The organism is Rhodococcus sp. AH-ZY2 (assembly GCF_030916465.1).
GTDB classification, from domain to species: domain Bacteria; phylum Actinomycetota; class Actinomycetes; order Mycobacteriales; family Mycobacteriaceae; genus Rhodococcus; species Rhodococcus ruber.
Window position 1 is genome coordinate 511,484 of sequence record NZ_CP126458.1, and the last position, 56,290, is coordinate 567,773.

The 56,290-nt window shown below is 69.9% G+C and carries 54 protein-coding genes, 5 tRNA genes and 1 pseudogene (2 of these 60 cut by a window edge); 31 read left to right on the forward strand and 29 right to left on the reverse strand.

All coding sequences use genetic code 11. From position 1 onward, the window contains the following. On the reverse strand, positions 1 to 769 hold the 5' portion of the coding sequence (locus QNA09_RS03285; protein ID WP_102031006.1) for a folate-binding protein YgfZ. 362 nt of this gene lie to the left of the window's left edge; only the first 769 of its 1,131 coding nucleotides appear in the window; its start codon is at positions 767 to 769; its stop codon lies beyond the left edge, outside the window. 54 nt (positions 770 to 823) lie between these two features. Here QNA09_RS03285 and QNA09_RS03290 point away from each other — a divergent pair, with 54 nt between their 5' ends. From QNA09_RS03290 to QNA09_RS03315, 6 genes and pseudogenes are all read left to right on the forward strand, one after another. Continuing rightward, entirely contained in the window at positions 824 to 1,669 is an 846-nt protein-coding gene (locus QNA09_RS03290; RefSeq protein WP_017680646.1) for an aminodeoxychorismate lyase, read from the forward strand. A gap of 212 nt (positions 1,670 to 1,881) precedes the next feature. Next, positions 1,882 to 3,378 carry a cytochrome ubiquinol oxidase subunit I gene (locus tag QNA09_RS03295; protein WP_017680647.1) on the forward strand — a complete coding sequence of 499 codons (1,497 nt, stop codon included), beginning with the start codon at positions 1,882 to 1,884 and terminating at the stop codon, positions 3,376 to 3,378. A 10-nt stretch (positions 3,379 to 3,388) separates the two neighbouring features. Next, positions 3,389 to 4,426: a cytochrome d ubiquinol oxidase subunit II gene (gene cydB / locus QNA09_RS03300; protein WP_040274077.1), complete on the forward strand. Its 1,038-nt coding sequence runs from the start codon at positions 3,389 to 3,391 to the stop codon at positions 4,424 to 4,426. Beyond that, a pseudogene (gene cydD, locus QNA09_RS03305) lies at positions 4,423 to 6,129 on the forward strand (thiol reductant ABC exporter subunit CydD); the annotation flags it as partial. The gene cydB and the pseudogene cydD, both read left to right, overlap by 4 nt. 224 nt (positions 6,130 to 6,353) lie before the next feature. After that, a complete protein-coding gene (cydC, locus tag QNA09_RS03310; protein ID WP_040274079.1) occupies positions 6,354 to 8,015 on the forward strand; it encodes a thiol reductant ABC exporter subunit CydC in 1,662 nt (553 codons plus the stop codon). A gap of 314 nt (positions 8,016 to 8,329) precedes the next feature. Beyond that, the gene (locus QNA09_RS03315) at positions 8,330 to 10,042 is read left to right on the forward strand and encodes a BCCT family transporter (RefSeq protein ID WP_029539989.1); all 1,713 of its coding nucleotides are present in this window, start codon (positions 8,330 to 8,332) and stop codon (positions 10,040 to 10,042) included. On the opposite strand, the gene QNA09_RS03320 is transcribed toward QNA09_RS03315, so the two are convergent. Further along, the gene (locus QNA09_RS03320; protein ID WP_017680914.1) at positions 10,030 to 10,701 is read right to left on the reverse strand and encodes an FABP family protein; all 672 of its coding nucleotides are present in this window, start codon (positions 10,699 to 10,701) and stop codon (positions 10,030 to 10,032) included. The genes QNA09_RS03315 and QNA09_RS03320 overlap by 13 nt on opposite strands. A gap of 228 nt (positions 10,702 to 10,929) precedes the next feature. On the opposite strand from QNA09_RS03320, the gene QNA09_RS03325 reads away from it, so the two are divergent. Beyond that, positions 10,930 to 12,165, forward strand: a complete 1,236-nt coding sequence (locus QNA09_RS03325; RefSeq protein ID WP_017680913.1) for a cutinase family protein — start codon at positions 10,930 to 10,932, stop codon at positions 12,163 to 12,165. 53 nt (positions 12,166 to 12,218) lie between these two features. Here the strand turns inward: QNA09_RS03325 and QNA09_RS03330 are convergent, their stop codons facing one another. The 5 genes from QNA09_RS03330 to QNA09_RS03350 all read right to left on the reverse strand — a co-directional run bounded on the left by QNA09_RS03330 (position 12,219) and on the right by QNA09_RS03350 (position 15,375). Then, positions 12,219 to 12,524: a DUF1416 domain-containing protein gene (locus tag QNA09_RS03330; protein ID WP_010593868.1), complete on the reverse strand. Its 306-nt coding sequence runs from the start codon at positions 12,522 to 12,524 to the stop codon at positions 12,219 to 12,221. Positions 12,525 to 12,526: 2 nt separating this feature from the next. Next, a complete protein-coding gene (locus QNA09_RS03335; protein WP_119699464.1) occupies positions 12,527 to 13,363 on the reverse strand; it encodes a sulfurtransferase in 837 nt (278 codons plus the stop codon). Between the two features lie 61 nt (positions 13,364 to 13,424). Then, positions 13,425 to 13,907 carry a DUF4395 domain-containing protein gene (locus tag QNA09_RS03340; protein ID WP_010593870.1) on the reverse strand — a complete coding sequence of 161 codons (483 nt, stop codon included), beginning with the start codon at positions 13,905 to 13,907 and terminating at the stop codon, positions 13,425 to 13,427. A 245-nt stretch (positions 13,908 to 14,152) separates the two neighbouring features. After that, the gene (locus QNA09_RS03345) at positions 14,153 to 14,599 is read right to left on the reverse strand and encodes a thioredoxin family protein (RefSeq protein ID WP_010593871.1); all 447 of its coding nucleotides are present in this window, start codon (positions 14,597 to 14,599) and stop codon (positions 14,153 to 14,155) included. After that, on the reverse strand, positions 14,596 to 15,375 hold the full coding sequence (locus QNA09_RS03350; protein WP_010593872.1) for an LmeA family phospholipid-binding protein: 780 nt from the start codon (positions 15,373 to 15,375) through the stop codon (positions 14,596 to 14,598). Before QNA09_RS03350 ends, QNA09_RS03345 begins: the two co-directional genes overlap by 4 nt. A 127-nt stretch (positions 15,376 to 15,502) precedes the next feature. Between QNA09_RS03350 and QNA09_RS03355 the strand changes: the two genes are divergently transcribed. The 6 genes from QNA09_RS03355 to pstB all read left to right on the forward strand — a co-directional run bounded on the left by QNA09_RS03355 (position 15,503) and on the right by pstB (position 21,350). Beyond that, positions 15,503 to 16,231, forward strand: a complete 729-nt coding sequence (locus QNA09_RS03355) for a response regulator transcription factor (RefSeq protein ID WP_010593873.1) — start codon at positions 15,503 to 15,505, stop codon at positions 16,229 to 16,231. Positions 16,232 to 16,240: 9 nt separating this feature from the next. Then, entirely contained in the window at positions 16,241 to 17,137 is an 897-nt protein-coding gene (mshD, locus tag QNA09_RS03360) for a mycothiol synthase (RefSeq protein WP_010593874.1), read from the forward strand. A gap of 238 nt (positions 17,138 to 17,375) precedes the next feature. Continuing rightward, on the forward strand, positions 17,376 to 18,494 hold the full coding sequence (pstS, locus tag QNA09_RS03365) for a phosphate ABC transporter substrate-binding protein PstS (RefSeq protein WP_010593875.1): 1,119 nt from the start codon (positions 17,376 to 17,378) through the stop codon (positions 18,492 to 18,494). Positions 18,495 to 18,552: 58 nt separating this feature from the next. Then, positions 18,553 to 19,608, forward strand: a complete 1,056-nt coding sequence (gene pstC / locus QNA09_RS03370) for a phosphate ABC transporter permease subunit PstC (protein ID WP_010593876.1) — start codon at positions 18,553 to 18,555, stop codon at positions 19,606 to 19,608. A 4-nt stretch (positions 19,609 to 19,612) separates the two neighbouring features. Continuing rightward, entirely contained in the window at positions 19,613 to 20,521 is a 909-nt protein-coding gene (pstA, locus tag QNA09_RS03375; protein WP_010593877.1) for a phosphate ABC transporter permease PstA, read from the forward strand. 52 nt (positions 20,522 to 20,573) lie between these two features. Next, on the forward strand, positions 20,574 to 21,350 hold the full coding sequence (gene pstB, locus QNA09_RS03380; RefSeq protein ID WP_003936505.1) for a phosphate ABC transporter ATP-binding protein PstB: 777 nt from the start codon (positions 20,574 to 20,576) through the stop codon (positions 21,348 to 21,350). A 76-nt stretch (positions 21,351 to 21,426) separates the two neighbouring features. Here the strand turns inward: pstB and phoU are convergent, their stop codons facing one another. The 6 genes from phoU to QNA09_RS03410 form a co-directional block, all read right to left on the reverse strand. Then, the gene (phoU, locus tag QNA09_RS03385) at positions 21,427 to 22,134 is read right to left on the reverse strand and encodes a phosphate signaling complex protein PhoU (RefSeq protein ID WP_010593878.1); all 708 of its coding nucleotides are present in this window, start codon (positions 22,132 to 22,134) and stop codon (positions 21,427 to 21,429) included. An 83-nt stretch (positions 22,135 to 22,217) separates the two neighbouring features. Then, positions 22,218 to 24,068: an LCP family protein gene (locus tag QNA09_RS03390; protein ID WP_010593879.1), complete on the reverse strand. Its 1,851-nt coding sequence runs from the start codon at positions 24,066 to 24,068 to the stop codon at positions 22,218 to 22,220. A 304-nt stretch (positions 24,069 to 24,372) separates the two neighbouring features. After that, the gene (gene dusB, locus QNA09_RS03395) at positions 24,373 to 25,515 is read right to left on the reverse strand and encodes a tRNA dihydrouridine synthase DusB (protein ID WP_010593880.1); all 1,143 of its coding nucleotides are present in this window, start codon (positions 25,513 to 25,515) and stop codon (positions 24,373 to 24,375) included. A gap of 120 nt (positions 25,516 to 25,635) precedes the next feature. After that, complete coding sequence (locus QNA09_RS03400; protein WP_010593881.1) at positions 25,636 to 26,592, reverse strand: acyl-ACP desaturase; 957 nt, start codon at positions 26,590 to 26,592, stop codon at positions 25,636 to 25,638. A gap of 218 nt (positions 26,593 to 26,810) precedes the next feature. Further along, a complete protein-coding gene (locus QNA09_RS03405; RefSeq protein ID WP_017680906.1) occupies positions 26,811 to 27,395 on the reverse strand; it encodes a DUF937 domain-containing protein in 585 nt (194 codons plus the stop codon). A gap of 58 nt (positions 27,396 to 27,453) precedes the next feature. After that, entirely contained in the window at positions 27,454 to 27,897 is a 444-nt protein-coding gene (locus QNA09_RS03410) for a hypothetical protein (protein WP_010593883.1), read from the reverse strand. A gap of 162 nt (positions 27,898 to 28,059) precedes the next feature. Between QNA09_RS03410 and QNA09_RS03415 the strand changes: the two genes are divergently transcribed. Next, on the forward strand, positions 28,060 to 28,638 hold the full coding sequence (locus tag QNA09_RS03415; protein WP_010593884.1) for a hypothetical protein: 579 nt from the start codon (positions 28,060 to 28,062) through the stop codon (positions 28,636 to 28,638). Positions 28,639 to 28,722: 84 nt separating this feature from the next. On the opposite strand, the gene QNA09_RS03420 is transcribed toward QNA09_RS03415, so the two are convergent. Next, positions 28,723 to 28,795, reverse strand: a tRNA-Lys gene (locus QNA09_RS03420). Positions 28,796 to 29,024: 229 nt separating this feature from the next. On the opposite strand from QNA09_RS03420, the gene QNA09_RS03425 reads away from it, so the two are divergent. From QNA09_RS03425 to QNA09_RS03445, 5 genes are all read left to right on the forward strand, one after another. Next, complete coding sequence (locus QNA09_RS03425; protein WP_010593885.1) at positions 29,025 to 29,678, forward strand: TetR/AcrR family transcriptional regulator; 654 nt, start codon at positions 29,025 to 29,027, stop codon at positions 29,676 to 29,678. Positions 29,679 to 29,776: 98 nt separating this feature from the next. Next, positions 29,777 to 29,849, forward strand: a tRNA-Glu gene (locus QNA09_RS03430). Positions 29,850 to 29,906: 57 nt separating this feature from the next. After that, positions 29,907 to 29,980: transfer RNA gene (locus QNA09_RS03435), tRNA-Asp, on the forward strand. A 37-nt stretch (positions 29,981 to 30,017) separates the two neighbouring features. Next, a tRNA-Phe gene (locus QNA09_RS03440) sits at positions 30,018 to 30,094 on the forward strand. Between the two features lie 71 nt (positions 30,095 to 30,165). Next, positions 30,166 to 30,239: transfer RNA gene (locus QNA09_RS03445), tRNA-Asp, on the forward strand. A 56-nt stretch (positions 30,240 to 30,295) separates the two neighbouring features. Here QNA09_RS03445 and QNA09_RS03450 read toward each other — a convergent pair. Continuing rightward, on the reverse strand, positions 30,296 to 31,981 hold the full coding sequence (locus QNA09_RS03450; RefSeq protein ID WP_119699465.1) for a class I adenylate-forming enzyme family protein: 1,686 nt from the start codon (positions 31,979 to 31,981) through the stop codon (positions 30,296 to 30,298). Then, the gene (locus tag QNA09_RS03455) at positions 31,978 to 32,946 is read right to left on the reverse strand and encodes a cyclase family protein (protein WP_010593887.1); all 969 of its coding nucleotides are present in this window, start codon (positions 32,944 to 32,946) and stop codon (positions 31,978 to 31,980) included. The genes QNA09_RS03450 and QNA09_RS03455 overlap by 4 nt, the downstream gene beginning before the upstream one ends. A gap of 349 nt (positions 32,947 to 33,295) precedes the next feature. Between QNA09_RS03455 and QNA09_RS03460 the strand changes: the two genes are divergently transcribed. From QNA09_RS03460 to QNA09_RS03470, 3 genes are read left to right on the forward strand one after another with little or no spacing between them, the layout of a single operon-like run. Then, positions 33,296 to 34,534: a glycosyltransferase family 4 protein gene (locus QNA09_RS03460; RefSeq protein ID WP_026137807.1), complete on the forward strand. Its 1,239-nt coding sequence runs from the start codon at positions 33,296 to 33,298 to the stop codon at positions 34,532 to 34,534. Beyond that, positions 34,534 to 35,265, forward strand: coding sequence for a class I SAM-dependent methyltransferase (locus QNA09_RS03465; RefSeq protein WP_099528148.1), 732 nt, complete (start codon positions 34,534 to 34,536; stop codon positions 35,263 to 35,265). Before QNA09_RS03460 ends, QNA09_RS03465 begins: the two co-directional genes overlap by 1 nt. After that, positions 35,252 to 36,352: a hypothetical protein gene (locus QNA09_RS03470; RefSeq protein ID WP_017680901.1), complete on the forward strand. Its 1,101-nt coding sequence runs from the start codon at positions 35,252 to 35,254 to the stop codon at positions 36,350 to 36,352. The genes QNA09_RS03465 and QNA09_RS03470 overlap by 14 nt, the downstream gene beginning before the upstream one ends. Before the next feature lie 4 nt (positions 36,353 to 36,356). On the opposite strand, the gene QNA09_RS03475 is transcribed toward QNA09_RS03470, so the two are convergent. From QNA09_RS03475 to QNA09_RS03505, 7 genes are all read right to left on the reverse strand, one after another. After that, positions 36,357 to 37,016 (reverse strand): class I SAM-dependent methyltransferase, encoded by a 660-nt coding sequence (locus QNA09_RS03475; protein ID WP_026137805.1) that lies wholly within the window; start codon positions 37,014 to 37,016, stop codon positions 36,357 to 36,359. A gap of 111 nt (positions 37,017 to 37,127) precedes the next feature. Then, complete coding sequence (locus QNA09_RS03480) at positions 37,128 to 37,898, reverse strand: SDR family NAD(P)-dependent oxidoreductase (protein ID WP_010593892.1); 771 nt, start codon at positions 37,896 to 37,898, stop codon at positions 37,128 to 37,130. A 65-nt stretch (positions 37,899 to 37,963) separates the two neighbouring features. Further along, complete coding sequence (locus QNA09_RS03485) at positions 37,964 to 38,323, reverse strand: carboxymuconolactone decarboxylase family protein (protein ID WP_010593893.1); 360 nt, start codon at positions 38,321 to 38,323, stop codon at positions 37,964 to 37,966. After that, positions 38,320 to 39,186 (reverse strand): NAD(P)-dependent oxidoreductase, encoded by an 867-nt coding sequence (locus QNA09_RS03490; RefSeq protein ID WP_040274088.1) that lies wholly within the window; start codon positions 39,184 to 39,186, stop codon positions 38,320 to 38,322. Before QNA09_RS03490 ends, QNA09_RS03485 begins: the two co-directional genes overlap by 4 nt. Further along, on the reverse strand, positions 39,183 to 39,944 hold the full coding sequence (locus QNA09_RS03495; protein ID WP_040274090.1) for an SDR family oxidoreductase: 762 nt from the start codon (positions 39,942 to 39,944) through the stop codon (positions 39,183 to 39,185). The genes QNA09_RS03490 and QNA09_RS03495 overlap by 4 nt, the downstream gene beginning before the upstream one ends. Before the next feature lie 5 nt (positions 39,945 to 39,949). After that, on the reverse strand, positions 39,950 to 41,431 hold the full coding sequence (locus QNA09_RS03500) for an aldehyde dehydrogenase (RefSeq protein ID WP_040274093.1): 1,482 nt from the start codon (positions 41,429 to 41,431) through the stop codon (positions 39,950 to 39,952). Positions 41,432 to 41,667: 236 nt separating this feature from the next. Beyond that, complete coding sequence (locus QNA09_RS03505; protein WP_040274095.1) at positions 41,668 to 42,261, reverse strand: TetR/AcrR family transcriptional regulator; 594 nt, start codon at positions 42,259 to 42,261, stop codon at positions 41,668 to 41,670. A gap of 86 nt (positions 42,262 to 42,347) precedes the next feature. On the opposite strand from QNA09_RS03505, the gene QNA09_RS03510 reads away from it, so the two are divergent. The 8 genes from QNA09_RS03510 to QNA09_RS03545 all read left to right on the forward strand — a co-directional run bounded on the left by QNA09_RS03510 (position 42,348) and on the right by QNA09_RS03545 (position 49,583). Then, positions 42,348 to 43,571: a cytochrome P450 gene (locus QNA09_RS03510; protein ID WP_040274096.1), complete on the forward strand. Its 1,224-nt coding sequence runs from the start codon at positions 42,348 to 42,350 to the stop codon at positions 43,569 to 43,571. A 66-nt stretch (positions 43,572 to 43,637) separates the two neighbouring features. Beyond that, positions 43,638 to 44,198 (forward strand): TetR/AcrR family transcriptional regulator, encoded by a 561-nt coding sequence (locus QNA09_RS03515; RefSeq protein WP_017680893.1) that lies wholly within the window; start codon positions 43,638 to 43,640, stop codon positions 44,196 to 44,198. A 3-nt stretch (positions 44,199 to 44,201) separates the two neighbouring features. After that, on the forward strand, positions 44,202 to 45,413 hold the full coding sequence (locus tag QNA09_RS03520) for a cytochrome P450 (RefSeq protein WP_040274097.1): 1,212 nt from the start codon (positions 44,202 to 44,204) through the stop codon (positions 45,411 to 45,413). Continuing rightward, the gene (locus QNA09_RS03525) at positions 45,406 to 46,206 is read left to right on the forward strand and encodes an SDR family oxidoreductase (protein WP_010593902.1); all 801 of its coding nucleotides are present in this window, start codon (positions 45,406 to 45,408) and stop codon (positions 46,204 to 46,206) included. Before QNA09_RS03520 ends, QNA09_RS03525 begins: the two co-directional genes overlap by 8 nt. Next, entirely contained in the window at positions 46,203 to 47,555 is a 1,353-nt protein-coding gene (locus tag QNA09_RS03530; protein WP_017680891.1) for a cytochrome P450, read from the forward strand. Before QNA09_RS03525 ends, QNA09_RS03530 begins: the two co-directional genes overlap by 4 nt. A gap of 11 nt (positions 47,556 to 47,566) precedes the next feature. After that, positions 47,567 to 47,761 (forward strand): ferredoxin, encoded by a 195-nt coding sequence (locus QNA09_RS03535; protein WP_010593905.1) that lies wholly within the window; start codon positions 47,567 to 47,569, stop codon positions 47,759 to 47,761. Positions 47,762 to 47,778: 17 nt separating this feature from the next. Then, complete coding sequence (locus QNA09_RS03540) at positions 47,779 to 48,330, forward strand: hypothetical protein (protein WP_017680889.1); 552 nt, start codon at positions 47,779 to 47,781, stop codon at positions 48,328 to 48,330. Continuing rightward, positions 48,324 to 49,583 (forward strand): hypothetical protein, encoded by a 1,260-nt coding sequence (locus tag QNA09_RS03545; RefSeq protein WP_010593907.1) that lies wholly within the window; start codon positions 48,324 to 48,326, stop codon positions 49,581 to 49,583. The genes QNA09_RS03540 and QNA09_RS03545 overlap by 7 nt, the downstream gene beginning before the upstream one ends. A 105-nt stretch (positions 49,584 to 49,688) precedes the next feature. Here the strand turns inward: QNA09_RS03545 and QNA09_RS03550 are convergent, their stop codons facing one another. Together QNA09_RS03550 and QNA09_RS03555 are read right to left on the reverse strand one after the other, a co-directional pair. After that, entirely contained in the window at positions 49,689 to 51,155 is a 1,467-nt protein-coding gene (locus QNA09_RS03550; RefSeq protein WP_010593908.1) for an FAD-dependent oxidoreductase, read from the reverse strand. A gap of 28 nt (positions 51,156 to 51,183) precedes the next feature. Further along, positions 51,184 to 52,035, reverse strand: coding sequence for an LLM class F420-dependent oxidoreductase (locus QNA09_RS03555; RefSeq protein ID WP_010593909.1), 852 nt, complete (start codon positions 52,033 to 52,035; stop codon positions 51,184 to 51,186). Between the two features lie 161 nt (positions 52,036 to 52,196). Here QNA09_RS03555 and QNA09_RS03560 point away from each other — a divergent pair, with 161 nt between their 5' ends. Next, positions 52,197 to 52,844 carry a TetR family transcriptional regulator gene (locus QNA09_RS03560; RefSeq protein WP_010593910.1) on the forward strand — a complete coding sequence of 216 codons (648 nt, stop codon included), beginning with the start codon at positions 52,197 to 52,199 and terminating at the stop codon, positions 52,842 to 52,844. A 49-nt stretch (positions 52,845 to 52,893) separates the two neighbouring features. Here QNA09_RS03560 and QNA09_RS03565 read toward each other — a convergent pair whose 3' ends face one another. From QNA09_RS03565 to QNA09_RS03580, 4 genes are all read right to left on the reverse strand, one after another. Then, entirely contained in the window at positions 52,894 to 53,718 is an 825-nt protein-coding gene (locus tag QNA09_RS03565) for a hypothetical protein (protein WP_119699466.1), read from the reverse strand. 212 nt (positions 53,719 to 53,930) lie between these two features. Then, positions 53,931 to 54,068: a methionine/alanine import family NSS transporter small subunit gene (locus QNA09_RS03570; protein WP_017680887.1), complete on the reverse strand. Its 138-nt coding sequence runs from the start codon at positions 54,066 to 54,068 to the stop codon at positions 53,931 to 53,933. Continuing rightward, positions 54,065 to 55,606 (reverse strand): sodium-dependent transporter, encoded by a 1,542-nt coding sequence (locus QNA09_RS03575; protein WP_064065859.1) that lies wholly within the window; start codon positions 55,604 to 55,606, stop codon positions 54,065 to 54,067. Before QNA09_RS03575 ends, QNA09_RS03570 begins: the two co-directional genes overlap by 4 nt. A gap of 99 nt (positions 55,607 to 55,705) precedes the next feature. Then, a protein-coding gene (locus tag QNA09_RS03580) for a YbhN family protein (RefSeq protein WP_208643865.1) crosses the window boundary here: on the reverse strand, positions 55,706 to 56,290 show its 3' portion. It continues 579 nt past the right edge of the window; 585 of the gene's 1,164 nt are visible here — the last part of the coding sequence; its start codon lies beyond the right edge, outside the window; it ends in the stop codon at positions 55,706 to 55,708.

The following is a 56,290-nucleotide window of genomic DNA, read 5'->3' on the forward strand; positions in this document are numbered from 1 at the left end:
CGGCCGGGCCGCCGATCCAGCGGGCCTCGTGCGGGATGGTGCGCTCGTCGGTGTCGAGACCGATCCGCGGGCGGAGCGCGACGACGCGCAGCGCCTCGAACGCCCACGTTCCGGCCGGGCGGGCCCCGGCGTCGACCAGGGCGGCGAACACGTCGGTGAGCCGCTCGCGGGGGACGAGCAGGTCCCAGGCGTCGTCGGTGGGCCAGGGCATGCGCCGGACGAGCCCGCCGCCGGGCAGGGCGACCGCGGCGTAGACGTCGGCGGGCAGGGCGTCGATGCCCAGCGCGGCCAGGACGGGGGCATCGCCGGCGCGCGGCCCGAGCAGGCTCAGCACGGCCATCTCGTTGCCGTCCCGCGGCTCGGCCTTGGACCAGAACACCATTCTGCTGAGGAACGTCAACAGGTCCGGCCCGCGCTGCGGTTCGGTGTCGATCCAGGTGACGCCGTCGAGGTCGGTCTGCACGAAGTGGTGCTCGACGCGGCCCTGCGCATCGAGGCTGAGGTTCTCCGCCGAGGTGCCGTCGGGCAGCTGCGCGACGTGCTGGCTGGAGATGGTGTGCAACCAGCTCAGGCGCTCCTCGCCGGAGATCGCGACGACGAACCGGGTCGAACGGTCGACGACGGCCACGCCGGTGAGGGCGGCCCGCTGTTCGCCGAACGGATCGCCGTAGTGCCAGGGCAGTCCCGTGTCCGGGGTGCCGGCCGGCGCGGGAACGGCACCGGGACGAGCGAGAAGTGGGCTGTCGGTCACAAAGGGAGTGTCGGCCACGACATCAGTCTAGGAGCGCGGGTCTGCGCCCGGCGGAATGGATAGGGTGTGCGCATGGCTGAGCGGGTGCTGGTGACGCTGGACGGCGAGGTTCGGGACGCGGACGTGCCGCTGCTGCACGCGGACGACATCGGGGTGCTGCGCGGCGACGGGGTGTTCGAGACCCTCCTCGTGCGCGGTGGGCGGGCACGGACCGTCGAGCAGCACCTGAGCCGGCTCGTGTCCTCCGCCGCGGCGGCGGGGCTGCCGACGCCCGACCGCGACGACTGGCGGCTGGCGATCGACGTCGCGGTCGAGCAGTGGGACGCGGAGCGGGAAGGGGCGTTGCGCCTGGTGTACACCCGCGGCCGGGAGGGTGGCAGTGAGCCGACCGCGTTCCTGTTGCTGACCCCGGTGGCCGAACGGGTGTACAAGGCCCGCGCGGACGGTGTGTCCGTGGTGACGCTCGAGCGCGGGTATTCGGTGGATCTCGCGTCGAAGGCGCCGTGGCAGCTGCTCGGGGCCAAGACCCTGTCCTACGCGACGAACATGGCGGCGCTGCGGCATGCGGAGTCCCTCGGGGCCGACGATGTGATCTACATCAGCAGCGAGGGTTTCGTGTTGGAAGGGCCACGTTCGTCGGTCCTCGTCGCGCGCGGGCGCACGCTGATCACCCCGCCGCCCGAGCAGGGAATCCTGCCCGGCACCACCCAGCAGGCGCTGTTCGACGTCGCGGGCGACCACAACTTCGTGGTGCGGTACGAGCCGGTCCGTCCTGCGGATCTCGTTGTGGCAGATGGCGTCTGGCTGGTCTCGAGCGTCGCGCTGGCGGCGCGGGTGCACACCCTCGACGGGCACGATCTGTCCCGGCGGTCCCTGGTCGGCGAGGTCGAGGCCCTGGTGGACGCCGCGGTCGAGTGAGCGCCGGATCCCCCGTCGTGGGCCGGTCCGGAGCACGCGAGCGCGGGGATGTGTCGGTCGACACCGTCGACGCTCCTGTCCACTTCTACTACTGTAAGTAGTAACAAGGTCACCGACGCGTCCGGCGGATGGTTCCTTGTGCACAGAGTCCGAGGCCCCGAGCCCGTGCCCCGGACTCGGAGCCTGTCCCTGGGCGTTACCTCGGAGTAGCCATGGATGTGTTGGACCTGTCCCGGTGGCAGTTCGGCATCACCACCGTCTATCACTTCATCCTCGTCCCGCTGACCATCGGTCTCGCCCCGCTCATCGCGGTCATGCAGACCATGTGGGTGGTCACGAAGAAGGACCACTGGTACCGCCTGACGAAGTTCTTCGGCAAGCTCTTCCTCATCAACTTCGCCCTCGGCGTGGCCACCGGCATCGTGCAGGAATTCCAGTTCGGCATGAACTGGAGCGAATACTCCCGCTTCGTCGGGGACGTCTTCGGCGCCCCGCTGGCGCTCGAGGGCCTGGTGGCGTTCTTCCTCGAATCGACCTTCCTCGGCCTGTGGATCTTCGGATGGGGCCGGCTACCGAAACTGGTCCACCTGGCGACGATCTGGCTGGTCGCGATCGGCGTGAACGCCTCCGCGTACTTCATCATCTCCGCCAACTCGTTCATGCAGCACCCCGTCGGCGCGACGTACAACCCCGAGACCGGGCGTGCGGAACTGACGAGCATCTGGGAACTGCTGACCAACAACACCGCGCTCGCGGCGTTCCCGCACACCGTCGCCGGGGCGTTCCTCACCGCCGGCACGTTCGTCGCCGGCATCGCCGGCTGGTGGATGGTGCGCAACATGCGCCGCGCCGCGCAGGCCGAGCCGGTCGAGGCCGACCGGCTCGAAGGCGAGGCCCGCGGCATGTTCCGGCCCGCCGCCCGGCTCGGCATGCTCGTGATGATCGTCTCCGGTGTCGCGCTCTTCGTCAGCGGCGACATCCAGGCGAAGCTCATGTTCGAACAGCAGCCGATGAAGATGGCGTCCGCGGAGTCGCTGTGCCACACCGAGACCGACCCCAAGTTCTCGGTCCTGACGATCGGTACGCACAACAACTGCGACGGCGTCATCCACGTCCTCGAGGTGCCGTACGTGCTGCCGTACCTCGCGCAGGGCGAGTTCACCGGCGTCACCCTGCAGGGCGTCGAAGACCTGCAGGACCAGTACGAGCAGCAATTCGGTCCCGGCAACTACCGCCCCAACCTGTTCGTCACCTACTGGTCGTTCCGCGCCATGATCGGCCTGGCCGCCGGGTCGGCAGCGCTGGCCGTCGCCGGTCTGTGGGTGACCCGCCGCGGCCGCGTCCCCGACCAGAAGTGGTTCGGCTGGTTGAGCATCCTCGCCATCCCCACGCCGTTCCTGGCCAACAGCGCCGGCTGGATCTTCACCGAGATGGGCCGCCAGCCGTGGGTCGTGCACCCCAACCCGACGGGCGTGGACATGATCCGGCTGACCGTCGACCAGGGCGTGTCGAACAACTCGGCCGGCGCCGTGATCGCCTCCCTGGTGGCCTTCACCGTCGTCTACGGTGCGCTCGGCGTCGTGTGGTTCTGGCTGATCCGCCGCTACACCCTCGAGGGCCCGCTGCCGCACGACGCTCACCCGCCGGGCGAGCACGACGACGAACCCGACGACACCGGCCGGCCCAAGCAGCTGTCCTTCGCGTACTAGGAGATCGGTCATGGGACTTCAAGAGATCTGGTTCGTCCTGATCGCGGTGCTGTTCACCGGATACTTCGTGCTCGAGGGCTTCGACTTCGGTGTCGGCATGCTGATGCCGGTGCTCGGCCGCGGCCGCACCGAGACGGCCGACACCCGCCGCCGGGTGTTGCTCAACACCATCGGGCCGGTGTGGGACGGCAACGAGGTGTGGCTGCTGACCGCGGGCGGCGCGATGTTCGCCGCGTTCCCCGAGTGGTACGCCACCCTGTTCTCGGGGTTCTACCTGCCCCTGCTGCTGATCCTGCTCGGTCTCATCGTCCGGGTCGTGGCGATCGAGTACCGCGGCAAGATCGACGACCCCACCTGGCGGCGGCGCTGCGACTGGGGCATCGTCTTCGGCTCCTGGGTACCGGCCGTGCTGTGGGGCGTGGCGTTCGCGAACATCGTCCGCGGCGTCGCCATCGACGAGAACAAGCAGTACATCGGCGGCTTCTTCGACCTGCTGAACCCGTACGCGCTGCTCGGTGGTGCCACCACCGCGCTGGTGTTCGCGCTGCACGGCGCGGTTTTCATCGCCCTGAAGTCCGCCGACGAGGTGCGCGAGGACGCCGTGGCCCTCGCCGCACGTCTCGCCGTTCCGGCGGTCGTCGTTGCCGGATCCTTCGTGCTGTGGACGCAACTCGCCTACGGCAAGACCTGGACGTGGCTGCTCGTCGGCGCCGCGGCGGCTGCGCTGCTCGCCGTCGTCGCGCTCACCCGCGCGGAGCGTGAGGGCTGGGCGTTCGTGTTCACCACGGTCGCCATCGTCGGCACCGTCGTCCTGCTGTTCGGATCGCTGTTCCCGAACGTCATGCCGTCCACGCTGGGCGACACCCTGTCGCTGACGATCGAGAACGCGTCGTCGAGTCCGTACACACTGAAGGTCATGACGTGGGCGGCGGTGATCGTCACGCCGGTGGTCCTGATCTACCAGGGCTGGACGTACTGGGTGTTCCGTCAGCGCATCTCCACCAAGCACATCCCGAAGTCCATCGGTCTGTCGCTCGGGGCGAAATGACCGCGCCCGCCGACGCCGCGGTGCGTCCGTTCGGCTCCGCTCCCGGAGCGGCGGATGCGCCACGGCGTCGCGGGCCGATCGACCCGCGGCTGTGGCGCTACTCCGCCACCGCCCGCGGCTACCTGGTGCTCACCCTCGTCACGGCCACGATCAACGTCGCGATGATCGTCGTGTCCGCGCTCGCGATCGGTGCGGTCCTCGCGGGGGTGCTCACCACCGGCACCGCGGAACTCGGGGAATGGCGGACCGAGTTGCTGGTCCTGGCCGGGGCCGTCACCGTGCGCACCCTGGTCACGTGGGTGCAGTCCCGGTTCGCGCACCGTTCGGCGAGCCGGGTCGTCGCCGAACTCGAGCACGAGGTGCTCGCGGCGGCGACCCGGCTGCCGCCGCGGGAACTCGAACCACGCCGCGACGAGATCGCCACGGTGCTCACCCGCGGGCTCGGCGGGCTGTCGGAGTACCTCACCGGATACGTGCCGGCCCTGCTGCTCGCCGTCACGCTCACCCCGATCACCGTGGTGGTCATCGCATTCCAGGACCTCACCTCGGCGATCATCGTCGTCGTGACGCTGCCACTCATCCCGGCGTTCATGATCCTCATCGGGCTGCTGACCAAGGGCAAGGCCGACCGCACGCTGCAGACCATGACGACGCTCTCGGCCCAGCTGCTCGACCTGATCGCCGGTCTGCCCACGTTGCGCGCACTCGGCCGGGAACAGGGCCCGGCAGAGAAGGTGCGCGAGCTCGGCGACGACCACCGTCGCACCACCATGTCCGCGCTGCGCGTGGCGTTCCTGTCCGGGACCGTGCTCGAATGGCTCGCCACCCTCTCCGTCGCGCTGATCGCGGTGAGCATCGGTCTGCGCCTCGTCTACGGCGACATGGCCCTCGAGGCCGGCGTCGTCGCGCTGATCCTCGCCCCCGAGGCGTACCTGCCGCTGCGCACGGTGGGCGCGAAGTTCCACGCCGCCGAGGACGGCAAGGCGGCTGCCGAGCGCGCATTCACGATCCTCGACCGCGCGGCCGCCACCCCTTCGGCCACCGCCGGTGCCGGATTCGATGCGACCTCGGCCGAGCTGACGTTGACGAATCTCAGTGTCGCGAGCCGCGACGGATACGCCCCGCACCGGCTCGATGCGGTGTGCCGGCCGGGCGCCGTGACCGTGCTGGCCGGGGCGAACGGTGCCGGCAAGTCGACGGCCCTGCTCGCCGTCCTCGGACTCGCGGAGCCGGCGGAGGGGAGCGTCGAGGTCGGTGGTCGTCCCGTGACGGCCGACGACGCATGGTGGGAGCAGGTGGCCTGGCTGCCCCAGCGGCCCGTGCTGCTCCCCGGTACGCTGGCGGACAACCTGCGCCTCACGGGCGTGGATCTCACCACCGACGGACTCGAAGAGATTTGTGCGGCAACGCGATTCGATGAAGTGCTCGACGAGTTGCCCGGCGGCTGGGACACCGTCGTCGGCGCCGAGGGCAGCGGACTGTCGCTCGGGCAGCGGCAACGGCTCGCCCTCGTCCGCACCCTCGCCGCGGACCGTCCCGTCCTGCTGCTGGACGAGCCCACCGCCCACCTCGACGACGCGACCGAGACCACGGTCCTCGAGACGGTGCGGGAACTGGCGCGTCGCGGACGCACCGTGGTGATCGTGGCGCACCGCCCCAGCATCCTCGCGATCGCCGACTCCGTCGTTCGGGTCGTCTCCGACTCCGGCGTTCGGGTCGTCTCCGACTCCGTCGTTCGGGTCGTCTCCGACTCCGGCGTTCGGGTCGTCTCCGACTCCGTCGTTCGGGTCGTCTCCGACTCCGGCGTTCGGGTCGTCTCCGACTCCGGCGTTCGGGTCGTCTCCGACTCCGGCGTTCGGGTCGTCTCCGACTCCGGCGTGCGGGTCGTCTCCCACGGCGACGCGGCGCCCGGTACGGGGGAGCGGTGATGAACGATCTGCGCCGGGCCCTGGCGCTGCTCGAACTGCGCCCCGGACGGGTCGCCGCCGCCGTCGCCGCCGGCGTCGCCACCCTGGGCAGCGCCCTCGCGCTCGCCGGCCTGTCGGCCTGGCTGATCATCCGGGCGTGGCAGATGCCCCCGGTGCTGGACCTGACGGTCGCCGTCGTCGCCGTCCGGGCCCTGGGCATCTCCCGCGGGCTGTTCCGCTACCTCGAGCGAATCGCGAGCCACGACACCGCCCTCCGGGGGACCACCGCCGCCCGCACCCGGGTCTACCGGCGCCTCGCCGACGGCGACCCGGTGGCCTCCGCCGGTCTGCGCCGCGGGGACCTGCTCGCCCGCACCGGCGCCGACGTCGACGCCCTCGGCGACGTGGTGGTGCGGGCACTGGTGCCCATCGCCGTCGCCGCGGTCCTCGCCCTCGCCGCCGTCGGCTGGCTCGCGCTGATCTCCCCGCCCGCCGCGGCGATCCTCGCCGTCGCGTTGCTCGTCACCGGCGTCGTAGCCCCCTGGGTGTCCGCCCGCGCCGCGGCCCGCGCCGAAGCCGACAGCGCCGCCGCCCGCCTCCGGTTCTCCCGCGACGCGGTCACCGCGCTCGACCACGCCGCAGAACTGCGGGTCGCGGGCCTGCTCCCGCAGGCCGTCGGCCGGGCCCGCCGCGCCGGTGCCGACGCGGTGCGCGCCACCGACCGGGCGGCCGTCCCCGCGGCCTACGCGGAGGCCGCCGTCCCCCTCTCGGTCGGAGCAAGTGTTCTCGGGGCGTTGCTCGTCGGCATCGCGCTCTACGCCGACGGGGGTGCGAGTCCGATGTCCCTCGGGATCCTCGTGCTGCTGCCCCTGTCCGCGTTCGAAGCCACCGCGGCGCTGCCCGGTGCTGCCGTCACCCTCACCCGCGCCCGGATCGCGGCACGCCGCATCGTCGACCTGCTCGACCGTGCCGACCGGCCGGTGCCGCACGGCACCCGGCCCGTCGTCGAACCGTGCCACCTGCGTGCCGTCGCTCTGCGCAGCGGCTGGCCCGGCGGCCCCGCCGCCGGGCCCCTCACGCTCGACCTGCCACCCGGCACGCGCATCGCCGTCGTCGGGAGCAGCGGCAGCGGCAAGACCAGCACGCTGATGACCCTCGCGGGGCTGCTCGAACCCGTCGCCGGGACGGTCACCCTCGGCGGTGTGCCGCTCGCCGAACTCGACCCGGCCGCCCTGCGGCGGACGGTGGGATTCTTCGCCGAGGACGCCCACCTGTTCGAGACGTCCGTGCTCGAGAACCTGCGGGTGGCCCGCGGCGACCTCACCGAGGCCGAGGCGCTGGCCGTGCTCGGCGACGTCGGGCTGGGGGAGTGGGTGGCCGGGCTGCCCGAAGGACTGCACAGCACGCTCGTCGGCGGGGCGCGCGCCGTCTCCGGGGGCCAGCGGCGCCGGTTGCTGCTCGCTCGGGCCCTGGTGTCCCCCGCGCGGGTGCTGCTGCTCGACGAGCCCACCGAGCACCTCGACGCCGCGGACGGTGCGCAGCTGCAACGACTGCTGCTGGACCGGGACGCCGGATTCGTCGCACCTGAGCGCACCGTCGTCGTCGTCACCCACCAGCTGCCCGGCGACACCGCAGCCGACCTCGTCGTTCGCCTGGGGAAAAACTCGTTGCCCGCGGTCTGAGCGGCGCGTACTTTCGGGCGTACACGAGAAAGGAGGTGGTCTGAATTGAAGTATCGGACACGTGAGGTGGCTGCGCGCTAGCCGCTGTCATCGACGACGGGATTGTCGACCGCCCAGCGGCCGGCGAATACCACGCAGTCACCCGGCCCCCGAGCCATCCGGTCCGTCCGACCGGAATCCGCCGACCAGGCGTCCGCGGAGAACGGCTCGGGGGCCGTTTGCGTGTCCGGCAGGTGTGCGAACGCGCAGTTCGGGGTACCCCCGTTCGCGGTAGGCGGCGCGTGCGCCTCGCGTCCCGAACGAAAGGTGTCCTCATGCTCGAGCGAGCGCACGGCCTGTTACGCCTTCGTACGTCGCCCGGGGTGTTCTTCGCCTCCGCGCTGATCGCCCTCGTGTTCGTCGTCGTGACGATCGCGTTCACCACGGCTGTCGACAACCTGTTCAGTTCCGTGTCGGGCTGGATCATGACGAACCTGGGCTGGTTCTACATCCTGGGGGTGTCCACCTTCCTGGTCTTCCTGGTCGGCCTCGCGTTCACGCACTACGGCCGGGTGCGGCTCGGCGGCGACGACGACCGGCCCGAACACTCCACTCCGGCGTGGTTCGGAATGCTGTTCGCCGCCGGCATCGGCACGATCCTGATGTTCTGGGGCGTGGCCGAACCGATCTCCCATTTCGCGAACCCGCCGATGCAGGACGTCGAACCGGGGTCCGCGGCCGCCGCCACCGAGGCCATCGGCTTCACGCTCTACCACTTCGGGCTGCACACCTGGACGATCTTCGCGCTGCCCGGCCTGTGCTTCGGCTACTTCATCTACAAGCGCAAGCTGCCGCCGCGCGTCAGTTCCATCTTCGCCCCGATCCTGGGTGGCCGAATCTACGGACCCATCGGCAAGACCATCGACGTGATCGCGATCGTGGGCACCGTGTTCGGCGTGGCCACGTCGGTGGGACTGGGGACTCTGCAGGTCAACGCCGGCCTCGCCGAGCTGTTCGGCCTCCCCGAGAACGGGCTCGTCCAGATCGTCCTGATCGCGGTGGTCACCGTGGCGGCGGGGACGTCGGTGGCGCTCGGTCTCGATCGCGGCATCAAGCGGCTGTCGAACCTCAACATCGGCATGGCCGTCGCGCTGCTGGCCTTCGTCCTCGTCACCGGCCCCAGCCTGTTCCTGCTCAAGGGCATGATCGAGTCCGTCGGCATCTACGGCAGCATGCTGCCGCGGCTCGCGTTCTGGAACGATACGTTCGGCGACACCGGCTGGCAGAACACGTGGACCGTCTTCTACTGGGCGTGGACCATCACGTGGGCGCCGTTCGTCGGGATCTTCATCGCCCGCATCTCCCGCGGCCGCACCATCCGCGAGTTCGTCGCCGGCGTCCTCGGGCTGCCGGTGCTGTTCTCGGTGATCTGGTTCAGCGTGTTCGGAATGGCCTCGTTCGACATCGAGCTGAACGGCTCGGGTGGTCTCGCCGACCGGGTCGTCGGCGACGGCGACATTCCCGGCGCCCTGTTCGAGTTCCTCGGCAACTTCCCGTGGGCCGGCGTCATGTCGTTCTTCGCCGTGGTGATCGTGGTGGTCTTCTTCATCACCTCGGTCGACTCCGCCGCGATGGTCCTGGACATGATGGCCGCCGGCAACGAGGGACGGGTGCCGCTGCACCAGCGCCTGTTCTGGGCGGTCCTGATGGGTCTCGTCGCCGCGACCATGCTCGTGGCCACCGGGAAGGACGGTCTCGACGCGCTGCAGCAGGTCATCACGGTGATCGGATTGCCGTTCTTCGTGATCGGCTTCGTGATGATGTACAGCCTCGTCAAGGGGATCCGCGACGACCTGGGGGAGCGGGCCGAGCCGGTGACCCGGCAGTGGAGCCGGGTGCGCACCGCCGAGGAACTCGAGGCCGCCGAGCAGCGGCCCGCTCCGGAGCCCGTCGTCGTCACCCGCGCCGTGCCGGATCCGGACGCCGAGCCCGGTGACGGAACGGATTCCCCGGCGCGAGGATCAACCCGTGAGGATCAACCGATGTAGCGAGCGAGCCGCGCGGACATGTGCGGCCGCAGGTCCCCGTCCGCGGTGACCCGTTCCTCGACGTAGGCGAGGTCGCCGCCCTCGACGATGCCGTACAGGCGCTTGGCGCCGCCGACCACCTCGCCGGACTGGCTGCGGATCACCACGTCGGTCGCCAGTTCCCAGGACGACTGGGTCAGAGCGGTGCCGTAGTACAGCTCGACGACGCCGGAGCTGTGATTCAGGAGCAACTCGAGGGTTTCCGGATCCTCGCTGCCGGGCGCGCCGGTGCCGGCGACCCGCCAGAAGCCGCTCTCCCGGCGATCCGGACCGCTGTAGGCGCCCTCCTCGTCGAGGCGCCACGAACGGGCCTCCCACACGAGGTAGTTGCCGCCGTCGTGGGTGACCACGATCTGCTGGCCGAAGCGGTAGTCGCCGGTGCGGGGGTCGTTGCCCTCGCCCTCGCCCCGCCACACACCCACCATGGGCAGCAGCGCCAGCAGCTCCGGATGCATGTCCGGACCGAGGCGCAGATTCGCGGTGTCGTCGGGGACGGGCAGACCGCTCAGGATCGGGACGTTCTTGTCGGCAGTCGCCTTGGCCCGTTCGAGGGCGTCGGCGACGGCCTTGTCGCCGCTGCCGCGGACGACTTCCCGTTCCTCACCGGACTCGGCACTCACGGCTGATCGGTCACCAGACGGTAGAGGACGTACACCGCGAACCATGTGATGAGCACGGCCGCCAGGACAAGGAGCGCTTCGAAGAAGATGACCACGGCCATATCCTAGACGGCGTCCGGAAAGCGCGAAAACCGACGTCCCCACCGGGCGCGCGACGCGGCGCGCGGGATAGTACCGTGCACGGGGCCGGGCGGGCCTTTCGCCCGGAAAGCCCGATTCGGAGGTCGTGTGCGCTCCATCCGTCTGCTGCTGCCGGTTGCCGCGGTCCTCGCGGCCCTGTCGCTGATCCCGCCCGACGCGGTCGCCGTCCCCGGGGCGGGGTCGAACAGCGGTTCGTCCGGGCCCGGCGTCCATCCCGACAACTACGCACTCGAGTGCCCCGATCTGCTGATCGTGGCGGTTTCCGGCGCCACCGACTCCGAGGCCGACCGCGACCCCGTGGTCGAGGAGTCGCGTCAGCTGTGGTCGAACTGGGTGGGCAACGTGACGGTCCCGGCCGGTGAGGCCACCGCGGACCGGCCGGGCACGATCGGCTGGATGTACGTTCCGTACCCGGCCACCTACGGTCTCGGCCTGTTCGAGGACGTGCCCACCTATCAGGACTCGGTGGCGGCGGGTGTCGCGTCCACCAACCGCATCCTCGACGAACGCAAGCGCGCCTGCGGGGAGCGCACCCGGTTCGCCCTCGTCGGGTACAGCGTCGGCGCCGAGGTGATCGAACGGGTGAGCCGCGAACTCGGGCACCGGCCCGACGACGCCCATGTCGCCCCGGACGACATCGCCGGAGTCGTCCTCGTCGGTGACCCGTACCGCCCCGCGGGGGTCGACTCGCTCGGCGGGGCCGGTCCGCGCGGCGGCGGATTCATGTCCTCCGAGCCCGCCGACTACGGAGCGCTGGCCGACCGGGTGGTGTACTCGTGCCGGCGCTACGACGTGGCGTGCGACGCCCCCGAGGACATCGCGGTCCTCGAGCTGGCCCTCGGCATGCTCGGGCAGATGCGGTTCACCCTGATCGACCCGATGCAGACCGTCGACGACCTGGGACGCACGGTGGCGGTGACGGCGGCCCGCGCCGCCGCGCACATCGTCACCCGGGACGACTGGTGGGAGTCCGACGAATCCCTCCTCGACGTGCTGCGCAAGGTCGTCGACAAGACCTACCCCGTGGATCCGAGCGCCGACGTGAGCCCCGAACGGATGCGGGAGATCCGCGACTGGGCCGTCGGCCCGGGCCGGCCCATCGTGCTGGAGAAGTTGCGCGCCGAGGGAGTCGGCTTCGTCGACGACAACAGCGGCATCGTCGATCTGTTCGTCGAGCCGTACATCCTGCTGGGCTTCGTCCAGCACATCGGCTACTGGAACACCAACCCGCACGATCCCTGGTACTGGGACAGCGAGCGGATCGTCGACTGGATCGTCGCGCTCGCCGAAGCCGAGCGGGTGAGCGGACAGCCGCAGAACTGACGAACGACGGCGGGGCCCGTTCCCCGAAAGGAACGGGCCCCGCCGGATCGGTCCTACTTCGCGACCGTGACCTCGACGTGGTGGACGCCGGGGGCCGTCGGGCTCACGGCGACGTCACCGTTGCCGCGGCCGGACAGCGCGCGGACCTTCCAGTCGCCGGGCGCGGCGAAGAAACGGAAGTCACCGGTGCCGGAGGCGACGACCTCGGCGGTGAACTCACCGGTGCCGTCGAGCAGGCGCACGAAGGCGCCGCCGACCGGCTGGCCGTCGGTGTCGACGACACGGCCGGTCAGAACCGTCTCCTTCTCGACGTCGACGCCGGCGGGCAGGGTCTGGGACTGAACGGGTGCACCACACATGGTCAGCGAACCTCCAACTCGATAGGGGCTCCGACGAGCGAGCCGTATTCGACCCAGCTGCCGTCGTAGTTCTTGACGTTGTTCTTGCCGAGGATCTCCTGCAGCACGAACCAGGTGTGGCTCGAGCGCTCACCGATCCGGCAGTAGGCGATGGTCTCGCGGCTGTCGTCGAAACCCTTGGCCCGGTAGAGGGCCTCGAGGTCGTCGTCCGACTTGAAGGTGCCGTCCTCGTTGGCGGTGGTGCTCCACGGGATGTTGATCGCACCCGGGACGTGGCCGCGCTGCTGGGCCTGCTCCTGCGGCAGGTGGGCCGGGGCGAGGATCCTGCCGGAGAACTCGTCGGGGGAGCGGACGTCGATGATGTTCTTGGTGCCGATCGCGTCGATCACCTCGTCGCGGAGGGCGCGGATCGAGTAGTCCGGCTCCTGCGCTTTGTACTCGGTGGCCGGGCGGGTGACCTCGTCCTTGGACAGCGGGCGCCCGTCGAGCTCCCACTTCTTGCGGCCGCCGTCGAGGAGCTTGACGTCCCGGTGCCCGTAGAACTTGAAGTACCAGTACGCGTAGGCGGCGAACCAGTTGTTGTTGCCGCCGTAGAGCACGACGGTGTCGTCGTCGGCGACGCCCTTCGCGGACAGCAGGGCGGAGAACTGCTCCCGGTTCAGGAAGTCGCGACGGACGCCGTCCTGCAGGTCCTTGCGCCAGTCGAGCTTGATCGCACCTTCGATGTGCCCGCCGTCGTAGGCGGCGGTGTCCTCGTCGACCTCGATGAACACGGTATTCGGTGCGTGGAGGTTCTGCTCTGCCCAGTCTGCTGAGACCAGGACGTCGGAGCGAGCCATGGAGTTTCCTTTCGGTGCTGACACTCTCGGGTCGAGTGGAACGGTGCGGAGGGAACGGTGGTCAGGCGGCGACGGCCCGGAACCGGGCCACGAGCGGATAGATCCGGCACCCGAGGCACACCCCGAACGCGGCGTTGAGCAGGGCGGCGAACAGTGCGAATCCGGTGGCGACCAGCCCGGTCAGGTCGGCGCCGAGGAGGAAGGCGAAGGTCCCCACGGCGGCGAACACGAACCCCACGAGCTGCGCGAACCGCAGCGGGGCGACCGGTTCCGTCTCGGTGGGCGCGCTCGACCGGGGCGCCACGAACCGCGCGAAGAGCAGGCCGTAGGGGCTGCGGCGCGGCCCGAGGGCTGCGCCGGCCGCGAACACCACGGTCTGGGCGGCGAGCAGTACGCCGGCCACCGCGGTCGAGACCGACGCGACGACCAGGACGACGACGAGGACGGCGGTGGTGATCCACGCCGCGAACCGGGGGCCGCGGACATCAACCTGCCGGCTCCCGTGGGTGGTGGCGGTGGTGGTGGTGGTGGCAGAGGTGGACATGGGTGGTGCTCCTGCTGGGAGGGGACGCGTGAGGGCGGACCGTCGCGGTGACAACCGCGGGGATCACACCGGGGACGGCAGCGGATGCCGCGGAGACGGTCGGACGTCTCGGCCGGGGGATCAGCAGCAGGTACAGCAGAAGCCGCCGAGGCGGCACAGATCGACTGTGCGGCGTCGGGTGAGCATGAGCTCTCGGCAGGTCGACACGGCAGGCAGCTTAGCCGACGTCTCGCCGGATCGGGGGCCTAGGGGGTGCGCAGCGGCACCAGCGCGGCCCGCAGGTCGGCCGCGGTCGGCACCCCCGAGACCCGGTACCTCTCGGTGCCGGCGGCGTCGAACAGGAACGTCGTCGGCAACGACAGCACGCCGAGTTCCTTTGCCAGCTGCGGGTTCTCGTCGATGTCCAGTTCGAGATCGCGGGGTACGGGCAATCCGTCGCCGGTGGCCGCGAGGTCGGCGACCACCTGAGCGACGACCCGGCGCACCGCGGCGCACGGTCCACACCAGTCCGCGGAGAAGTGCAGCACCACCGGCGCATCGCCGGTGCCCACCCCCACCGCCGCCAACAGCGGATCCGGCCCCGGCACCGGGGCCGGATCGACGACGCGGACCTTGCCCTCGCGGGCCCGCAGGACGGTCCCGACGATCAGGGCGGCAGCCACCACCACCAGCAGGACGACGACAGCGGTCACAGGCGCTGCACCTCCTCGAGATCGATCGTGGTCCGGTGTGCCTCACCCTCGATCACAATCGTCGAGCCGCGGGCCTCGACCGCGGTCGGGCGCACCCCGAACGGCAGATTCTGGGGTTCGATCGTGGTGGTGAACAGACCCAGCACCGTCGGCTTCAGAGGATCCGGGACGGTGAAGTCCGCCTGTCCCTCCGGACCGAAGTACAGGTCCGACGCCACGATGCGCACCGTGTCGCCCTCGAGCAGCAGGTTCGCCTGCACGCTGACCTCCGCGGAGACCGGGCCCACCGGAACCGTGCCGGTGAGGACGACCCCGCCCGCGGTGGTGCGTCCGGAGCCGCCGGACCCGCCCGTGCCGTCGGACTTGTCGGCCGGGGGAGCGGACACCTGCAGGTCGGGAATGCCGTAGAGCTGACCGAGCTCGGTCGCGTCGATCATCACGCGCCCGTACAGCAGGTCCACCGGCACCGTGCGGATCGAACCGTCGAGCAGCTCGCCCGCGTCCGCGTGGGCACCGATCAGGTTGGCCTCGATCGTGATGTCACCGAGCGTCCCGCTGGGCACACCCTGCGCCCGGATCTCGACGTTCTCGTAGTGGCCGGCCCGGGCCTGGGTCAGGAACGGGAACCCGTGGATGGTCACCGCCGGGTCCGCCGTCAGCGCACCACCCTCCCGCAGCGCCCGCGAGACCCGGTACTCGGACCACGCCGCGGCGCCGAAATCGATCAGGAGTGCGACTCCGACGAGCGTCACGAGAGCGAGGATGAGTTTGCGCACCGCACCATTGTGACGGACGGCTCGCACCGCTTCCCGAGCGCGGTTGCCCGGTGAACGCCCTCGTGGCGCTAATCTGTAGCGCGTCGTTCACACGAGTTTCGCGCAGCCCGCGAAGAATGGAGGCACGGTGGAGCTGTTGCTGCTGACCTCCGATCCCGACCCGGAGGCGGTCCTGCCTTCGCTGTCGCTGCTCGCGCACTCGGTGCGCCCGGCGCCGACCGAGGTGTCGTCGCTCCTCGAGGCGGGGTCCGCGGACATCGCGGTCGTCGATGCCCGCACCGACCTGGCTGCCGCCCGCGGCCTGTGCCGGTTGCTGGGCAGCACCGGTTCGGCGATCCCGGTCGTCGCCGTGCTCACCGAGGGGGGCCTGGTGGCGGTGAACCCGGAGTGGGGGCTGGACGACATCCTGCTCACCACCACCGGACCGGCCGAGCTGGACGCGCGACTGCGACTGCTGGTCGGCCGGTCCGGCGCTGCAGCCGGCCCCGAGAACAGCGGCAAGATCACGCTCGGGGAGCTCTCGATCGACGAGGGCACCTACACCGCTCGGCTGCGCGGCCGTCCCCTCGACCTGACGTACAAGGAGTTCGAGCTCCTCAAGTACCTCGCACAGCACGCCGGCCGGGTGTTCACCCGCGCGCAACTGCTGCAGGAAGTGTGGGGTTACGACTTCTTCGGTGGTACCCGCACCGTCGACGTGCACGTGCGGCGCCTGCGCGCCAAGCTCGGCCCCGAGTACGAGTCCCTGATCGGCACGGTCCGCAACGTCGGTTACAAGGCGGTGCGTCCCACCACCAAGACCGGGAAGGGCGGCTCCACCAGCGTCGAGTTCGAGGACGCCGAGTTCGCCGACTAGGCTCGCCTCGTGGAATTCGTCAGTCGACTGTCCGCCGAGCAAGCCGCCGAGGTGCGGGCACTCGTCGCCCGCGCGCACGCTGCCGACGGAACGGCCCCGGTGTCCGAGCAGGTGCTGCACTCCCTCACCGGCGACGGTGACGAGCAGCATCTGGTGGCCGTGGCGGACGCCACGATCGTCGGCTACGCCAACCTCGTCCCCGGCCACGGGGAGCACCCGGCCATGGCGGAGGTGGTCGTCGATCCGCCGCACCGCCGGCACGGTGTGGGGTCGCGGCTCGTCGCCGCGGCGCTCGAGGCCGGAGGTGCCGGCACCCGGGTGTGGGCGCACGGCAACCTCGAGCCCGCCCGGGCGCTCGCGGCGCGGCTCGGCCTGACGCCGGTCCGCGAGCTCCTGCAGTTGCGGCGCCCGCTCGGCGAGCCCGAACTGCCGGCCCTGCAGGTCCCCGACGGTCTGCTCCTGCGGACGTACCGGGGACCCGAGGACGATGCCGAACTGCTGCGGGTCAACGCGGCCGCTTTCGCCTGGCACCCCGAGCAGGGCCGGTGGACGGAGCGCGATCTCGCGCAGCGCCGCAGCGAGTCCTGGTTCGACCCGGAGGGGGTGTTCCTCGCCTTCGACGAACAGGATCCGGACCGGCTCCTCGGCTTCCACTGGACGAAGGTGCACGCCGCCACGGCGGACCGACCGGCGATCGGCGAGGTGTACGTGGTCGGCATCGACCCCGGAGCGCAGGGACGCGGTCTCGGCCGGCTGCTCACCCTCGCCGGGCTGCGGTACCTGCAGGAGTGCGGCCTCGGCGCGGTGCTGCTGTACGTCGAGGGTGACAACACCGCCGCCCTGCACACCTACGGCCGGCTCGGGTTCGAGCGATTCCACGTCGATCTCGCCTACGTCGGCGCGTGAACGGCGCACGTACCGCACGCGTCCGTCCCGTCTTCGTCGTGTGACGTCGACCATACGGACTGCAGGTGTACTTTTCGCGTTCACGCCGCGTTCACCTTCGGGCGTCCAACCGTCAACCCGTCCTCATTAACTTTCCATTACGGGCCGCAGCATGCCGGTCCGGCGCCGGGATCGCCCCGCGCCTGATGCCGCCGCCCGTATCGCGGGCGTGCCGGTCGCGAATTCCGGAGGAGAACGAGTGAACCTCAAGCGCAATGGCGCCCTGCTCGGTGTGGTGGCTGCAGGTGCCCTCACCCTGGCCGCATGCGGCAGTGACAACAATGCCGCCTCGACGGACGTGGACGCGTCCGCCTCGGCTGCGACGTGTGAGGGCAAGGAGACGCTGTCCGCCGCCGGGTCGTCCGCGCAGAAGAACGCGATGGACCAGTTCGTGTCCACCTACATCGCGGTCTGCCAGGAGAAGGGCAAGAACGTCAACGTCGCCTACAACCCGTCGGGTTCCGGTGACGGACGCACCCAGTTCATCGCGAACCAGATCGACTTCGCCGGCTCCGACTCCGCCATCAAGGACGAGCAGGCCGCCCAGGCCGCCGAGCGGTGCGCCGGCAACCCCGCGTGGAACCTGCCGCTGGTCTTCGGTCCGGTCGCCATCGCGTACAACGTCGACGGCGTCGACAACCTCGTGCTGAACGGCGAGACCGTCGCCAAGATCTTCAACGGCACCATCAAGCAGTGGAACGATCCGGCCATCGCGGCTCTCAACGAGGGTGTGAGCCTTCCGGATTCGGCCATCACCGCGATCGTGCGCTCCGACTCGTCGGGCACCACCGACAACTTCCAGAAGTACCTCGAGGCCGCCTCGAACGGTGCCTGGACCTCCGGCGCCGGCTCCGACTTCACCGGCGGCATCGGTGAAGGCGCCAAGGGGTCGGCCGGTGTCGCCCAGGCCGTCGCCAGCGCGCCCGGCTCGATCACCTACGTCGAGAAGTCCTTCGCCGACCAGAACAGCCTGAGCATCGCGCAGATCGACAACGGGTCCGGCGCGGTGGAGCTGACCGACGAGTCGGCCGGCAAGGCCATCGAGGCCGCGACCTTCGCGCCCACCGGGGAGGGCGACCTGACGCTCGACCTGAGCTCGATCTTCGGGACGACGCAGGAGGGGGCCTACCCGATCATGCTCGCCACCTACGAGATCGTGTGCTCGGCCGGCTACGACGCCGACACCTCGGCGGCCGTGAAGTCGTTCCTCGTCAGCGCCGCCAACGAGGGCCAGGAGGGTCTCGCCGAGCAGGGTTACGTGCCGCTGCCCGAGTCCTTCAAGGCGAAGCTCACCGAGTCGATCAACGCCATCGCCTAGCCGATGAGCGCCGCGGACCGTACCGTCGATCACGAGCAGAGAGAGATTGCGAGCGCAGATGAGTGACGCGCCCACCAAATCCGCACCTCGCACTTCCGGGTCCGGCGACGACGCCGGGTCCGGGGCGGGCGGTCCGCACGGCAACATCCCGGAGGCCACGATTACCACCCCAGCGCGCGGCGACAGCAAACCGCTGACCAGACCGGGCGACCGGATCTTCAGTTCGCTGGCCTCCGGGTCCGCCGTCCTCATCTCGGTGATCATCGCGGCCATCGGCGTGTTCCTCGTCTGGCGCGCGGTGCCGGCGCTCCAGCGCAACACCGTCAACTTCCTCACCAGCCGCGAGTGGGTCACCCAGGACATCGCCGAGATGTCGTTCGGTGTGCTCGACCTGTTCCAGGTGACCGTCCTGGTGTCGTTCTTCGCGCTGGTCCTCGCGATGCCGGTCGCCCTCGGCATCGCGATCTTCCTCACCTCGTACTGCCCCGCGCGCCTGAAGAAGCCCCTGGCGTACGTCATCGATCTGCTCGCCGCCGTGCCGTCCATCGTCTACGGCCTGTGGGGCCTGCTCGTCCTGGCCCCGGCGATCCGCCCGCTGGCGACGTGGCTCAACGAAAGCCTCGGCTGGTTCCCGCTGTTCGCCTCCGGTTCGGGTTCGATCCTCGGCGGCGGCACGATCTTCACTGCGGGCATCGTGCTCGCCGTGATGATCCTGCCCACCATCGCCGCGGTGAGCCGGGAGGTGTTCGTGCAGACGCCGACTCCCCACATCGAGGCAGCGCTCGCCCTCGGCGCCACCCGCTGGGAGGTCGTCAGGACCACGGTCATCCCGTTCGGCAAGTCGGGTTACATCAGCGGGTCGATGCTCGGCCTCGGCCGCGCCCTCGGCGAGACCATGGCGCTGTACCTGATCCTGCGGACCACGTCGCAGCCGTTCTCGTGGTCGCTGTTCGACGGCGGCGCCACCATCGCCTCGAAGATCGCGCTGGGATACGCCGAGTTCAACAACGACATCCAGGCCGGTGCCTACATCGCCGCGGGCCTGGTGCTCTTCGTGCTGACCTTCGTGGTCAACGCCGCGGCGCGTGCGGTCGTCGCAGGAAAGAAGGACTGAAGCCATGACGACCACACTCCTCGAGACGCCGGTCAAGGGCCCCACCTTCCGGGGCGTCGGCACCCGTCGGCGCGCAACGAATCTCGCCGCCACCGTGCTGGTCACGGTGTCGGTGCTGGTCGCTCTCGTGCCGCTGGCATGGGTCCTGATCACCGTGATCGCCAAGGGCATTCCCGCCCTGACCAGCGCCACCTGGTTCACGAACTCCCTGAGCGGGCTGTCCGCGTCCGCGATGGGCGGTGGCATCTACCACGCCCTCGTCGGAACCCTGCTGCAGGGCCTGGTGTGCGCGGTGATCTCCATCCCGATCGGCATCTTCGTGGCGATCTACCTCGTGGAGTACGGCGCCGGCACGCGACTGGGCAGGATCACCACGTTCATGGTGGACATCCTCAGCGGCGTCCCCTCCATCGTTGCCGCACTGTTCATCTACGCCCTGTGGATCGCCACGTTCGGATTCCCGAAGTCCGCCTTCGCGGTGTCCCTGGCGCTGGTCCTGCTCATGGTTCCCGTGGTCGTGCGCAGCACCGAGGAAATGCTGCGGATCGTGCCGCAGGACCTGCGCGAGGCCTCCTACGCCCTCGGCGTGCCCAAGTGGAAGACCATCGCGCGCATCGTGATCCCGACCGCGCTGCCGGGCATCATCACCGGCGTCATGCTGGCCCTGGCGCGCGTCATGGGCGAGACCGCGCCGCTGCTGATCCTCGTGGGCTACGCGCCGTTCATCAACTTCAACCTGTTCGGTGGCGAGATGGGCAGCCTGCCGGGCGTCATGGTGGCGGAGATGAACAACCCGACCGACGCGGGCACGATGCGGATCTGGGGCGCTGCCCTCACGCTCATCCTCGTCATCGCGGTCCTCAACATCGTCGCCAAGGTGATCGGCCACTACTCCCAGGTGCGGACCAAGTAGGCCTCCTCGTGCACACATCCCCCGATTTCGATACACCAGTAGGGAGCCGGTAATGGCCAAGCGTCTGGACCTCAAGGACGTCAACATCTTCTACGGCAAGTTCCACGCCGTCGCCGACGTGACGCTGGCCGTGCCGCCGCGGAACGTCACCGCGTTCATCGGACCGTCGGGCTGCGGCAAGTCCACCGTGCTGCGCTCGCTCAACCGAATGCACGAGGTGACCCCCGGTGCCCGCGTCGAGGGCTCCGTGCTGCTCGACGGCGAGGACATCTACGACTCGTCCGTCGATCCGGTCGGCGTCCGAAAGACGATCGGCATGGTGTTCCAGCGCCCCAACCCGTTCCCCACCATGTCGATCCGCGACAACGTCGTCGCCGGCCTCAAGCTGCAGGGCGTGCGCGACAAGAACAAGCTCGACGAGATCGCCGAGCGGTCGCTGCGCGGCGCGAACCTGTGGAACGAGGTCAAGGACCGTCTCGACAAGCCCGGTGGCGGCCTGTCCGGTGGTCAGCAGCAGCGCCTGTGCATCGCCCGCGCCATTGCGGTGCAGCCGGAGGTGTTGCTGATGGACGAGCCGTGCTCCGCTCTCGACCCGATCTCGACGCTCGCCATCGAGGATCTGATCGCCGAGCTGAAGCAGGACTACACCATCGTGATCGTCACGCACAACATGCAGCAGGCGGCGCGCGTGAGTGATCAGACCGCATTCTTCAACCTCGAGGCCACCGGCAGGCCGGGCCGGCTCGTCGAGATCGACGACACCGAGAAGATCTTCTCCAACCCCACCCAGAAGGCCACCGAGGACTACATCTCCGGTCGCTTCGGCTGAGCCGGCTGCGACTTCGGCACCGCGGACGCGGAAAGGCCCCGCCCGGAAAATCCGGGCGGGGCCTTTCCGCGTCGGGTTACTGGTCCTGCGGATACACCGTCAGCTTGTCGACGCGTTCACGCATCGCCCGGAAGTCCTCGTCGGTGGGCAGCTTGCCGGTGACCAGGAAGATCACGCGACGACCCACCTCGACGGCGTGGTCGGCGAACCGCTCGTAGAACCGTCCCAGCAGCGTCACGTCCACCGCCGCGGCCACGCCGTGCTTCCATTCGCGGTCCATCAGCACCGTGAACAGGTGACGATGGAGATCGTCCATCGCCTCGTCCTCCTGGTGCAGCCGGGCCGCCCGCTCGGGATCGCGCGTCTCGAGGATCTCCCTGGTCGCTGCGCCGAGGGAGACCGCGATCCGGCCCATCTCGGCGAAGTAGCCGTTGACCTCTTCGGGCAGAACGTGATTGGGGTGCCGGCGCCGCGTCGCCTTGGCGACGTGCAGGGCCAGCGCACCCATCCGGTCGATGTCGGCGACGATCTGGATGCCGCTGACCACGGAACGCAGGTCGCCGGCGACCGGCGCCTGAAGGGCGAGCAGCGAGAATGCCTTCTCCTCGCACTGCGTGCTCAGGTCCGTGATCTTGTCGTGCTCACCGATCACGGTCTCGGCGAGCGCGAGATCCGCCTGGAGCAGTGCCTGGGTGGCCCGCTCCATCGCAAGGCCCGCAAGGCCCGCCATCTCTCCGAGGAGATCGGCGAGCTCGGTCATCTGTTCGTGGTATACGACGCGCATAATGACACAGACTACGGCGCACACACAGCCGGGTCACGAGCAGCGGGTGAACGCAGGGTGAATGGCCGGGCGCGACGACCCGCTCAAGCGCAGGAATCGTCGCCCGCGTTGGTGATCGACAGGTCGACCGGCAGTTCGTTCTCCTCGGCAGCCTGGATGGGCACCGTCGGCAGGACCGACCCCGCCTCGGTCGGCGCGGTGATGCTGCCGGCGAATCCGGTGCCGAGGACGAGTTCCACGATGCCGCCGAGGTCCGCGGATTCCTGCAGCACCGCCCCCGGCACCGCGGACGCCAGTGTCAGCGCCTCGGCTTCCTGCCCGGGCGAGAAGCGGACGACGGTCTCCTTGCTCGTGCCGGAGTAGTTGCCGACGCTGTAGATCGGGAAACCGTAGGCGCCGAGTTCTTCCGCGGTCCGGGCCGCGAGGCCGGACGCGCCGGAAGCGTTGGACACCTGCACCGACACCGTCGACGGATCCACCGCGGTCCGGTCGGGCAGAACGGACACCGGCGGCGGCGCGGACGAATCGGGTTCCGGGGCCTCCCGCTTCTCCCCGGGCAGCGGTTCGTCGTCGATGATCGCGTGGAAGATCGCCTTGATGTCGTCGAGACGCGGAATCTCGTTGCCCCACTCGTTGGTTCCCGCCGTGGGCACGGTGAGGAAGGTGACGGCTCCGGCTTCGACCCGTTGCAGCGAGCGCCCGAGCCGGACGAGCGACTCGGTGTCGACGTTCTCGACGAACGTCGCTCGGGTGAACGCGTTGATGAACCCGTTCAGTTTGCCGGGGTCGAACAGGACCCTGTTCGACATCGCCGAGCGCAACAGCGACGACAGGAACTTCTGCTGCCGGGTGATGCGTCCGTAGTCGCCGTTTCCTTCCGACTCGACCTTCCGCGCCCGCACGTAGTCCAGCGCCTGCCGGCCGCTGAGGGTGTGGGTGCCCGCGGTCTCGATGACGGTGCCGAGTTCCCCGTCGACCAGGGGGGTAGGGGTGCACACCTCGACGCCACCGACCTCGTTCACCATGCTCTCGAAGCCGGCGAAATCCATTCCGACGAAGTGCCCGATCTTCAGGCCGGACAGCTTCTGGATCACCTTCACCAGGCACTTCGGTCCGCCCAGCGCGTAGGTGGCATTGAGCTTGTCGCCTTCGGCGGCGGGGAACGTCTCCGACGTGTACTCGCCGGTGGTGCTGTCCCAGCCCCGGCACACGGGCCGCGTCACGTCGAGGTCGCGCGGAAAGGAGACGGCGACGACGCGACTGCGGTCGGCGGGGATGTTGACCAGGATGACGGTGTCTGCGCGCGCGCCCTCGGCCTCGGCCTCGGTCCCGGCGCCGACCGCACCGCTCGCCCCGGCACGGGTGTCGGTGCCGATGATCAGATAGGTCTCGTCGCCGGTCTGGCCGCCGGGGTCGACGATGTCGGTGGATTCGGTGTCCAGCGCCGCGATCTGGGCGAATCCTGCCTCGGTGGAACGCACGTAGCCCCACACCAGGCCGCTGCCGACGAGGGTCAGTACGGACAGCAGGGCCAGGACGGTGCGGCCCGCCGTCGCGAGGCGCCGGCGTTTGCGCCGTTTGCTCAGAGCCAGCCTGCTCGGACCGTTGTCCCCGACCGCTCGGGGCAGCGCGACCGGTTGCTCGGGCTCGTCGTTCTGCTCGTCGGCGCGGTCGTCGCGCGGGGGTGTGGGCGGCGGGCTGTCCGGCGGCGCGGCGCCCACGGGCGGGATCTTCTCGGTGGGGTCGTCGTCGGCGGGCGATGTCCGCGGCGGCCGGACGGGCTGCGGGTTCGGCGCGGCCGGTTCGGGTTCGGGACGGCGGACAGGGGTGCTGTCGCGCCCCACCTTGTTCATCAGCGCCGCGACGGTGACCTGGTCGGGGTTCTCGCCCGGAGTGGCCGAGCGGCGGGGACGGCCGGTTTCGGCACCGCGCACCGGCGGCGGCGGTCCGGCGTCACCGGGCAGATCCGTCGGGCGTCGGCGTGTCCGGCCGGTGTGTGAGCTGCGATACCCGGAGTCGGCGATAGGACGTTCCCACGGAGCGCGACTGTCGGGCAGGCCCGAATCGTGCTCCTCACCCACCGATTCCCTCGCCTCTCCGCGGATGTTCCGCTTTCGTACGCACCCGCCACCACGGCGATCCCGTCATGATACTGGCGGCCTCGATCCGGATCGAGGTGTCCGCCGAGCGACAGGCCGGTGCGGTCCGGTTCGTCCGGTCCGAACGGCTGAGCCGACGTCAGCCGCCCGAGTGCATGACGTCGGCGCCTGCCGGCACCATGCAGTCCTCGGGGTCGTCGAGCCAGCCGTCCGGCAGGGCGACGGTACCGGGGGAGCCCTGGCGGCCCCGAGGGCCCTCCGCGTCCTTGGGGAAGGGCACCGTCGGGTCGAGGCGGCCGAGCAACTCGTCGAGTTCGGCGAGGCCGGACACGCGCGCCAGGGCGTTGCGCACGTCGGATCCGGCCGGGAAGCCGCGCAGATACCAGGCGATGTGCTTGCGGATCTCGCGCATGCCGCGGTCCTCGCCGTGGTGGTCGGCGAGCAGTTCGGCGTGCCGGCGCATGATGCCCGCCACTTCGCCCAGATTCGGCGGGGTGGGCATGGGCGTGCCGTTCAGGGCGGCGCTGAGTTCGGCGAACAGCCAGGGCCGGCCGAGGCATCCGCGTCCGACGACGACGCCGTCGCAACCGGTCTGCTCCATCATCTTCTGCGCGTCCTCGGCGGCGAAGATGTCGCCGTTGCCCAGGACCGGTACGTCGGTGACGTGCTCCTTGAGCCGGGCGATCTCGTTCCAGTCCGCCTCACCCGAGTACCGCTGGGCGGCGGTGCGGGCATGGAGCGCGACGGCGGCGGCGCCCTCGGCCGCTGCGATCCGGCCCGCGTCGAGGTGGGTGTGGTGATCGGCGTCGATACCGATGCGGAACTTCACGGTCACCGGGATGTCGGTGCCCTCGGTGGCGCGGACGGCGGCCGCGACGATGTTGCCGAACAGGCGTCGCTTGTACGGCAGGGCCGAGCCGCCCCCCTTGCGGGTGACCTTCGGCACGGGGCAGCCGAAGTTCATGTCGATGTGGTCGGCGAGGTTCTCGTCGACGATCATCTTCGCGGCCTGGTAGGTGACGTCCGGGTCGACGGTGTACAGCTGCAGCGACCGGGGCGTCTCGGTGGGGCCGAATGTCGTCATGTGCATCGTGACGGGGTGACGTTCGACGAGTGCCCGGGCGGTGACCATTTCGCACACGTACAGCCCCGACGTGCTTCCCGAACGCTCGAGTTCGAGCTCGCGGCACAGGGTGCGGAAGGCGACGTTGGTGATTCCCGCCATCGGCGCGAGCACGACCGGGCTGTTCAACTCGAGCGAGCCGATGCGAAGGGGTGACATGAAGAACCTCGAAGACGGCGTGAAGAAGAAGTGCGTACAACTGTGCCCGGCACCGAATCCGGCACCGGGCACAGGATAGCTGTTCGGGGACGCCGCCCCCGAATCACGCACCGGCGAGGATCAGGATGCGGCTTCGTTGCGTTCGCGGCGGGCGGCGTCGCGGGCGAGGGACCGATCGCGCATCTCCTCGAACTTCACCGCCTGCTTCTCGAGATCCTCGAGGAAGGTGCCGAGTTCGTCGAGGACGCGGGCGCCCTCGGCACCGAAGTCTTCACGCTCGAAGATGCGCCACTTGCGGAGCACCGGCATGACCACCTCGTCGAGGTGCTGACGCAGGTCGTAGATGCCGTGCTTGGCCATCAGCACGCCGTTGCGGCGGAAGTTGGGCATGCCGGCGCCGGGCATCTGGAAGTTCGTCAGCACATCGGTGATCGCCGCGAGAGTCTGATCCGGGGCCACGTCGAGAGCCGCTTCACAGATGTTGCGGTAGAAGATCATGTGCAGGTTCTCGTCGGCGGCGATGCGCTGGAGCATCTTGTCGGCGATCGAGTCGTGACACGCCCGGCCGGTGTTGCGGTGCGAGACGCGGGTGGCCAGCTCCTGGAAGGTGACGTACGACACCGAGTGCAGCATCCCCACCTCGTTGGGCGAGGCGAACCCGTTGGTCATGTGCTCCATGCGGGCATTCTCGAGAGCGACGGGGTCGACGCCGCGGGTGACGACGAGGTAGTCGCGCATCACGATGCCGTGGCGGTTCTCCTCGGCGGTCCAGCGGCCCACCCACGTTCCCCACGCGCCGTCGCGGGAGAAGCTCTCGGCGATCTCGCGGTGGTAGGACGGCAGGTTGTCCTCGGTGAGCAGATTGGTGATCATCGCGGCCTTGGCGACCTCGTCGAGCTTCGACTGCTCGGGCTCCCAGTCCACGCCGCCCATCGCGGCGAAGTTGCGTCCCTCGTCCCAGGGCACGTAGTCGTGGGGGTGCCAGTCCTTGGCCATCGAAAGGTGGCGGTTGACGTTCGCCTCGGCGACGGGCTCCAGCTCGCGCAGAAGCTCCAGCTGAGTCAGAACTCGCGTCATTCCGTTTACCTCTCCATAACTGTGCGTATCACGAACGAATTACAGGCTACGGCACCGTAGGTTGGGCGCCGCCATGTCTGTGACGTGCTCCAAATTCGGCCGACCCCGGCCCGACCGCCGATGGGATCCTTCACATGCGGTGATCCGGCCATCCTACCGGGTGGACACGGGTGCCTCGGCGCGACGCGCGGGAGTGAGCCCGTGTCCTCTCCGAAACCTCAGCGCTTGCCGCCACCGAGGAGTCCGCCGAGCAGATCGCCCAGGCCGCCGCCGTTGCCCCCCAGAACGCTGCCGAGAACTCCGCCGAGGCCGCCGGAGGCGCCCCCGCTGCCCGCGCCGCCCGACGCACTGCGCAGGAGCCCGCCGAGCAGATCGCTCAGGCCACCCGGCTCGCCGGATTTCCCGCCGGCCTGGCGGGCCAGGTACGTCAGCACGATCGGAGCGAGAATGGGCAGCAGTCGCGCGACGAGGTCGCTGCCGCCCGCGCCGTCGGCGTGGCCCAGCGTCTGCACGACCTGGTCCTTGTTGTCGCCGAACACGTTCGACACGATCCGGTCGCCGTCCTCGGTGTCCACGTCGCTCACGTTCACTCCGCCGTCGAGCAGGGGTGAGCCGCGGTGCTGGTCGAGCGCGGACAGCAGGGACGTGGCGCCGTCCGGATTCCGGGTATTCGCCTCGAGGCCGCCGACGAGCGTGGGCAGGGCGGCCCGCACCGCGGTGGCCGCCGTCTGCTCGTCCACGCCCAGTCGACGAGCGATCTGGTCGACCGGGATCTGCGAGAGGAGTTCGTCGAGTGAGGGCATGGGCACCGAGGGTAGCCGCCGTCGCCACCCCGGTCGGCGTTCCGCGTCGGCGTTGCGGCTACGCGGACGTCCGCCGTCCCGCGATCACCGCGCACAGCAACGCGACCCCCAACCCGCTGAGAATCAGCACGAACCCCGTCTGGTTCGTCAGCGCCGTCGCGTGGTTCGCGCGCACGTAGTCGTCGAACTGCTGGTGGACCCGCACCGCGAAGGCGCCGGTCGCGACGAGACCGACGACCACCCCGGCCCAGCCTGCGACCGCCGAATCGAACAGGGCGGCCAGGAGCAGCAGGACGGCGGCGAGGACGAGCGGTGCCGCGAGTGCCTGATGGACCGGAAGGTCGGCTGCGCCGAGGGCGGAGACGTCGCCGGCCGCAATCCCGTCGCGCAGGTCGGTCAACGGGATCTCGGTCGGCCGGGCCCCGGCCACCACCGGCAGGAACGAGCCGATTCCCAGGGCGACGGCAGACAGGAACAGGCCGAGGTCCACGAAGCTGCGCACGCCACTCCCATCGATCGCCGGATCGGTTTCGTGAGCGATGCCACCCTAACCACACTTCGGGTGCGGCAGCAGCGCAGAACCGGCGATTCGGACGCCGTGTCGGGTGTGCGGATCCGTAGTCTGAAGAGACGGCACACCCGGACCCGGAAGGGGAACTACGTGATGGCGGGCAACGAGACGGCGCAGCGGTCGGGGCTTCCCCCGTGGGCGAAGAAGGCCCTGTGGAGCGTCGCTGCCGTGCTCACGCTGGTGGCCGCGTACTTCGCGCTGGCGGCGTTCGTCCCCCGATGGTGGGCGCAGCGTGTCGCCGGGCTGGCCGACGCCGGTTTCGCTCGTGGAACGGCCTGGGGACTGCTGTTCGGATTCGTGTGCACCTTCGTGCCGTTGGCCCTCTTCGCTGCGGTGTGGCGGATCAGGACGTGGCGGCGGCATCGCGTCCTGCAGGTGGTGTTCGTCGTCGCCGCCGTCATCGTGGCGATTCCCAACCTGATGACCTCGAGCATCGTGCTGGGCAGCGGGAACGCGGCGCACGCGGGGGAGCGGATCCTCGACGTCGACGCCCCAGGATTCCGGGGCGCGACGCTCGTCGGCGCCGTCCTCGGAGCGGTCATGTTCCTCGTGTTCGCCGCTCTGAGCTTCATGTACCGCAAACGCGGTCGCGACCTCGAGCGGGAGCGGGCCCAGCAGGAGTCGGAGCTGCGAAGCGACCGTCCGGGCAGGGTGGCCGGCGCGCCGGACTAGCAGGCGACGACGAGGTGTGTCGAACACTGCGGGCGCACTCCGGCCGGCAGTGTCCAGTGCCCCCACCAGGGTTCGAAGTCACAGTGCCCCCACCAGGGCTCGAACCTGGGACCTGCGGATTAAAAGTCCGTAGCTCTACCAACTGAGCTATAGGGGCGTGGGCGCACAGTCTAACTGCATCGCGCCGGTCAACAGTATCGGACGGCCGTGCCGCTCGAAGGCTCGGGTGCGCACCCCCTGCGGCGCACCCGAGCCGGATAAAAGCATACCACTTGGTGTGTTCTGCGCGAAGACGGGAAATGCCTGGCTGTGCGCGTGCCGGTCGCCCGGCGGCTACAGTGGCGATCGGGGGGACCGCAGGTCACGTTCGGAGGCACGAACCCCCCATGTCACGTCAGCAAGAGCGGGCGCGGCGCACCCGCGCGTCCATCGTCGAATCCGCGGCGATCGAATTCGCCCGGCGCGGATACGGCGCAGCCTCGGTCAACGCGATTCTCGAGCACTCCGGGGCGACCAAGGGCGCGATGTACTTCCACTTCGATTCGAAGGAGGAGCTCGCCCGGGCGGTGCTCGCGGAGGGCCTCGACCGTTATCGGGTGATCACCGAGCGGTGGCTGCACGCGCCGGGGCTGGATCCCTTCGAGCGGTTGCACGGCCTCGTCGGAGATCTCGCCGACGCCCTGCAGGGCGACGTCATCATCCGGGCCGAGTTCAAGCTCGTGACCGAACCCGAGTTCGACGCCGAGGCGAAGCTGCGCGGCAGCTCGGTGTGGGGAGCCGCCGGCCGCCGGCTGGCCGTCGAGGCGCGGGACGCGGGGCTGGTCCGTGCCGGCGTCGACCTCGAACGGTTCCTGGGTGTGCTCGGGGCGTGCCTGGCCGGCCAGCGCTACTTCCACGATCTCACCGCGACCGACGTCGACGTGCGGGCCCGCTTCGCGGAATGCCTGGACGTGTGCCTCGAGGCGACGGCCGCGCCGGAGTGGCTCGAGCGGCGGCGCGGGGCGCCGGAGTCGCCCATGGAGGGCGAACAATCGGCGTGACCTGCTGATTTGTGAATCCGGAAACCGGTGTCCTAAGCTATCCAAGCTCCCAACGGAACGCGAACCCGTTGAGGGTGCGGGTCGGAGTAATCCGGCGGGCCCCCTTCGTCTAGCGGCCTAGGACGCCGCCCTTTCAAGGCGGTAGCGCGGGTTCGAATCCCGTAGGGGGTACGCTTGCGGAAGCAGTATCGCCGCATGCAGTACGGTTTGACCACAAGTGAAGAGCATGGCCCTGTGGCGCAGTTGGTTAGCGCGCCGCCCTGTCACGGCGGAGGTCGCGGGTTCGAGTCCCGTCAGGGTCGCAGAGTTGGCAATTGGCATTCGGTTCGGGTGCCGTCCGGCCAGGTAGCTCAGTTGGTACGAGCGTCCGCCTGAAAAGCGGAAGGTCGCCGGTTCGATCCCGGCCCTGGCCACCACACAACTTCATACGGTAGGCCCACCGCCCGGCGGTGGGTTTTCTGTGGAAATCCCCTTCGGGGATGCACACGGCCCTGTGGCGCAGTTGGTTAGCGCGCCGCCCTGTCACGGCGGAGGTCGCGGGTTCGAGTCCCGTCAGGGTCGCTTCACGGCGAAGGCCCGGTCCCGACACGGACCGGGCCTTCGCCGTCCTGCCCGGTTCAGCCGCGGGCCCGGAGTTCCCTGCGAAGAAGCTTGCCGGACACGGTCTTCGGGATCTCGTCGATGATCTCCACCAGCCGCGGGTACTTGTACGCCGCCATCCTCTCCCTGGCGAAGGCGATCAGTTCCTCCTCGGTGACCGAGTGCCCCGGACGGAGGCTGACGAACGCCTTGACCGTCTCGCCGCGGTAGCTGTCCACCACCCCCACGACCGCGGCCTCGCGCACCGCATCGTGCTCGTAGAGCACGTCCTCGACCTCTCTCGGCCAGACCTTGTACCCACCGGCGTTGATCTGGTCCTTCTTGCGGTCGACGATGTAGAACCAGCCGTGGGCGTCCATGTACCCGACGTCCCCGGTGTGGAGGGCACCCCCGGGCAGCGCGGTCGCGGTCTCCTCGGGCTTGTTCCAGTAGCCGGCGACCACCTGCGGCCCCGACGTGACGAGCTCGCCCACCTCCCCGACGGGAAGGTCGTTGCCGTCCTCGTCGACGATCCGCACGACGGTGTCGAAGGTCGGGACTCCGACCGACAGGGCGCCGGAGGCCTCGTCCACCGGAGCCCGGGTGCCGAACGGAACTGCATGCGAGGGAGAGGTGGTCTCGGTGAGGCCGTAGATGTTGTGGATGTACGTCCCCGAGAACGTCTCGAACGCCGCGACGGTGCTCGGCGGTATCGGCGCTCCGCCGGAGAAGATCTTGGTCAGCGTCTTCAGCGACTCACCGCGGGCGCCGGGAACGTTCATCAGCGCGATGAACACGGTGATCGAGCCGACCGTGAACGTCGCCTGTTCCACCGCCACCGTTTCGAGGGTCACGCCTGGGTCGAGCCGGTACATCAACACCAGGGGCGCGCCTGTCAGCAGGGCGACGGCGATGTGCCCGACGAGCCCGGTGATGTGGAACAGCGGGGCGATGCCCAGCACGACGTCGTCCGCGCCGAGTCCCACCCATTCCCGGTAGGTGCGGGCATTGAACACCACGTTGCGGTGAGTGGTCATCGCACCCTTCGGTGGTCCGGTCGTACCGGATGTGTAGGTGAGGAACGCGATGTCGTCCGGGCCGAGGGCGTGCACCGGGACGGGCCGTCCCCGGAACTCGGCCAGGAGCGCCTGCAGGTCGAGAGTGCCGGGCAGATCGAGGCGTTCGATGCCGGAGAAGATCCGCTCGTCTCCACGCGTCTGGTATTCCAGTTCGGACGTGGTGATCACGATCCGGACGGCGGTGCCGGCGACGACGTGCTGTGCGACGTCCCGGTACAGCCCCTGGAGTGCAACGAGCACGGTAGCCCCCGAGTCCAGGAGGATTTCACCGAGCTCGCGTTCCTTGTTCATGGGGTTGACGGAGACCGGGATACCGCCGGCCTTCCAGACACCGAGCTGCGCCACGACGAACTGCGGGACGTTCTGCAGGAACAGCGCCGCCCGCTCACCCGGGCAGAAGCCGTGGGCCGTCAGTGCGGCCGCGAACGCGTCGGACTGCTCGTCGAGTTCACGGCGGGTCAGGCGCCCGTCGAAGTAGCGGATGATGTCCGCGTCCGGGTCGCGAGCGACGGTGGCGCGGAACATCTCCAGCGCGTCGGTGTACTCCGGCTCGATGTGGGTCGGCAGGCCCGGCGCGTAGCGCGCGAGCCACGGCTTGCTGTCGTAGACGCCCGTGTGCGCGTCGCGGGGTCCGGCTGCGCTCATCGGATGACGACCGGATTGACCGGGGCGCCCGTGCCGCCCACGACCTTCAGCGGGGCCGCGGTGTACAGGAAGGTCCAGCGGTTGTCGGCGGCGCACGCGTCGGCGAGGTCCTCGAGCCAGGCGATCTCGGTGAGGGCGACGCCGAGATTGCGCATGAGCGCGCAGTGCAGGGGCAGCGCCACGCCACTGGCCGGGTCGGTGGTCACCTCGTTGGCGATGGTGTCCGTGACCAGGTTGGGGATCTCCCGGTTCCGGAACCATTCGACGAGTCCGCGGCTGTACGTCAGGCCGGGTTCGCAGAAATCGGCGTAGAACTCGGTGGTGTCTTCGAGGCTGTACCAGTACTTCAGCCAGCCGGTACGGATCACGAGGATGTCGCGCGGCTCGATGGTCACGCCCTGGGCGGCGGCGGCCGCCTCGAGGTCGTTGTGGTCGAAGGTCTCGCCGGCGTCGAGCCACTCCTTGCCCCGGTGGCGGGCCATATCGATCAGGATCCCCCTGCCCACGACGCCCTTCTCGGCGATCGGCAGCACCGAGGCCTTGTCCATGCTGCCGACGGTGCTGCGCGCGTCGTATCCGTTCCAGAGTTTGCCGTCGTACCAGACGTGGCCGAGGGCGTCGTACTGGGTGGAGCCCTGCAGGAAGAGGGTGGCGGTGTCGTCGGCGTAGTGCAGTCCGCCGGGGAACTGCGGGGCGTCCTCGCCGTCCCACGACGATTCGTCGAGGGTGTTGCGGCGATCGATGCCGCTGCGGCTGGGCCACAGGGGATCGCCGGGGGCCTCCTTGCGGCCCATGTGGATCTGCAGGGTGAACACGTCGCCGGACTCGACCTCGGCTATTCCGCCGAGAACCTCCTTGGTGCCGAGGAAGTTCAGAGCTCCGATCTCGTCGTCGGCGCCCCAGCGTCCCCAGTTGCTGGGGGCGTCGTCGCCGAGCAGTTCGCGCATGGACGGGGCGTCGGACATACCGTCTCCTGTTTCGGGGGTCGAGGTGCAGTTGCCGCTCACCGAGCGTTCGTACGGTAAGCGTTCGCTTATGGTGTAGGTCACATCTCGAGGTGTCAACCCGCGGAGGACGAGGGCGCGCCGCCCGCTCGTGATGCGCACCGCAGAGCCTGGGCCGGTGTCGTCTCGGCGGGTCTTCGACGGCGGAACGGGTCGCCACCCTGTACGTTCAGTTTGCACCGGACCCGGTGCGGTTCCGGCGCTGATCCGCAGGGCGGAGCCGGGTCGAGCGTCGGATGAGAACATGTTCTAGAGTGAGTTCGATCTTCCGGACGGACGCACTCCGGTGACACGACGAACGAGGTGATCTGTGCGAGTAGCTCTGCTGTCGTACCGCAGCAAGCCGCACTGCGGTGGTCAGGGCGTGTACGTTCGACATCTCAGCCGCGAACTCGCGGCACTCGGCCACGACGTCGAGGTGTTCTCCGGGCAGCCGTATCCCGAGCTCGACGACGGGGTCACCCTGGTGAAGGTCCCGAGCCTCGACCTCTATCGCGACGACGACCCGTTCCGCTTTCCGCACCCGCGGGAGATCCGCGACGCGATCGACCTGCTCGAGCTGGGCACGATGTGGACGGCGGGGTTCCCGGAGCCGTTGACCTTCAGTCTGCGCGTGGCCCGGCTGCTGCGCGACCGGGCCGGGGAGTTCGACGTCGTGCACGACAACCAGTGCCTCGGCTACGGCTTGCTCCGGATCGCGGATGCGGGCCTGCCGCTCGTCGCGACCATCCACCATCCGATCACCCGCGACCGGGAGCTGGACCTCGCGAGCGCCCCGACGCTGCGCCGCAGGATCACGTTGCGCCGATGGTACGGATTCCTGCGCATGCAGGCCCGGGTGGCGCGGCGCATCCCGACCCTGCTCACCGTCTCGAAATCCTCCGAGGACGACATCCGTACCGCGTTCGACATCCCCGACGGGCGCTTGCGCACGATCCCGCTGGGAGTGGACACCGAGATCTTCGCCCCGCCGTCGACCGAACGCGTGTCCGGCCGCATCGTGTGCGTGGCCAGCGCGGACGCACCGCTCAAGGGCGTCGCCAATCTGCTCGAGGCGGTGGCGAAGCTCCGCACCGAGCGGCAGGTCGAGCTGGTGCTCGTCACCAAGCTCGCCGCGGGCGGCGTCACCGAGAAGCTGATCGAGCAGCTCGCCATCGGGGACTCGGTACGCACCGTCTCCGGGATCGACGACGGCGAGCTGGCCGGACTGCTCGGTTCGGCGCAGGTGGCCGCGGTCCCGTCACTCTACGAGGGGTTCTCGCTGCCCGCGGTCGAGGCCATGGCCTGCGCCACGCCTCTCGTGGCGAGCCGCGCCGGCGCGATTCCCGAGGTGGTCGGCGATGCGGGCATCCTCGTGCCCCCGGGTGACAGCGAACAGCTGGCCGCGGCGCTGGCACGGGTTCTCGACGATCCCGCCGAACAGGCCCGGCTGGGGTCGGTGGCGCGGGCCCGGGTGCTCGAGCGATTCAGCTGGGCGGCCGTGGCCGCCCGGACCGCCCAGGCCTACCGGGATACCGTTGCGGCCCAGGCAGGAAGGACCGAAGTCTGATGCTGACAGTCGATTTCGACCGGCTGGGGGTCGAACCCGGTGACCGTGCCATCGACATCGGCGCGGGCGCCGGACGGCACTCGTTCGAGCTCTACCGCCGGGGCGCCGACGTGGTGGCGTTCGACCGCAGCGCGGAGGACATGAAGGCCGTCGGCGACATGTTCGCGGCGATGGAACTCGAGGGCCAGGTACCCGAGGGAGCACTGGCCCGGGCCGAGGTGGGCGACGCCCTCGCCCTGCCCTACGACGACGAGACCTTCGACGTGGTGCTGATCTCCGAGGTGCTCGAGCACGTGCCCGAAGACGACCGCGCCATCGCCGAATTCGTGCGGGTGCTCAAACCCGGCGGCGTCGCGGCCGTCACCGTCCCGCGGTGGCTGCCGGAGCAGATCTGCTGGGCGCTGTCCGACGCGTATCACGAGGTCGAGGGCGGCCACGTGCGGATCTACAAGGCCGACGAACTGGCAGCGAAGCTGACGGCCGCAGGCCTGACGGTGCGCGGCCGGGACCACGCCCATGCCCTGCATTCGCCGTACTGGTGGCTCAAATGCGCCGTGGGCGTCGAAAACGACGACAACCCCCTGACGAAGGCGTATCACCGTCTCCTCGTATGGGACCTGATGCAGGGGCCGTGGCTGACGCGCACGGCGGAATCGTTGCTGAATCCGGTGCTCGGCAAGAGCGTCGTGTTCTACCTCGAGAAGCCGACGGTTCCCGTTGTCGGCCGCTGACTTCCGCCCCGGCGGGGCACGGCACGCGGTTCCGGCCGTGCCGGGAGTGCTGTCCGAGGATCAGTGCCTGCGAACCGCCCGCGCGATCGCCGACATGCAGGAGTCCTCCGGAGCGATCCCGTGGTTCCCCGGCGGTCACACCGACCCGTGGGACCACATCGAGTCCGCGATGGCGCTCACCGCCGCGGGGTTGTTCGAGGAGGCCGAGGCGGCCTTCGACTGGTCCCGTCGGACCCAGCGGCCGGACGGCTCGTGGCCCATGCAGTTCCGCGGGGACGCCGTCGAGAACCACGACGCCGACTCGAACTTCACCGCGTACATCGCGGTGGGGGTGTGGCACCACTACCTCGTCACGGGCGACACCGACCATGTGGTGCGCTTGTGGCCGACGGTGCGGGCGGCCCTCGACCATGTGCTCGAGCTGCAGGCACCCGGAGGCGAGATCTACTGGGCTCGAGGCGAACACGGCACGGCCGACGAGGCTCTGCTGACGGGGTGTTCGAGCATCCACCACAGTCTGCAGTGCGGGCTGCGCCTGTCGGAGGTGGTCGGCGACCCCCATCCGGACTGGGAGGTCGCGTGGTACCGGCTCGGCCACGTGCTGCGACGGCATCCGGAGGCATTCACCCCCAAGCCGGAGTACTCGATGGACTGGTACTACCCGATCCTCGGCGGGGCGGTGCGCGGTGCGCCGGCCCGGCAACGGATCCGGGAGCGCTGGGACGATTTCGTGGTCGGCGACATCGGCATCCGCTGCGTCGACCACCGGCCGTGGGTGACGGGTGCCGAGACGTGCGAGCTCGTCCTCGCCCTGGACGCGATCGGTGAGGCCACGACGGCCCGGATCCTGCTGGCCGCCATGCAGCATCTTCGCGACCCGGACGGGTCCTACTGGACCGGAATGGTGTTCACGGACGGAAAGCGCTGGCCCGTGGAGAAGAGCTCCTGGACCAGCGCTGCGGTCATCCTCGCCGCCGACGCGCTCTCGCGCAGCACCGCCGGCAACGGAGTGTTCCGCGACGCCACCGCACCCGCCGGATGGGTCGCCGCCGAGAGCTGTCACGAGGACTGCCGGGTGACGGTCTGAGCCGTCAGCCCGGCAGCATTCCGGCGGTGCCGGAAGTGCGTTCGAGCACGCGCAGCGAACCGGTCACCGACACCTCGGTGAACTCGCCGCTCCCGAGCGCGCGCAGGTAGACCTCGTACGGGGGACGGCCGCCGTCCTTCGGATCGGGGAACACGTCGTGGATGATCAGGGCGCCGCCGACACGCACCCACGGCGCCCAGCCCGCGTAGTCCGCCTGCGCCGCCTCACTGCTGTGACCACCGTCGACGAACACGAACGACACCGGGGTCCGCCAGAACTCCGCGACCTGGCCGGATCGTCCCAGCACCGCCACGACATGAGATTCGAGGTCCGCGTCGGCCAGGGTGTGGCGGAACCGTCCCACCGTGTCCAGATGCCCGGTGTGCGGGTCGACGAGGGCCGGATCGTGGTACTCCCATCCGGGTTGGTGCTCCTCGGACCCGTGATGATGGTCGATCGTGACGATGGTTCCCCCGGTGGCCTTCGCGGCGGCTCCGAGATAGACGGTCGAGCGCCCGCAGTAGGTGCCGATCTCGACGCCGACCCCGTCGCCGAGATACCGGACCGCGGCGTCGTGCAGGGCCGTGCCCTCGTCGATCGGCATGAAACCCGGTGTCGCCTCGGCCAGCTCGATCGTCTCCCGGGGCAGGGTGGTGCGGGTCATGATGATCGGTCTCCGTTCGTTGCGGTCCACGGTGTGCTCGGAAGCGGTACGTATCGGAACCACAGTACCCACCGGTTCCGGCGGGCCACCCGGCAAGCCGCCGGATGCAGGTCAGGCGCCGTAGCCGCCGTCGACGTCGAGGATCTGCCCGGACACGAAGTCCGCCCGGTCCGAGGCGAGGAAGGCGACGGCCTCGGCGACGTCGTGGGCGTCGCCGAAGCGTCGCAGGGGAATGTTGTTGCGCGCGACGGACAGTGCGCGCTCGTCGAGTTCGCCGGACCCGATCAGCCGGGCGGCGGTGCCGTCGGTGAGCATGCCCGGCCCCACCGCGTTGACCCGCACCCCGAATCGCCCTTCCTCGGCCGCCAGCGCCCGCACGAGGGCTTCGATCGCACCCTTCGGTCCGGCCGACAGGCCGTCCCGGACCGGGAACCGGCGGGTCGCCGCCGTCGTCACCGCGACGATGTTGCCCCGCGACTCCCGCAGCCGGGGCAGTACCGGGTGGACGAGATTGAAGAACGCGCCCGCGTCGCCCACGAGCTGGTCGCGGAACTGCGCGGGCGTCACCCGGCTCAGGTGCACCATCGGCACGTGCGGTCCCGCCGCGTGGACGAGTGTGTGCAGTGCACCGAACGTCGCGACGGCTGCGTCCACGACCCCGGCGGCCGCGGCACTGTCGCTCAGCTCCGCCTGCAGCGGCAGCGCCTTCGCCCCGAGTGTGCGCAGTTCCGCCGCCAGTGCGGCGGCGGCCCCGTCGTTGCGGCGGAACGTGAAGGCGACGTCGCTGCCGCGCTCGGCCAGCATCCGGCACACCGCCCGGCCGATCCCGCCGGTGCCGCCGGCCACGAGGGCCGCGCCCGGGCGGTCCGCGAAGTCCTGCACTGCTCACTCCTTCGGTTCTCGCGCCGCGGGGCCCCGAGCGGGCTCGGGGAACTCCCTCGGTGGGCTCACGTCTTGCGGCGCCGGGCGAGCACGCCGCCGATCATCGAGTCGAGTTCGGTGCCGAGCGGCCATCCGACATAGTGGCACAGGAACAGGGCGATCTCCTTCAGTTGCGGTTCGTCGAGTTCCTCGTTGTGGAGTGCGGCCCCGACCTGGATCTCGGCCACGTCGATCAGCCCCTGTGCGGTGAGCGCGCCGAGCAACAGCAGCCGCCGGTCGCGGATGCTCAGCCCGGGCCGGGACCAGATGTCGGCGAAGAGGTGGTCTGCGGTGACGGCGAAATGGTCGCCGGGCCCGTCCTGCATCTCCCAGCCGTACACCTGCGACATCATGTCCAGGCCGCGGCGGCGGCGGTCGTCGGTCATGCGGGCTCCTCCTGTCGTGCGTTCTCTCCCCGGCCCACCCCGAGACCCGGACCGAGGTCGCCGAGCGCGCGCGCCGCGAGGGGCAGGTCGACGCCGAGCCGAGCGCCGAGACCGAGGGCCAGCGACAGGTCCTTCTCGCCCAGCGCACGCACGTGGTCGAGGATCGGGAACCAGAAGTCGTCCGGTGGGATCGGTGCGGTGGTGTCCCGGAGCATGATCGCCCCGGCGCCCCCGCTGATCGCGTCGGTGTGGCGGACCACCTTCCCGAGCGCGGTGATGTCCAGCCCGGCCGCCTCGGCGAGCCGCTGCGCCTCCGCGGCAGCGGTGAACGACACGAAGTGCAGCAGATTCCGGGCCAGCTTCATCCGGGTGCCCGCGCCGACCGGACCGGCGTGCACGACGAGGTCGGAGAACCACGAGAACGGTTCGCGCACCATGTCGAACGCCGCGTCGGAGGCGCCGACCATCACCGCGAGCCGGCCCTGCTCGGCGCCGGGGGCCCCGCCGCTGACGGGAGCGTCGACGAGCTCGAGCCCGCGCTCGGCGCATGCGGCGGCGAGTTCCACGGCGGTGGTGTCGGCGACGGTCGAGTGGACCGCGATGACCGTGCCGGGCCGCGCGCCGCCGAGCAGTCCCGCGACGACTGTGCGGACCTGGGCATCGTCGACGACGGTGACGCAGACGACGTCGCATTCGCGCGCGAGGTCTGCGGGGTCGTCGGCGGCTCGCGCGCCGGCCGCGGTGAACGGCGCGACGGCCTCGGGCCGGGTGTCGAGCACGGTGAGCCCACCCGGCCGGTCCAGCAGTCGCTTCGCCATCGGGGCCCCCATGTTGCCGAGGCCGATGCAGCCGAGCCGGGTCACGAGCGGATCACCTGGCCGCCGTCGACGTTGAAGATCTGCCCGGTGATCCAGTCCGCCTCGTCGGAGAGCAGGAACAGGCACATGCCCACCAGATCCCCGGGGGTGCCCATCCGTTTCAGTGGCAGTCTGGAAACCATGTCCGCCACCATGTTTCCCGGTGTGACGGTGCGGGTGGCCTCGGTGTCGATCGGGCCCGGGGCGATCGCGTTGATGCGGATGTTCGAGCCGCCGAGTTCGGTGGCCAGCTGCTGGGTGAGTCCGTTGACGCCGACCTTGGCCAGGCCGTAGAAGCCGGAGTACACCCATGCGGCGGTCGACGACTGGTTGACGAGCGAGCCGCCGTTCGCCGTCATGTGCGGCCACACCGCGCGGGTGACGTTCAGCGCGCCGTCCATGTTCACGCTCATGAATTTCCTGTAGTAGTCCCACGGAACCGTCAGCAGCAGATCGAGTTTCATGCCACCGTAGATCGCGGCGTTGTTGACCACGTGGTCGATGCCGCCGAACGTCTCGACCGTGAATGCCGCGAGTTCGCCGGCCGAACCGGGATCGGACACGTCGACGGTCTTGAAGACGGCGGTCCCGCCGTCGGCGACGATCTGCTCGGCCACGTGCTCGCCGCGCTCGGTGTCGATGTCCGCCACGACGACCGAGGCGCCCTCGGCGGCAAGGGCCTTGGCGTACGCCTCGCCGATGCCCTGGGCCGACCCGGTGACGATGGCGGTACGGTCGGCGAAACGCGTTGTGCTGCGGATCATGTTCGTCAGCCTCTCTGCTTCGCCGCGGGTTCGGCGACGAGTTTGGTCTCCAGGTACTCCTCGAAGCCGGCCACACCCATCTCGCGGCCGATTCCGGACTGCTTGTAGCCGCCGAACGGAGCGTCGGCGGCGTACCAGATCCCGCCGTTGACGCTCAGGGTGCCGGTGCGGACCCCCTCGACGACCCGGCGGATCCGGTCCTCGTCGGTACCCCAGACGGCTCCGGACAGGCCGTAGGGGGAGTCGATCGCAATGCGGATCGCCTCGTCGTCGCCGTCGTAGGGGAGGATCACGAGGACCGGCCCGAAGATCTCCTCCCGGGCGACCCGCGCGTCGTTGCCGACCCCGGCGATCAGTGTCGGTTCGACGAAGAAGCCGCGCTCGTGCTCGGCGGGGCGGCCACCGCCGACGACGATCGTCCCGCCCTCCTCGACGGCGAGCCGCAGATAGCCCTCGACCCGGGCGCGCTGGCGCTCGGAGATCAGCGGACCGCACACCGTGCCGGGGTCGTCCGGGTCGCCGGGCCGGATGCCGCGCAGCGCGTCGGCGGTGACGCGGACCGCCTCCTCGTAGCGGCCGCGGGGGACGAGCAGGCGGGTCGTGATGGCGCACCCCTGCCCGGCGTGGGTGCACACGGTGAAGGCGGCCATCGAGCAGGCGGCGCCGAGATCGGCGTCGTCGAGCACGATGAACGCCGACTTGCCGCCGAGTTCGAGGAACACCTTCTTCACGGTGTCCGAGGCGGCGCGCATCACCGACCGGCCGGTGGGGGTGGATCCGGTGAACGACACGAGATCCACCCGCGGGTCGGTCGCGAGCAGGGCGCCGAGGGCATGGTCGCTCGAGGTCACGATGTTCACCACGCCCGGCGGGATGTCGGTCTCCTCGGCGAGGATCCGGCCCACGACCGCGGCGCACCACGGCGTGTCGGGCGCGGGCTTGAGCACCATCGCATTGCCGGCGGCGAGCGCGGGGCCCAGCTTGGCGAAGTTGATCTGGTGCGGGAAGTTCCACGGGGTGATCGCCCCGACGACACCGACCCCCTCGCGGAGCACGTAGCGGTGGGTGGGGATGCCCATCGGCGCGGCGTTGCCGAGATCCTGGCGCCACGCGTAGTTCTCGGCCAGATCGGCGAAGTACCCGAGGTCGCCGACGGGGCCCTCGAGATGGGCTCCGGTGGTGAGGAATCGGGGGGCGCCGGCCTCGGCGATGGTGATCGCCCGCAGTTCCTCGAGGTGACCGCGCAGCGCATCGCGGAGCTGACGCAGGCAGCGGGCCCGGAAGGAATGGTTGCGGGACCAGCCGGTGGTGTCGAAGGCGCGACGGGCCGCCTCGATCGCGGCGTCCGCGTCGGCGGCGGTGCCGTCGGCGGCGGTGCCGAGGACTTCCTCCGTCGCCGGGTTCACGACCTCGAACGTGCCTCCCGAACCGGGAACGAGTTTGCCGTCGATGAGCAGTGCCGAGCTGCCGGTCGGAATCAGGGACATCGGTGCTTCCGTTCGTCGGGGCGGCGTGGCGGGCGGTATCGGAACGGGTCCGGCGGGGCGTCGAGTGCCGGGCGGCACGATGTGAGGCCCCTCATTTTCTGGACAGCTGTCTGGACTATAGTTCGGCTAGGGGGGTGGCGCAATGCCGCCGGACCGGTCCGCGCGGCGGCAGGGACGCGCCGGCGGGCACTCGGGACGGCCGGCAGTTTTTCCTCCGGCGACGGCGTGGGACGGACTCAGGATCGCGCGGAGGCCGCGCGAGCGGCGGCCAGGGCGCCCGCGACCACGTTCTCGTAGATGCGGTCGAGGTCGAGCTCGTCGCCGAGGAAGCCGCTGCGCACGATCACGGCGAACCCGTGCATCGCGGTGAACAGGCTCACCGCGGCCTCGAGCGTGTCCTCCTCCGGCACCCCGCACGAGGCGAGCATCGAGCGGAGGGCTGAATTCGCGTCGAGGGCCGCCGCGAGCAGGGCGCTGCGGTCGCCCGGCGCCACCGTCAGCGCCTGGTAGCGGTGCGGATGCTCGGAGGCCCACGCCCGGTGCGCATCGATGAGAGCGCGCAGGCCTTCGGGCCCGCTGCGGCCCATTGCCACCTCGCGGAGCCGGGCGCCGAGCTCGGTCATCGTCCGCACCTGGATCTCACCGCGGACGTCGTCGAGTCCGCGGACGTGGTTGTAGAGCGAGGCGGTGACGATGCCGAGACGGCCGGCGAGGGTGCTCATCGTCAGCTGCTCCCAGCCGGACTCGTCCACCACCGCCGAGGCCGCGTCGATCACCTTCTCGCGGCTGAGATTCCGACGGCGTATCGGCCTGTGCTCTCCGGTCCCCATGCAGCCATCCTACGGATCTTCCATTTCAAACGAATGTGTGTAGCTTGTAAACGACGGTCATTCGTAGACATGTGCGAGGTGGTCCCGTGACGGCATCCCGTATCGACCTGAAGAACCCCGACCTCTACACCGAGGGCGTCCCTCACGACGTCTTCGCCGAGCTGCGGCGCAATTGCCCGGTCTACCGGCAGGACGAGGAGGACGGACCCGGCTACTGGGCGGTGACGCGGCATGCGGACGTCACCGCGGTCTCGCGCGACAGCACCACGTTCTCGTCGGCGCTCGGCACGACGCAGATCGACGAGTTCGACGAGGAGACCCGCCGCAAACAGGCGGCGATGCTCGTCAACCTCGATCCGCCCGAGCACACCCGGTTGCGCCAGCTCGTCAGCCGCGGATTCACGCCCCGGGCGGTCCGGACGCTCGAGGGACACATCCGCGGCATCTGCAACCGCGTCGTCGACGATCTCGTCGAGCGGGGCCGCGACGGCGCGGTCGTCGACTTCGTACCGGTGGCCGCCGCTCCGCTTCCGCTCGAGGTGATCGCCGCCCTGCTCGGCGCACCCGGGGAGGACGTCGACAGGCTCTGCGACTGGTCCGACCGGATGATCGGGTTCGACGACCCGGAATACGGCAACACCCGCGCCGACGGAGAACTCGCCGCCGCGGAGATCTTCTTGTACGCCAACGAGATCGCCGCGGCGCGCAGGGCGGAGCCGCGCGACGACATCGTCTCCCGGCTCGTCCGGCCGGACGAGAACGGTGACACGCTGACCGAGATGGAGTTCGACATGTTCTTCGTGCTGCTGGTGGTGGCCGGGAACGAGACGACGCGCAACGCCGCCGCCGGCGGCATGCAGGCCTTCGTCGACCATCCGGAGCAGTGGCGTCGCCTGCAGGCCGAGCCGGAACTCGCCGCCGGTGCGGTCGAGGAGATCCTCCGGTGGGTCACCCCGGTGATCGGGTTCCGCCGCACTCCGACGTGCCCGGCGACGATAGGGGGCCAGCCCGTCGAGGCGGGGGACAAGGTGGTGGTCTACTACCCGAGCGCGAACCGGGACGAGGACGTTTTCGAGGATCCGCACGTCTTCGACATCGGGCGCACCCACAATCCGCATGTGGCGTTCGGCGGCACCGGGGTGCACTTCTGCCTGGGTGCGCACCTGGCGCGGCTGGAGTTGCGGATCCTGTTCGAGACGCTCGCACGCCGGATCGAGCGCGTCGAGCCCGCGGGCCCGGTCCGGCGGTTGCGCTCGAACTTCGTCAACGGCATCAAATCCATGCCCGTACGCGTGTACCCGAAGGGGTGACCGGTGTACGGAGGCCGTTGCCCCGGACAGGCGACCGTAGTAATGTCCAGACACGTGTCCAGAAATGTGAATCTCGAATCCACCCGCCGCCGTCTCACCGAGAAGCAGGCCGACACCGTGGATCGCCTGACGCGCGCTGCCGTGGAGGTCCTGCGGGAAGAGGGGTTCGCAGGACTGACCGTACGCAACGTCGCCGCCCGGGCCGGTGTCGCACCGGCGACCGCCTACACCTACTTCTCGTCCAAGGAACACCTTGTCGCCGAAGTGTTCTGGCGCCGGCTTGCCGCCTCGCCCGAACCCGAGGCGGCCACGACCGACCGCGTCGGCCGGGTGGTCGCGGTGTTGCGCAACGTCGCGCTGATGATGGCCGACGAGCCCGAACTCGCCGGCGCGGTCACCAGCGCACTGCTCGGCCGCGACCCCGACGTCGAACACCTGCGCGCCCGCATCGGCCTCGACATCCGGGCGCGGCTCGCCACCGCGCTCGGCCCCGACGCCGATCCCGACGAGATCGAGGCGCTGGAAATGCTCTACGCCGGCGCCCTCGTCCGCGCGGGCATGGGATACGAGACCTACGAGAAGATCGCCGATCGGCTGGAGACCTCCGCCGCACTTCTATTGGAGTAGCGCATGACCCAGGCTTCGCTCGAACCGCTCCTGTTCGATCCCTACGACTACGGCTTCCACGAGGATCCGTACCCGGTCTACCGGCGTCTGCGCGAGGAGGCGCCGCTCTATCGCAACGACGACCTCGGCTTCTGGGCCCTGTCCCGGCACGCCGACGTCGTCGCGGGCTTCCGCGACCACACCCGGCTCTCCAGCGCCAACGGGGTCTCCCTCGACCCGTCGGCCTACGGACCCCACGCCCACAAGGTCATGTCGTTTCTCGCGATGGACGACCCCCGCCACATGCGCATGCGCCGGCTCGTCTCGAAGGGCTTCACCCCGCGCCGGGTCGCCGACCTGCGCGGCCGCATCCTCGAGCTGACCCTCCGATACCTCGACACCGCCTTGGGCACGGGCGAATTCGACTGGATCGCGGAGTTCGCGGGCAAGCTCCCGATGGACGTCGTCTCCGAACTGCTGGGTGTGCCCGAGGCCGACCGCGCCGAACTGCGCCGGCTGGCGGATCTCGTGGTCCACCGGGAGCAGGGCGTGCTCGACGTGCCCGTCGCGGCGATGGAGGCGTCGCTGAACCTCGTCGGCTACTACGCGGACATGCTGGCGCAGCGCCGCACACACCGGACCGAGGACCTCACCTCGGCCCTGCTCGACGCCGAGGTCGACGGAGACCGCCTCGACGACGACGAGATCATCGGCTTCATGTTCCTGATGGTCGTCGCGGGCAACGAGACCACCACCAAACTTCTCGGCAACGCGCTGTACTGGGGTGCGAAGAACAAGACCGAGCTGGCCGGCGTCCTCGGCAACCCGGACGCCGTCTCCGGTTGGGTGGAGGAGACACTGCGCTACGACACCTCCAGCCAGATCGTCGCGCGCACCGCCGCCACCGACATCGAACGGCACGACGGCACCATCCGCGCGGGCGACAAGGTACTGCTGCTCATCGGTTCGGCAAACCGCGACGCCGAGGTGTTCGCCGATCCCGACACCTTCCGCATCGGCCGCGACAGCGCGTCCAGGATCGCCAGCTTCGGTGGCGGCGTGCACTTCTGCCTCGGTGCCCACCTCGCGCGCCTCGAGGCGAACATCGCGCTCGAACAGTTCGCCGCGCGCGTCGCCGACTACGACGTCGACTTCGACCGTTGCGAGCGCGTGCACTCGACCAATGTCCGAGGCCTCGCGGCCCTGCCCGTAGAGGTGACCCGGCGCCATGCCTAGATTCGAGCCCAATCCGCCGCGCCGGCCCGCGATCGTCGGCGGCGCCTCCTCCGGCATCGGTACGGCCACCGCGTTCGCACTCGCCGCCCTCGGTCACCCGGTCGCCCTCGGCGCCCGGCGCGTCGAACAGTGCGAGGCCCTCGCGGAGAAGATCCGCGGCGAAGGCGGCGAGGCCGTCGCGCACTTCCTCGACGTGTCGTCCACCGACTCGGTCGACGAGTTCGTCACCGCCGCCGAGAACGCCCTGGGCCCCACCGAGATCGTCCTGTCCGGCGCCGGCGACATGGATTTCCGGCTCGTGCACGAGATGGATCCGGACCGGTTCGAGTTCCAGGTGAACGTCCACCTCGTCGGCACGCAGCGTCTCGCCCATCGCGTGCTCCCCGGGATGATCGAACGGCGCCGCGGCGACTTCGTCGTCATCGGTTCGGACTGCGCCGACGTCGCGCGGCCCCGCATGGGCGCCTACGTCGCCGCCAAGACCGGTCTCGAGGCGCTCGTGCGCCAGATGCGGATGGAACTCGAGGGCACGGGGGTTCGCGCGTCGGTGGTGCGTCCCGGCCCGACACAGACCGGGATGGGGCTCGACGCCCCCGCGGAGGTCATCGAGCCGCTGCTCGCCGACTGGACCAGATGGGGCTTCGCCCGGCACTCCTACTTCCTCCGCGCCTCCGAGATCGCGAACGCCGTCGTCGCCGTCGTGTCGGCCCCGCGCGGAACCCACCTGGTACTGACCGAAGTGCAACCGGAAGCGCCGCTGCTGAAGGACTCTCGGGGAAAGGACCCTGAATGACCACGATCGTCACTCCCACGCGTGTCTCGGGGGGCGAGCACGAACACGGCCACCTCGAGGAGCTGCGCACCGACCCCATCGGACTGATGCAGCGCGTCCGCGACGAGTGCGGCGACGTGGGGGTCTTCCAGCTCGCCGACCGCAACGTCGTGCTGCTCTCCGGCGCGCGGGCCAACGAGTTCTTCTTCCGCTCCGCCGACGAGGACCTCGACCAGCAGGCCGCGTACCCGTTCATGAAGCCGGTCTTCGGGGAGGGTGTGGTCTTCGACGCCAGCCCCGAGCGCCGCAAGGAGATGCTGCACAACTCGGCGTTGCGCGGCGAGCAGATGAAGGGTCACGCGGCCACGATCGAGCGCGAGGTCCGGGACATCGTCGCGGGCTGGGGCGACGAGGGCGAGATCGACCTGCTGGAGTTCTTCGCGGAGCTGACGATCTACACGTCCTCGGCCTGCCTGATCGGCAAGAAGTTCCGCGGCCAGCTCGACAGCCGGTTCGCGCGCCTGTACCACGACCTGGAAAAGGGCACCGACGCGCTCGCCTTCGTCGACCCCTACGCGCCCATCGAGAGCTTCCGTCGCCGCGACGAGGCTCGTCGCGGGCTGGTCGCCCTCGTCGAGGAGATCATGGTCGATCGCATCGCGAACCCGCCCCGAGGCAGGGAGGACCGCGACATGCTCGACGTCCTCGTCTCGATCGAGGACGAGGACGGCGCCAAGCGGTTCAGCGCGGACGAGATCACCGGCATCTTCATCTCGATGATGTTCGCCGGCCACCACACCACGTCGGGAACGGCGGCCTGGGCGCTGATCGAGCTGCTGCGCAATCCGGAGTACCTGCGCGGGGTCACCGACGAGCTCGACGTCCTCTACGCCGACGGTGAGGGCGTGAGTTTCCATGCGCTGCGGCAGATCCCGCTGCTCGAGGCGGTACTGAAGGAGACGCTGCGGCTGCACCCGCCGCTGATCCTGCTGCTGCGCGTCGCGCGCGGCGAGTTCGAGGTCGAGGGTTACCGGATCGGGGAGGGCGATCTCGTCGGCGCCACCCCGGCGATCTCCAACCGCATCCCGGAGGACTTCCCGGAGCCCGATTCCTTCGATCCGGGCCGCTACATCGATCCGCGGCAGGAGGACATCGTCAATCGCTGGACCTGGATTCCGTTCGGGGCGGGCCGGCACCGGTGCGTGGGCGCGGCGTTCGCCCTCATGCAGCTCAAGGCGATCTTCTCGGTCCTGCTGCGGGACTACGAATTCGAGATGTCCCAGCCGTCCGGAACCTACCGCAACGACCATTCCAAGATGGTGGTTCAGCTCGCGCAGCCGTGTGCGGTGCGCTACCGCCGTCGGATGTGAGGACACCCCCCGTGAAAGTGGAAGCAGACCTCGACCTGTGTCAGGGGCATGCGATGTGTGCGCTGGAAGCACCGGACGTCTTCGACGTTCCCAAGCACGGCACGGTCCGGATCCTGATGGACGACATACCCGAAAACCTGCGCGGCGACGTCGAATCCGCCGTCCGGTACTGCCCCACCCGAGCCCTCCGCATCGTCGAGGACTGATCCCGAGGAGACACGTCATGGCACCGTTCGACCGAGCCGAACTCGACGAGATGATCGAACGCTGGATCGGAGCGAACATGAAGGCCGAGGCAGCCGGCGACTGGAAGCCCTTGGCCGAGATGTACACCGAGGACGCGACCTACGGTTGGAACTACGGCCCGAAGGACGACTTCATGGCCGTCGGAAGGGCGGAGATCCGCGAACTCGCCCTCGGCCAGGAGATGGCCGGTCTCGAGGGATGGCAGTACCCCTACCAGCGGTTCGTCGTGGACGAGCGGACCGGCGACGTCATCGGCTTCTGGAAGCAGGTCGCCGACGCGACCCGCGACGACGGATCACACTACGAGGTGTACGGCTTCGGCGGCAGCTGGTTCCGCTACGGCGGGGACTTCCAGTGGTCCTGGCAGCGCGACTTCTTCGACTTCGGCAACGTCTCCCACCTGTTCCTGGAGATGATCACGGCCGGCACCCTGTCCGACGGCATGAACAGGCGGATCGAACGGTCGACGTCGACGAAACGCCTGCCCGGCTGGTACCCGGCCGGACAGGCACCGGTGCCGCTGTGGTGAGCCCGGTGAACGTCCGCGACTCGTTCGCCGCGCTCACCCGGTCGGACCTCGCCGTCCTCGTCCCCGAACTGCTTCTGTGCGGCCAGCTCGTCGACCGGTCCGGGATGGCCCACCTGATCTCGGCGTTCGGACGGCAGGGGATGGCCGAGGTGGCCGTCGAGGAGTGGCAGGCGTCGAGCCCGTGGTACACCCGGCGCATGCAGCGCGCCCTGCGGTACGAGGGCGACGGCGTCGAGACGATCTTCAAGGGGCTGCAGCTCGACATCGGTGCGCCGCCACAGTTCATGGACTTCCGGTTCCGCGTCGACGACCACGACCACGGCGAGTTCCGGCTCGACCACTGCGGCGCGCTCATGGACGTCGAGCCGCTGGGCGAGGCGTATGTGACGGCCATGTGCCACGACATCGAGGACCCCACCTTCGACGCGACCGCCCTCGCCACCAACCCGCACGCGCAGGTGCGGCCGATCCACCGGCCCCCGCGCCGGCCGGCCGACCGCCACCCGCACTGCGCGTGGACGGTGACGATCGACCCGTCGCACGTGCCGCCGGAGACCGCCCCGCACACCGAGGCGATCGGCCTTACCGCGGCCGTCGCGGTGGAACTCGGTCCGATCGACCCGGCGGACGAGGGACGCGGCGACTACTCCGGCCCCTTGCTCTCCGACCTGCGGTTCGCGGACTTCTCGCACTCGGCCCTCGTACGGATCGCGGAGGAGGTGTGCCTGCAACAGCATCTGCTCACGCTGGGCTTCCTTCTCGGCGTGCGCAAACGCACCGACGAGGACACCGCGCTGTCCCTCGCCCGCAAGCAGCTGACCGGCATTGCGGGGCTGGCGTCCGAGCGGCTACGCGACGCCCTCGGCCTGCCGCGCGACGTCGAAGGACTGGCGACGGTGCTCTCGGTCCACCCTGTGTTCGCGCCGAGGCAGTACGTCGATTGCGAGATCAGTTGGGAGCCCGGCAGGCTGCACCTGCGCCTCGGGCGGTCCGGGGGTGCCGACGCGGACGGATCGTGGCCCACCCTGATCGACGGGGACCACCTCGGGCCGTTGCAGGCGCTGGTGCGCGGCGTCGACCCGCACTTCACCGCGCGCGTGGTGTCCGAGGACGCCCACGCGCTCACCGTCGAGGTGATCCGCGAGGCCGAACCCGCGAGCGAGTGCGGCGAGGTCGCGATCACCCGCTTCAGCACCGGCGCGACCTTCGCGTTCGCCGACCGGGGAATCCCCCTGCCGCTCACCGTCGTCTGAACGCCCCGCCCCCATCCGTCCGGCCCGTACCGGCCGAATGTCACATCGGTTCGATTCGATCGAACCGATGTGACATTCGGCCACACCGACGGGGTGGGGGAACGTTCAGGTCGCGGCGGCGGCGATGCCGGCGCGGCGGCCGAAGAAGCTGCTGTCCCCGAGCGACGTGCCGCTCGCGTAGCCGCCTGCGCACACACCGGAGGTGCAGCGGCCCGCGGCGTACAGGCCCGGGATCGGCTCGCCGGAGACGTGCAGGACCTCCGAGTTCACGGTGGTGTGCAGGCCGCCGAGGGTGAAGCCCGCGGTGCAGTTGCGCAGGTCGAGCGCTGCGACGGGGGTCCCGATCGGTCTGACCCACTCGGGCTTCTTCCCGAGGACGGGGTCGGTGCCGGCCGCGGCGTGCCGGTTGTACACCTCGACGGTGGCCTGCAGAGTGCCCTCCGGCAGGCCCATGTCGGATTCGAGTTCGGCGACCGTCTCCGCCGCCCATTTCGGCGGGAACCGGAAGTACGGAGTGGAACTGGTGGTGGCACAGCCTTCTTCGTAGGAAGCCTCGTCGATGACGAGGTACGCCTGGTTGTCGTTGCGCAGAAGGGTGAGCTGTCCGACGCGTCCGGGGTAGGTGTCCTCGGGGACGTACCGCTGGCCGCGGGCGTTGACGAGAATGCCGCGTGCCATCAGTTGCGGATCGGCGAAGAACGCCACCTCGGTGGCGCCCATGTGCGCGAGGTCGGCGCCGAGGGCCTGAGCCATCCGGATGGAGCAGCCGTCGTGCTCCTCGATCGCGGCGGCCGGCCGGCCGATGAGCTGCGGGGCGAACGCGGTGACCATGGCGTCGTTGTACGCGAAGCTACCGGTGGTGAGCACGACGCCGCGACGTGCCCGCACGAAGACCTCGTCGCCGAACTTCTTCGCGGCGATCCCGACGACCCGATCCGCGTCGTCGACGATCAACCGCTGCACCCGGATGTCGAACACCGGTGTCACCCCGAGGGATTCGGCCGTCTCGGCCAGCGGCTTCATCAGCATGTACCCGCCGCCCTGCTCGCCGGTGCGCTTGTTGCTCATCTGCGGCACGTGGCCGCGCGGAGCGGGCGTGGCGATCTCGTTGAAGGGTGCGGAGTTCTCGCCGCCCGAGTACATCAGGCCCTCGTCGCCGGGGATCTCCCAGCCGGGCTCGCCCCAGAACGCCGATCTGAACACCACTCCGTTCTCGGTGAGCCACCGGTAGTGCTCGACGCTGCCGTCGCAGTAGTCCGCGATCTTGGCCTCGTCGGCGCCGGGGCCGAGGGCGGCGAGCATGAACGTCTTCATGTTCTCGGGGGTGTCCTCGAATCCGAGTTCGCGCTGGAGCGGTGTGCCGCCGCCCAGGTAGACGATGCCGCCGGACAGGGCCGCGGCACCGCCCCAGCCGCCGGTGCGTTCGAGGATCAGCACGTCGGCGCCGGCGCGGGCGGCCTCGATGGCGGCCGAGACCCCGGCGATGCCGTAGCCGGCGACGACGACGTCGGCCTCGTGGTCCCAGGCGGTGATCTCGGCGGCGCGCAGTGGGCGGAAGGCGGCAGTGGTCATGGAGGTGTTCCTTCTCTGTCGTGGACCGTCAGCGGGTCGAGTCCAGCGTGGCGGCGAGCTTGTCGAGGTAGGCGAGGATCTCGTCCTCGGGGCGGTCGGGCAGGCCGAACATCACTTCGGTCACGCCGAGGTCGCGCCACCGCTGGAGCCGGGCGGGGTCGGGCCGGCCGGCGAGGACCACGATCTCCGGGGCGCCGTCGCGGCCGGCTTCGGTCCAGGTGGTCCGCAGCCGTTCGACGCGGTCGTCGATGTCGCGTTCGATCGGGGTGGTGATCCAGCCGTCGGCGGAGCGGGCGATCCACGCGAAGGTGCGGTCGGTGCCGCCCGCGCCGATCAGCACCGGTGGGCGGGGCTGCTGGATCGGTTTGGGCCAGGCCCAGCTCGGGCCGAACGAGACGAACTGCCCGGCGTAGGCCGCCTCGTCCTCGTTCCACAGGGCCTGCATCGCCTCGAGGTACTCGCGCAGCGCGGTGCGCCGTTTTCCGGGCGGTACGCCGTGGTCGGCGAGTTCCTCGGCGTTCCAGCCGAATCCGGCGCCGAGGACGACCCGCCCGCCGGAGAGGTGATCGAGGGTCGCGACGGTCTTGGCCAGCGTGATGGGGTCGTGCTCGAGGGGCAGGGCGACCGAGGTGCCGAGCCGGATGGTCGAGGTGACGGCCGCGGCGAGCCCGAGCGCGACCCACGGATCCAGGGTCCGGCGGTACCGGTCGTCGGGCAGCGTCTCGTTGCCGGTGCCGGGATGTGCGGATTCGCGGCGCACGGGGATGTGGGTGTGCTCGGGGACGTAGAACGCGTCGAAGCCGCGTTCCTCGGCTGCCCGGGCGGCCCGCTCCGGCCGGATGCCGCGATCGCTGGTGAACAGGGTGATGCCGTGACGCACGGACGCTGCCTCCCTACTGGTCGAGTCCAGGCAACTGTAACGCGTTCTAGTGTGCGGTGGAACTCGTTCCAGACAGCTGTCCATTCAATCCGCACGGGTCCGGGCGCCGCGGGACGGGGAGCGCACTACGCTGGCGGACAGACGTACGAAAGGTGAGGACGATGGCGGAGGCGAGCGCAGCATCGCGATCGAAGGTGCGGCCCGCGTCGTTTCTGGGCGCGGACCTGAAGCCGGCCCAGCGCGCCCGCTACCTGAGGATCATCGAGACCGCGAAGGAGCTGGCCTCGGAAGGCGGCTACGACGCGGTCCAGATGCGCGCCGTCGCCGAGCGCTCGGGCGTGGCCCTGGGCACCGTGTACCGCTACTTCCCGTCCAAGAACCACCTGCTGGTGGTGGCGATGGTGCTGCTGTTCGAAGACCTGAGCAACCGGTTCGGCGAGACCGAGATCCCCGGTGACTCGGCGCACGAGCGGATCATGTCGGTGCTGCACGGCTACATCGGCCGGCTCGAGAGCGACCACAACCTCTACGACGCGCTCGTGCGTGCAGCGATGTTCGCGGACGCGTCGTCCTCGGCCGAACTCGACCGGCTCGGAGCGATCATGACCGGGATGTACGCCCGCGCGGCGGGCGTCGAGGTGGTGAGCGAGCAACTGCTCAACGCGGTGCACGTGATCGCCGACGTGTGGATGTCGAACCTGGTGAGCTGGGCGGCCGGCCGGGCCACCGCGGACCAGGTGATGGCGCACATGGACAGTGTGGTCCGGCTCGTGTTCGACCGGCTGGAGAAGCTGCAGGCGATCGGCTGACGCGATCGTCCGCGTCCGGGGCGTGCACACACACCCCGGACGCGGACGATCAGGCCGGGACCTCCACGATGCCCACGGTCGGCAGGAAGAAGCACGACGTCTCGCCGTTCTGCACCGTGCCGAACACGGCGGCGAGGACGGTTCCCGAGCCGGTGGCGACCGGTGCTGCGCGGACTCCGCCGAGCGGGACCGCACCGGCGAAGAAGTTCTGCACCGCGGTGGCGACGAGCGGCCGGGCGAACTCGGGCACGCCCCCGGGGACGGCGAGCGCCGCGGCCTCGGCGATGGTGCCCATGGGCACGAACCCGCCCTGGAAGGTGTTGACGTTGAACCACGCGACCTGCATCCCGGTGGTGTTCGCGCCGTCCTTCTCCACGCCCATCGGCACGAAGGCGAACAGGGTCTCCCCGGGATCGACGGCGTTGACGGGCCCGACCATCGGGATGTTCAGGTTCGGCCACGGGCCGGGGGCAGCCCCGGCGACGGCGGGGGCGATGCCGAGCGGCAGGCTGCCGCCCTCGGTGCAGAAGGGCGCGCCGGTGGGGTAGAGGAACGGTTCGATGCCGAGGCCGCGCAGGAACTCCACGGCGTCCTCGTAGGCGGAGAGCGGCGAGTCCTCGGCGACGTCGGTGGCGCCCCCGCGCGCGGAGCCGATGGCCTCGGCGGCGGCGACCGCGAGGGCATCGGCGCCCGGCTGGGCCCGGAGCGTCTCGAGGGCGCCGACGAGCGGATCGGGTGCCGGCGCGGCAGCGACGACGGGGTCCGCGGGGGGTTCGGCGGCCGCGACGGCGGGCAGCGCCAGGGCAGCGGCCACGGTGAGGGAGGCTGCGGCGGTGAGCCGGCGCAGCCCGCGCGGGGTGGTCCTGGTGGTCATGCTTCGCTCCTGTACGTGGTCGGAACCGGAACACCGTCCGCCCCGTAGTCGTGCGACGGCTCCGGGGCGGAGACCTGCGAGTCACGTGTTACCTGTGTGACTCGTGGTGTTGGTGGGATCAAGCAGAACACAGCGAGAACAGACCGGCCAGTCCGGCGCGGCGTGGTGTTATGCAAACGAAACGAGTCGTGTCCGGTTCGAGACCGGACATTTCACTCGTGAGGGCGTTCGGCCGACTCCAGGCCCGAGGTGTCGTCCGGATTCCGGCGTAGATGCATCAGGCTGGCGGCGAGACCGCCCCACACCAACCCCAGTGCGACGACCATCATCGCGATCGCAGATCCGCTCACAGTCTCTCTCCCGCTTCCGTCGATTCGGTGTGCGCCAACTCGGCGTCCGTCAACCCCCACGGGGCGAACGACAGCGCCACCGCGATCACGATCACCGCCACCTGCACACCCCATCCGAAGGTGGCGACGAGCGCGTCGGGCAGGTCGCCGTAACCTTCGTCGATCCGGTCCACGATCTCGCTGATCAGCATGTACCCGAGCACGACCGGGGTGAGGACGCCGGCGAAGATCCGCCAGAGGAGGCCGACCTTGAACGACGACACCGAGTTCAGGTGATCCTGCAGCTCGGGCAGCCGGCGCAAGCCCCATGCGAGCACGACGAGCGTGGCGAGAGCGACCCCGACGATGCCGAACTGGTTGGCGAAGCGGTCGACGACGTCGAGGGTGTTCAGGCCGGTGGTGGTCGGGAACAGCAGAACGGACGTGATCGTCGCGACGCTGCCGACGAGCAGGACCGCCGGCACGCGGGTAAGGCCGGTCTTGTCCTCGACCGCCGATACGCACACCTGGATGATGCTGATCAGCGACGTGAAACCCGCGAAGACGAGCGAGCCGAAGAACAGCAGGCCGAACAATGCACCGCCGGGCATCTGCGAGACGATCGTCGGGAACGCGATGAACGCAAGGCCGATCCCGCCGCTCACCACCTCGTCCACACCCACGCCCTGCGCCTGCGCCATGAAGCCCAGCGCCGAGAACACCCCGATGCCGGCGAGGATCTCGAAGCTCGAGTTGGAGAAGCCGACGACGAGACCGGAGCCCGTGAGGTTGGTCCGGTGCTTGAGGTACGACGAGTAGGTGACCATGATGCCGAAGGCGACGGACAGCGAGAAGAAGATCTGGCCGTAGGCGGCGATCCACACGCCGGTGTCCGTGAGCGCCGACCAGTTGGGCCGGAAGAACGCGTCGAGACCGGTCGCGGCGCCGTCGAGGGTCAGCGCCCGCACCACCATGCCGGCGAACAACAGCAGCAGCAGCGGCACGAAGAACCGGTTCGCGGCCCCGATGCCGCGCTGCACCCCCAGCGCCAGGATGACGAGCACCACGACCCAGATCCCGAGCAGCGGCCACGCCACACCCGGCACGAAGTCGAGGCCGAACGTGGCGTCGGCATCCATCTGCAGGAAGTCCTGCAGGAAGAAGGCTTCCGCGTCGTCACCCCACGCCCGGGTCGCCGAGAAGAACGTGTAGCGCAGCGCCCACGCGATGATCACCGCGTAGTAGACGCCGATGACGAAGCAGATGCCCACCTGCCACCAGCCGAGGCTCTCGGTCGCGCGCTTGAGGCGGTGGAACGCCAGCGGCGGCGACCCGCGGAACTTGTGCCCGATCGCGTAGTCGACGAACAGCAAGGGAATGCCCGCGGTCAGCAGGGCCACCAGATACGGCACGATGAATGCGCCGCCGCCGTTCTCGTACGCGATGTACGGGAAGCGCCAGATGTTGCCCAGTCCGACCGCCGAGCCGATGGCGGCGAGAATGAACACCGACCGGCCGGACCAGACCTCTCTCGTGCGCACCGCTGCGTCCTCAGTCACTGACGTACCTTTCCTCGGTTTCAGACTGTCGACGCTAGCGCCCGCGGGCCTGCTCCGTGGGTGATCCGGGCGGACGGGCACGGCGTGTCGGAGCGGGGCTCAGTCCTGCCACAGCTTGTCGAGTTCGGGGCCCGGTTCCTCGTCCGGCGGGGCCCCGCGGTAGCGCAGGGCGAAGATCACCCAGCCGATGGCCGCGATCATCAGGAAGCTCACCAGCCGGTACACGACGACCGCGGACAGGGCCTGCGCGCCGGTCATTCCGCTGGCCGTCAGCGCGGGCACGAGCACGGCGTCCATCACGCCGAGCCCGGCCGGCAGGAGGGGGATCGCGCGGCTGGCGGCGGTCCCCGCGGCGTATGCGACGGCGATGCCGGCCAGGCTGGGCTTGCCGCCGATCGCGTACGCGGCGAAGGCGAGGCACGCGCCGTCGCACAGCCAGTTGAACAGCGACCAGCCGAACGCCCGGGCGGCGTGGGTGCGGTCGAGTTGGACCGCCCGCAGCTGAGCCACGATGCGTTTCCAGGCCCGGGCACCGGCCTGTGCCGGCTTCTTGCGCAGGCGGTTGACGCCGCGCAGCGCGATGATGCCGATCGATTCGAATGCATCGGGCCGGCTGGCCGCGTACTGCACGAGCACGACGAACGCCGCGAACCCGCCGAGGGAGAAGATGAGCGAGAACGGGTT

Excerpts from the sequence above, each read along its gene's own strand:
- QNA09_RS03290 (WP_017680646.1), top strand. The coding sequence starts at position 824 with ATGGCTGAGCGGGTGCTGGTGACGCTGGACGGCGAGGTTCGGGACGCG.
- QNA09_RS03295 (WP_017680647.1), top strand. The coding sequence starts at position 1,882 with ATGGATGTGTTGGACCTGTCCCGGTGGCAGTTCGGCATCACCACCGTC.
- cydB (WP_040274077.1), top strand. The coding sequence starts at position 3,389 with ATGGGACTTCAAGAGATCTGGTTCGTCCTGATCGCGGTGCTGTTCACC.
- cydC (WP_040274079.1), top strand. The coding sequence starts at position 6,354 with ATGAACGATCTGCGCCGGGCCCTGGCGCTGCTCGAACTGCGCCCCGGA.
- QNA09_RS03315 (WP_029539989.1), top strand. The coding sequence starts at position 8,330 with ATGCTCGAGCGAGCGCACGGCCTGTTACGCCTTCGTACGTCGCCCGGG.
- QNA09_RS03330 (WP_010593868.1), bottom strand. The coding sequence starts at position 12,524 with ATGTGTGGTGCACCCGTTCAGTCCCAGACCCTGCCCGCCGGCGTCGAC.
- QNA09_RS03335 (WP_119699464.1), bottom strand. The coding sequence starts at position 13,363 with ATGGCTCGCTCCGACGTCCTGGTCTCAGCAGACTGGGCAGAGCAGAAC.
- QNA09_RS03340 (WP_010593870.1), bottom strand. The coding sequence starts at position 13,907 with ATGTCCACCTCTGCCACCACCACCACCACCGCCACCACCCACGGGAGC.
- pstC (WP_010593876.1), top strand. The coding sequence starts at position 18,553 with ATGAGTGACGCGCCCACCAAATCCGCACCTCGCACTTCCGGGTCCGGC.
- pstA (WP_010593877.1), top strand. The coding sequence starts at position 19,613 with ATGACGACCACACTCCTCGAGACGCCGGTCAAGGGCCCCACCTTCCGG.
- pstB (WP_003936505.1), top strand. The coding sequence starts at position 20,574 with ATGGCCAAGCGTCTGGACCTCAAGGACGTCAACATCTTCTACGGCAAG.
- phoU (WP_010593878.1), bottom strand. The coding sequence starts at position 22,134 with ATGCGCGTCGTATACCACGAACAGATGACCGAGCTCGCCGATCTCCTC.
- dusB (WP_010593880.1), bottom strand. The coding sequence starts at position 25,515 with ATGTCACCCCTTCGCATCGGCTCGCTCGAGTTGAACAGCCCGGTCGTG.
- QNA09_RS03400 (WP_010593881.1), bottom strand. The coding sequence starts at position 26,592 with ATGACGCGAGTTCTGACTCAGCTGGAGCTTCTGCGCGAGCTGGAGCCC.
- QNA09_RS03405 (WP_017680906.1), bottom strand. The coding sequence starts at position 27,395 with ATGCCCTCACTCGACGAACTCCTCTCGCAGATCCCGGTCGACCAGATC.
- QNA09_RS03415 (WP_010593884.1), top strand. The coding sequence starts at position 28,060 with ATGGCGGGCAACGAGACGGCGCAGCGGTCGGGGCTTCCCCCGTGGGCG.
- QNA09_RS03425 (WP_010593885.1), top strand. The coding sequence starts at position 29,025 with ATGTCACGTCAGCAAGAGCGGGCGCGGCGCACCCGCGCGTCCATCGTC.
- QNA09_RS03450 (WP_119699465.1), bottom strand. The coding sequence starts at position 31,981 with ATGAGCGCAGCCGGACCCCGCGACGCGCACACGGGCGTCTACGACAGC.
- QNA09_RS03455 (WP_010593887.1), bottom strand. The coding sequence starts at position 32,946 with ATGTCCGACGCCCCGTCCATGCGCGAACTGCTCGGCGACGACGCCCCC.
- QNA09_RS03465 (WP_099528148.1), top strand. The coding sequence starts at position 34,534 with ATGCTGACAGTCGATTTCGACCGGCTGGGGGTCGAACCCGGTGACCGT.
- QNA09_RS03475 (WP_026137805.1), bottom strand. The coding sequence starts at position 37,016 with ATGACCCGCACCACCCTGCCCCGGGAGACGATCGAGCTGGCCGAGGCG.
- QNA09_RS03485 (WP_010593893.1), bottom strand. The coding sequence starts at position 38,323 with ATGACCGACGACCGCCGCCGCCGCGGCCTGGACATGATGTCGCAGGTG.
- QNA09_RS03495 (WP_040274090.1), bottom strand. The coding sequence starts at position 39,944 with ATGATCCGCAGCACAACGCGTTTCGCCGACCGTACCGCCATCGTCACC.
- QNA09_RS03500 (WP_040274093.1), bottom strand. The coding sequence starts at position 41,431 with ATGTCCCTGATTCCGACCGGCAGCTCGGCACTGCTCATCGACGGCAAA.
- QNA09_RS03505 (WP_040274095.1), bottom strand. The coding sequence starts at position 42,261 with ATGGGGACCGGAGAGCACAGGCCGATACGCCGTCGGAATCTCAGCCGC.
- QNA09_RS03520 (WP_040274097.1), top strand. The coding sequence starts at position 44,202 with ATGACCCAGGCTTCGCTCGAACCGCTCCTGTTCGATCCCTACGACTAC.
- QNA09_RS03525 (WP_010593902.1), top strand. The coding sequence starts at position 45,406 with ATGCCTAGATTCGAGCCCAATCCGCCGCGCCGGCCCGCGATCGTCGGC.
- QNA09_RS03530 (WP_017680891.1), top strand. The coding sequence starts at position 46,203 with ATGACCACGATCGTCACTCCCACGCGTGTCTCGGGGGGCGAGCACGAA.
- QNA09_RS03540 (WP_017680889.1), top strand. The coding sequence starts at position 47,779 with ATGGCACCGTTCGACCGAGCCGAACTCGACGAGATGATCGAACGCTGG.
- QNA09_RS03550 (WP_010593908.1), bottom strand. The coding sequence starts at position 51,155 with ATGACCACTGCCGCCTTCCGCCCACTGCGCGCCGCCGAGATCACCGCC.
- QNA09_RS03560 (WP_010593910.1), top strand. The coding sequence starts at position 52,197 with ATGGCGGAGGCGAGCGCAGCATCGCGATCGAAGGTGCGGCCCGCGTCG.
- QNA09_RS03565 (WP_119699466.1), bottom strand. The coding sequence starts at position 53,718 with ATGACCACCAGGACCACCCCGCGCGGGCTGCGCCGGCTCACCGCCGCA.